The 49249-nt window shown below is 68.1% G+C and carries 48 protein-coding genes and 1 pseudogene (1 of these 49 only partly in view); 24 read left to right on the forward strand and 25 right to left on the reverse strand.

The window, feature by feature from the left end:
- Window positions 1-219, reverse strand: the 5' end (the start) of a protein-coding gene (locus VIM54_RS13085; protein WP_331901939.1) for a DUF2207 domain-containing protein. The gene continues 1548 nt to the left of window position 1, outside the view; only the first 219 of its 1767 coding nucleotides appear in the window; it begins with the start codon at window positions 217-219; its stop codon lies off the left edge, out of view.
- A 141-nt stretch (window positions 220-360) separates the two neighbouring features.
- Between VIM54_RS13085 and VIM54_RS15965 the strand changes: the two are divergent.
- Window positions 361-609 (forward strand): annotated as a pseudogene (locus VIM54_RS15965) (flavodoxin domain-containing protein); the annotation flags it as partial.
- 53 nt (window positions 610-662) lie between these two features.
- Window positions 663-788: a hypothetical protein gene (locus tag VIM54_RS13090; protein WP_331901941.1), complete on the forward strand. Its 126-nt coding sequence runs from the start codon at window positions 663-665 to the stop codon at window positions 786-788.
- Here the strand turns inward: VIM54_RS13090 and VIM54_RS13095 are convergent.
- Window positions 778-2136: a 6-phospho-beta-glucosidase gene (locus VIM54_RS13095; protein ID WP_331901943.1), complete on the reverse strand. Its 1359-nt coding sequence runs from the start codon at window positions 2134-2136 to the stop codon at window positions 778-780. The genes VIM54_RS13090 and VIM54_RS13095 overlap by 11 nt on opposite strands.
- A complete protein-coding gene (locus VIM54_RS13100; RefSeq protein ID WP_331901945.1) occupies window positions 2133-2909 on the reverse strand; it encodes a DeoR/GlpR family DNA-binding transcription regulator in 777 nt (258 codons plus the stop codon). The genes VIM54_RS13095 and VIM54_RS13100 overlap by 4 nt, the downstream gene beginning before the upstream one ends.
- Before the next feature lie 155 nt (window positions 2910-3064).
- Here VIM54_RS13100 and VIM54_RS13105 point away from each other — a divergent pair, with 155 nt between their 5' ends.
- The 4 genes from VIM54_RS13105 to VIM54_RS13120 are packed head-to-tail and all read left to right on the forward strand — an operon-like array spanning window position 3065 to window position 7271.
- Window positions 3065-4162, forward strand: a complete 1098-nt coding sequence (locus VIM54_RS13105) for a carbohydrate kinase family protein (protein ID WP_331901947.1) — start codon at window positions 3065-3067, stop codon at window positions 4160-4162.
- The gene (locus VIM54_RS13110; RefSeq protein WP_331901949.1) at window positions 4159-5511 is read left to right on the forward strand and encodes an extracellular solute-binding protein; all 1353 of its coding nucleotides are present in this window, start codon (window positions 4159-4161) and stop codon (window positions 5509-5511) included. The genes VIM54_RS13105 and VIM54_RS13110 overlap by 4 nt, the downstream gene beginning before the upstream one ends.
- A 3-nt stretch (window positions 5512-5514) precedes the next feature.
- Complete coding sequence (locus VIM54_RS13115) at window positions 5515-6450, forward strand: sugar ABC transporter permease (protein WP_331901951.1); 936 nt, start codon at window positions 5515-5517, stop codon at window positions 6448-6450.
- Entirely contained in the window at window positions 6447-7271 is an 825-nt protein-coding gene (locus tag VIM54_RS13120; RefSeq protein ID WP_331901953.1) for a carbohydrate ABC transporter permease, read from the forward strand. The genes VIM54_RS13115 and VIM54_RS13120 overlap by 4 nt, the downstream gene beginning before the upstream one ends.
- Window positions 7272-7283: 12 nt before the next feature.
- Here the strand turns inward: VIM54_RS13120 and VIM54_RS13125 are convergent, their stop codons facing one another.
- From VIM54_RS13125 to VIM54_RS13140, 4 genes are all read right to left on the reverse strand, one after another.
- On the reverse strand, window positions 7284-8210 hold the full coding sequence (locus VIM54_RS13125; protein ID WP_331901955.1) for an AAA family ATPase: 927 nt from the start codon (window positions 8208-8210) through the stop codon (window positions 7284-7286).
- Window positions 8211-8315: 105 nt separating this feature from the next.
- Complete coding sequence (locus VIM54_RS13130; protein ID WP_331901957.1) at window positions 8316-11753, reverse strand: TM0106 family RecB-like putative nuclease; 3438 nt, start codon at window positions 11751-11753, stop codon at window positions 8316-8318.
- A 142-nt stretch (window positions 11754-11895) separates the two neighbouring features.
- The gene (mgrA, locus tag VIM54_RS13135) at window positions 11896-12921 is read right to left on the reverse strand and encodes an L-glyceraldehyde 3-phosphate reductase (RefSeq protein WP_331901959.1); all 1026 of its coding nucleotides are present in this window, start codon (window positions 12919-12921) and stop codon (window positions 11896-11898) included.
- 38 nt (window positions 12922-12959) lie between these two features.
- Window positions 12960-13151 (reverse strand): DUF1918 domain-containing protein, encoded by a 192-nt coding sequence (locus VIM54_RS13140; RefSeq protein ID WP_331901960.1) that lies wholly within the window; start codon window positions 13149-13151, stop codon window positions 12960-12962.
- 99 nt (window positions 13152-13250) lie between these two features.
- Here VIM54_RS13140 and VIM54_RS13145 point away from each other — a divergent pair, with 99 nt between their 5' ends.
- On the forward strand, window positions 13251-13976 hold the full coding sequence (locus VIM54_RS13145; protein ID WP_331901961.1) for a phosphoribosyltransferase: 726 nt from the start codon (window positions 13251-13253) through the stop codon (window positions 13974-13976).
- A 33-nt stretch (window positions 13977-14009) separates the two neighbouring features.
- Complete coding sequence (locus tag VIM54_RS13150; protein ID WP_331901963.1) at window positions 14010-16139, forward strand: transglycosylase domain-containing protein; 2130 nt, start codon at window positions 14010-14012, stop codon at window positions 16137-16139.
- A gap of 277 nt (window positions 16140-16416) precedes the next feature.
- Here the strand turns inward: VIM54_RS13150 and VIM54_RS13155 are convergent, their stop codons facing one another.
- On the reverse strand, window positions 16417-17682 hold the full coding sequence (locus tag VIM54_RS13155; protein WP_414673225.1) for a DUF222 domain-containing protein: 1266 nt from the start codon (window positions 17680-17682) through the stop codon (window positions 16417-16419).
- 752 nt (window positions 17683-18434) lie between these two features.
- Between VIM54_RS13155 and VIM54_RS13160 the strand changes: the two genes are divergently transcribed.
- Complete coding sequence (locus VIM54_RS13160; protein ID WP_331901966.1) at window positions 18435-21758, forward strand: glucodextranase DOMON-like domain-containing protein; 3324 nt, start codon at window positions 18435-18437, stop codon at window positions 21756-21758.
- Between the two features lie 26 nt (window positions 21759-21784).
- A complete protein-coding gene (locus tag VIM54_RS13165; protein ID WP_331901968.1) occupies window positions 21785-22447 on the forward strand; it encodes a histidine phosphatase family protein in 663 nt (220 codons plus the stop codon).
- An 88-nt stretch (window positions 22448-22535) separates the two neighbouring features.
- Here VIM54_RS13165 and VIM54_RS13170 read toward each other — a convergent pair whose 3' ends face one another.
- Entirely contained in the window at window positions 22536-22853 is a 318-nt protein-coding gene (locus tag VIM54_RS13170) for an Hsp20/alpha crystallin family protein (RefSeq protein ID WP_331901969.1), read from the reverse strand.
- Between the two features lie 34 nt (window positions 22854-22887).
- Here VIM54_RS13170 and VIM54_RS13175 point away from each other — a divergent pair, with 34 nt between their 5' ends.
- The 3 genes from VIM54_RS13175 to VIM54_RS13185 are packed head-to-tail and all read left to right on the forward strand — an operon-like array spanning window position 22888 to window position 25781.
- Window positions 22888-23376 (forward strand): cation:proton antiporter regulatory subunit, encoded by a 489-nt coding sequence (locus VIM54_RS13175; RefSeq protein WP_331901971.1) that lies wholly within the window; start codon window positions 22888-22890, stop codon window positions 23374-23376.
- A gap of 16 nt (window positions 23377-23392) precedes the next feature.
- Window positions 23393-24598: a cation:proton antiporter gene (locus VIM54_RS13180; RefSeq protein WP_331901972.1), complete on the forward strand. Its 1206-nt coding sequence runs from the start codon at window positions 23393-23395 to the stop codon at window positions 24596-24598.
- A 43-nt stretch (window positions 24599-24641) separates the two neighbouring features.
- Entirely contained in the window at window positions 24642-25781 is a 1140-nt protein-coding gene (locus VIM54_RS13185) for an alkaline phosphatase family protein (protein ID WP_331901974.1), read from the forward strand.
- Window positions 25782-25975: 194 nt separating this feature from the next.
- On the opposite strand, the gene VIM54_RS13190 is transcribed toward VIM54_RS13185, so the two are convergent.
- Both VIM54_RS13190 and VIM54_RS13195 read right to left on the reverse strand, forming a co-directional pair.
- On the reverse strand, window positions 25976-26413 hold the full coding sequence (locus VIM54_RS13190) for a hypothetical protein (RefSeq protein WP_331901976.1): 438 nt from the start codon (window positions 26411-26413) through the stop codon (window positions 25976-25978).
- Window positions 26410-26595: a hypothetical protein gene (locus VIM54_RS13195; protein ID WP_331901977.1), complete on the reverse strand. Its 186-nt coding sequence runs from the start codon at window positions 26593-26595 to the stop codon at window positions 26410-26412. Before VIM54_RS13195 ends, VIM54_RS13190 begins: the two co-directional genes overlap by 4 nt.
- 379 nt (window positions 26596-26974) lie before the next feature.
- Between VIM54_RS13195 and VIM54_RS13200 the strand changes: the two genes are divergently transcribed.
- Window positions 26975-27325 (forward strand): hypothetical protein, encoded by a 351-nt coding sequence (locus tag VIM54_RS13200; RefSeq protein WP_331901978.1) that lies wholly within the window; start codon window positions 26975-26977, stop codon window positions 27323-27325.
- Between the two features lie 16 nt (window positions 27326-27341).
- Here the strand turns inward: VIM54_RS13200 and VIM54_RS13205 are convergent, their stop codons facing one another.
- From VIM54_RS13205 to VIM54_RS13220, 4 genes are read right to left on the reverse strand one after another with little or no spacing between them, the layout of a single operon-like run.
- Window positions 27342-28526 carry a Wadjet anti-phage system protein JetD domain-containing protein gene (locus tag VIM54_RS13205; protein ID WP_331901979.1) on the reverse strand — a complete coding sequence of 395 codons (1185 nt, stop codon included), beginning with the start codon at window positions 28524-28526 and terminating at the stop codon, window positions 27342-27344.
- A 40-nt stretch (window positions 28527-28566) separates the two neighbouring features.
- Complete coding sequence (locus VIM54_RS13210; RefSeq protein ID WP_331901981.1) at window positions 28567-31980, reverse strand: ATP-binding protein; 3414 nt, start codon at window positions 31978-31980, stop codon at window positions 28567-28569.
- Window positions 31973-32683 (reverse strand): DUF4194 domain-containing protein, encoded by a 711-nt coding sequence (locus VIM54_RS13215; protein WP_331901983.1) that lies wholly within the window; start codon window positions 32681-32683, stop codon window positions 31973-31975. The genes VIM54_RS13210 and VIM54_RS13215 overlap by 8 nt, the downstream gene beginning before the upstream one ends.
- The gene (locus VIM54_RS13220) at window positions 32673-34169 is read right to left on the reverse strand and encodes a DUF3375 domain-containing protein (RefSeq protein ID WP_331901985.1); all 1497 of its coding nucleotides are present in this window, start codon (window positions 34167-34169) and stop codon (window positions 32673-32675) included. The genes VIM54_RS13215 and VIM54_RS13220 overlap by 11 nt, the downstream gene beginning before the upstream one ends.
- A gap of 127 nt (window positions 34170-34296) precedes the next feature.
- On the opposite strand from VIM54_RS13220, the gene VIM54_RS13225 reads away from it, so the two are divergent.
- The 4 genes from VIM54_RS13225 to VIM54_RS13240 are packed head-to-tail and all read left to right on the forward strand — an operon-like array spanning window position 34297 to window position 35491.
- Window positions 34297-34860 carry a hypothetical protein gene (locus VIM54_RS13225; RefSeq protein ID WP_331901986.1) on the forward strand — a complete coding sequence of 188 codons (564 nt, stop codon included), beginning with the start codon at window positions 34297-34299 and terminating at the stop codon, window positions 34858-34860.
- A complete protein-coding gene (locus VIM54_RS13230) occupies window positions 34850-35083 on the forward strand; it encodes a hypothetical protein (protein WP_331901987.1) in 234 nt (77 codons plus the stop codon). Before VIM54_RS13225 ends, VIM54_RS13230 begins: the two co-directional genes overlap by 11 nt.
- A complete protein-coding gene (locus VIM54_RS13235; RefSeq protein ID WP_331901989.1) occupies window positions 35080-35343 on the forward strand; it encodes a hypothetical protein in 264 nt (87 codons plus the stop codon). Before VIM54_RS13230 ends, VIM54_RS13235 begins: the two co-directional genes overlap by 4 nt.
- Window positions 35333-35491, forward strand: a complete 159-nt coding sequence (locus tag VIM54_RS13240) for a hypothetical protein (protein ID WP_331901991.1) — start codon at window positions 35333-35335, stop codon at window positions 35489-35491. Before VIM54_RS13235 ends, VIM54_RS13240 begins: the two co-directional genes overlap by 11 nt.
- Window positions 35492-35540: 49 nt before the next feature.
- On the opposite strand, the gene VIM54_RS13245 is transcribed toward VIM54_RS13240, so the two are convergent.
- From VIM54_RS13245 to VIM54_RS13255, 3 genes are all read right to left on the reverse strand, one after another.
- Window positions 35541-35753, reverse strand: a complete 213-nt coding sequence (locus VIM54_RS13245; RefSeq protein WP_331901993.1) for a DUF1653 domain-containing protein — start codon at window positions 35751-35753, stop codon at window positions 35541-35543.
- Window positions 35754-35827: 74 nt separating this feature from the next.
- On the reverse strand, window positions 35828-36613 hold the full coding sequence (locus tag VIM54_RS13250; protein ID WP_331901995.1) for a nuclease-related domain-containing protein: 786 nt from the start codon (window positions 36611-36613) through the stop codon (window positions 35828-35830).
- Window positions 36606-37811 (reverse strand): exonuclease domain-containing protein, encoded by a 1206-nt coding sequence (locus VIM54_RS13255; protein WP_331901997.1) that lies wholly within the window; start codon window positions 37809-37811, stop codon window positions 36606-36608. Before VIM54_RS13255 ends, VIM54_RS13250 begins: the two co-directional genes overlap by 8 nt.
- 263 nt (window positions 37812-38074) lie before the next feature.
- Between VIM54_RS13255 and VIM54_RS13260 the strand changes: the two genes are divergently transcribed.
- Complete coding sequence (locus VIM54_RS13260; RefSeq protein WP_331901999.1) at window positions 38075-38323, forward strand: glutaredoxin family protein; 249 nt, start codon at window positions 38075-38077, stop codon at window positions 38321-38323.
- A gap of 10 nt (window positions 38324-38333) precedes the next feature.
- Here VIM54_RS13260 and VIM54_RS13265 read toward each other — a convergent pair whose 3' ends face one another.
- Entirely contained in the window at window positions 38334-39305 is a 972-nt protein-coding gene (locus tag VIM54_RS13265; protein WP_331902000.1) for a 1-phosphofructokinase family hexose kinase, read from the reverse strand.
- Window positions 39306-39453: 148 nt separating this feature from the next.
- Here VIM54_RS13265 and VIM54_RS13270 point away from each other — a divergent pair, with 148 nt between their 5' ends.
- Window positions 39454-40752 carry an HNH endonuclease family protein gene (locus VIM54_RS13270; protein WP_331902002.1) on the forward strand — a complete coding sequence of 433 codons (1299 nt, stop codon included), beginning with the start codon at window positions 39454-39456 and terminating at the stop codon, window positions 40750-40752.
- 95 nt (window positions 40753-40847) lie between these two features.
- Window positions 40848-41492, forward strand: coding sequence for a M50 family metallopeptidase (locus tag VIM54_RS13275; RefSeq protein WP_414673226.1), 645 nt, complete (start codon window positions 40848-40850; stop codon window positions 41490-41492).
- 69 nt (window positions 41493-41561) lie between these two features.
- Here the strand turns inward: VIM54_RS13275 and VIM54_RS13280 are convergent, their stop codons facing one another.
- The 3 genes from VIM54_RS13280 to VIM54_RS13290 form a co-directional block, all read right to left on the reverse strand.
- Window positions 41562-41774 (reverse strand): hypothetical protein, encoded by a 213-nt coding sequence (locus VIM54_RS13280; protein ID WP_331902004.1) that lies wholly within the window; start codon window positions 41772-41774, stop codon window positions 41562-41564.
- Window positions 41775-41867: 93 nt separating this feature from the next.
- On the reverse strand, window positions 41868-42215 hold the full coding sequence (locus tag VIM54_RS13285; protein ID WP_331902006.1) for an MmcQ/YjbR family DNA-binding protein: 348 nt from the start codon (window positions 42213-42215) through the stop codon (window positions 41868-41870).
- Between the two features lie 7 nt (window positions 42216-42222).
- A complete protein-coding gene (locus tag VIM54_RS13290; protein WP_331902008.1) occupies window positions 42223-42423 on the reverse strand; it encodes a DUF2188 domain-containing protein in 201 nt (66 codons plus the stop codon).
- A 472-nt stretch (window positions 42424-42895) separates the two neighbouring features.
- On the opposite strand from VIM54_RS13290, the gene VIM54_RS13295 reads away from it, so the two are divergent.
- On the forward strand, window positions 42896-44266 hold the full coding sequence (locus tag VIM54_RS13295) for an HNH endonuclease signature motif containing protein (RefSeq protein WP_331902009.1): 1371 nt from the start codon (window positions 42896-42898) through the stop codon (window positions 44264-44266).
- An 85-nt stretch (window positions 44267-44351) separates the two neighbouring features.
- Here the strand turns inward: VIM54_RS13295 and VIM54_RS13300 are convergent, their stop codons facing one another.
- Window positions 44352-45056 carry a cold shock and DUF1294 domain-containing protein gene (locus VIM54_RS13300; protein ID WP_331902011.1) on the reverse strand — a complete coding sequence of 235 codons (705 nt, stop codon included), beginning with the start codon at window positions 45054-45056 and terminating at the stop codon, window positions 44352-44354.
- 108 nt (window positions 45057-45164) lie between these two features.
- Here VIM54_RS13300 and VIM54_RS13305 point away from each other — a divergent pair, with 108 nt between their 5' ends.
- Window positions 45165-46181, forward strand: a complete 1017-nt coding sequence (locus VIM54_RS13305; RefSeq protein WP_331902012.1) for a hypothetical protein — start codon at window positions 45165-45167, stop codon at window positions 46179-46181.
- A gap of 160 nt (window positions 46182-46341) precedes the next feature.
- On the opposite strand, the gene VIM54_RS13310 is transcribed toward VIM54_RS13305, so the two are convergent.
- Both VIM54_RS13310 and VIM54_RS13315 read right to left on the reverse strand, forming a co-directional pair.
- Entirely contained in the window at window positions 46342-47340 is a 999-nt protein-coding gene (locus VIM54_RS13310; protein WP_331902013.1) for an LLM class flavin-dependent oxidoreductase, read from the reverse strand.
- A 40-nt stretch (window positions 47341-47380) separates the two neighbouring features.
- Window positions 47381-48490, reverse strand: a complete 1110-nt coding sequence (locus VIM54_RS13315) for an NAD(P)/FAD-dependent oxidoreductase (RefSeq protein ID WP_331902015.1) — start codon at window positions 48488-48490, stop codon at window positions 47381-47383.
- Between the two features lie 62 nt (window positions 48491-48552).
- On the opposite strand from VIM54_RS13315, the gene VIM54_RS13320 reads away from it, so the two are divergent.
- Complete coding sequence (locus VIM54_RS13320; protein ID WP_331902017.1) at window positions 48553-49179, forward strand: TetR/AcrR family transcriptional regulator; 627 nt, start codon at window positions 48553-48555, stop codon at window positions 49177-49179.
- Window positions 49180-49249: the final 70 nt, after the last annotated feature.

Below are 49249 nucleotides of genomic sequence, written 5' to 3' on the forward strand. Positions count from 1 at the left end.
GAGTTCTCGGCGGATGCCGTGGTTCTGGTCGGTCTGCGGGAAGACGGCCACGAGAGTCTCGACCACCGTGAGCACCGAGCGACCGGCGGCGTCCCGGCCGAGCGTGTACTGGCCATCGAAGCTCGAGAACGAGAAGTCATCCACGCCGGCGGAGGCAGGGCCAGCGACTCCGAGCAGGATCGCCGCCGCGAGCATCGCCGTGAGAATGAGTCGCTTCATGGCTGCCAGCGTAACGGCGTTCGGGGCCGGGCATGGGCCTTACGGCTCGCGATCCGGCGTGACTTGCCCGCGCCGGGCGGCCGTGCGCTGTCAGGGTGGAGGCGGGTCGTGCGGCTCGTGCACCGAGCCTGAGGAGGAGCAATGAGAGTCCTCGTGGCCTACGCGAGAAAGTACGGTTCGACGGCGGAGATCGCCGAGCGCATCGCAGCCAGGTTGCGCGAACTCGGCCAGAACTCACTCGCCGTGCCCGCCGAGGCCGAGGGCGACCCGGCCGCCTACGACGCGAACATCGTCGGCAGCGCGGTGTATCTGGGATCAGGGCGAAAGGAGGTCACGGACTTCGTGCGGCGCAACCGCGCGACCCTGTCGGCTCGCCCCGTCTGGCTGTTCAGCAGCGGACCGCTCGGCATGGAGCCACGGATGTCCAGGGCAGGGACCTCGAGGTGGAGGCCCGGCCCAGGGAGATCGACGAGTTCGAGAGCGAGATCTCCCCGCGGGGGTCCCAGGTCTTCTTCGGCGTGCTCGACCCAGACAAGCTCGCGAAGTCCACCCCCTCGCCTACCGGGTGAGCACGCGGGCGACCTCGGGGATGCGGTCGATGTAGCCGGTGAGCAGGCTGCGCGCCACCGTCACGGAGTCCACCAGGGGGTGCAGGGCGAAGGCCTTGAGGGCCTCGTCCCGCGACCCGGTGATGGCGGCGGCGATCGTGTGCCGTTCGACGGCCTTCACCTGCTGCATGAGGCCGATCTGCGCGAGCTCCGGCTGCGCGGTGGTCTGCGGGTGCACGCCGTTGGCGTCCACCGTCGTCGGCACCTCGATCACGGCATCCGCCGGAAGCCCCTGGATGGTCGTGCCGTTGCGCACGTTGAGGATCATGGTGGCCCGCTCGTTACGGGTGATCGCGGCCATCACGCCGAGCGCGACGCCCGCGTAGCCCTGGTGGCTGGGGTCCGTCTCGTGTTCGCGCGAGCTCGTCGGTGCGCCCTGCACGCCGCCCTTCGCCTCGGCCATGTAGCTGGCGCTTCTCGTCTCGACGGTCTCCCGCCAGAGGTCCGCCGCTCCGTTGCCTGCGGCGATGGTGCGGTCGAAGAATTCGCCCTGGGTCTTCGCCAGGAAGTCTCCGCGCGTGATCTTGGAGTCGACGATGTTCCGCACGGCGTCGCGGTTGAAGTAGTAGTAGTACAGGTACTCGTTGGGGATCGCGCCCAGGCTTCGGATCCAGTCCGTGCCGAAGACGTGCCCCTCTTCCATCAGGCCGAGTTTCTCGTCGTCCGCGAGCAGCCGTGGCAGTACGTCCTCGCCGTTGTACATCACCCGGCGCATCCAGCCGAGGTGGTTGAGGCCCACGTAGTCCATCTGCACGCGGGTGTGGTCGAGACCGAGAAGCCCGGCGACGCGGCGGCCGAGCCCGGACGGGGTGTCGCAGATGCCGAGCACCCGGTCGCCGAGCACGGACTGCATGGCCTCGGTGATGATGCCGGCCGGGTTGGTGAAGTTCATCAGGTAGGCGTTCGGCGCGAGTTCGCGCACGACCGTGGCGATGGTCATCATCACCGGGATGGTGCGGATGGCGTAGGCGAGGCCGCCCGGACCGGTTGTCTCCTGCCCGAGCACGTTGAGGTCGAGCGCGACGTGCTCGTCGCAGCGGCGAGCCTCGAGTCCTCCGACCCGGATCGCGGCGAAGACGAAGTCGCTGCCCTCGATCGCGTTCTCGAGGGAGAGGGTCGGAACGAGCCGCGGCGCGTCTTCGAAGCCCGCGGCGAACTGTTCGAGGATCGCCGTCATCGACCGGAGCCGGTGCTCGTCGACGTCGTAGAGCGCCACCTCCGTCACGCGCGGGAAGCCGCGGTCGCGAAGCAGGGCCTGGTAGACGTACGGGGTGCGGAAACCTCCGCCGCCGAGGATGCACAGTTTCATGCGATGATCACCTTTCCACCGGCTTCGCGGCACTTGTTCAGGGTCTGCTCGTTCGCGCCGGCGGTGGTGATGACCACGTCGACGTCGGCAAGGGAGCACAGCCGAAGGGCGCCGGTGCCCGGGAACTTGGCTTCGGAGGCGAGCAGGACGACCTTGTCGGCCGACTTGATCATCGAGTGTTTGATCGGGGCCTCGACCGCCATGTTGTCGACGACGTGGCCGGAGGCCCGCACGCCGGTGCAGCTGAGGAACACGATGTCTGCGCTCACCTGGGCGAGGGCGAGTTCCGTGAGCGAGCCGACGAAAGAGCGGTAATTGCGTCGGAGGACGCCGCCGAGCATCACGAGTCTCACGGTGGTGTCGTCGCGGAGCTCGTCGAGCACGGCGAGGTTGCTGGTGATGATGGTGACCGGGCGACCGCGCAGTTCACGTGCGACGAGAGGCGTGGTGGTTCCGATGTCGAGGATGATGACGCTCTCGTCTTCGACGAGTGCCGCCGCCTGCCGGGCGATCGCCTTCTTGAGCGCGAGGTCGGAGTCGATCGCGAAGGTGCCCTCGAGCGGGTCTTCCCCCGGCTCGCGCACCGTCTCGCCCGGGCGCAGCACCGCTCCCCCGTAGGTGCGGGTGAGTTCGCCGTTGCGGTCGAGCATGTCGAGATCCCGACGGATGGTGGATTCGCTCACATCGAGCGCGAGGGCGAGTTCACTCACCGAGGCGGCACCGCCGGAGCGAAGCGCCTTCACAATCCGGTCCTGCCGCTGTTTGCCGATCATGGGAGCAGCCTACGGGATGGATGGCGGAGTTTGCGCGTTTATGATCGAGTTTTCGAGCCAAGATTGTCAAACTTTACAAACTTGACGCACTTCCGGCGTACGATCGTGACATCAGATCCGCAGACTGGATAAAACCTGCGCAAACTCGATCACCGTTGATTGCGCCGATCTCATACCTCTGGAGTCTCGTGCTCAGTGAAAACTCGGCAACAGCCGCGACGCCACACCTCGACCTGCTCTTCGCCGGTTCGGTGTTCTGCGATCTCGTGTTCGCCGGCGTCCCCCTGCCGGAACCAGGGGCGGAGGTGTTCGCCGACGCGTTCATGCTCACTCCCGGCGGCACGGCCAACCGGGCCGTCGCCGCCGCCAGGCTCGGAGCATCCACCGCCCTGCTCTCCCAGCTCGGCGACGACGCGCTCGGCCGCCGGGTCGACGACATCCTCTCCGCCGAGCCGGAGCTGGATCTCACCTGGCTGAAGAGGATTCCCGGATTCCAGAGCCCGGTCTCGGTGTCCCTCACGGGGCAACACGAGCGCAGCTTCATCACCTACGAGGAGGAGGCGCTGCCGCTCGAGTGGGCCGAGGGTGGGCCGACCGTGGGAGCGACCCACGTGGGAGTGCAGGCCGAGCTTCCCGCCTGGGTCCGGCGGATCCGGGCGCAGGGAACCGTCGTGTTCGGCGGCGTGGGCTGGGATTCGAGCGGCGAGTGGTCGGAGTCGGTGCTGCGGAGGCTGCGGGAGATCGACGTCTTCGTGCCCAACGACCTCGAGGCGATGCGCTACACCCAGACCGACAGCGCCGAGGATGCGGCACGGGCGCTCGGCGAGTACGTCTCCCTCGCCGTCGTCACGCGCGGTGCCCGCGGCGTGGTCGCCTTCGAAAGCGCGACCGGGAGGCTCTCCGAGGTCGACACGATCGCGGTTGACACGATCGACCCGACCGGGGCCGGCGACGTCTTCGTCGCCTCGCTCATGGCAACCGAACGGTTCGACTGGCCCCTCGACGTGCGGCTGAGGCTCGCCTGCCTGGGCGCCTCGCTCTCGGTGCGCACGCTCGGCGGCGCGGCGAGTGCGCCCCGCCCGGCCGAGATCCTGCGCTTCCTTGACGCCGAGGCTCCGGCCGGCGACTGGTCGACGATTCGCGAGTGGGCAGCCTCGAACGCCGTCGTTGACCTGCCTGCAGCGTCCCGGCCGCACCGCTCCACTGAAACTCAGCACGCCACCCACATCCACACCCCCGAGGAGAACACATGATCCGGCATCCGAAGAAGCTGGCGGGCGCGCTCGCAGCGGCCGTCACCATCGCTCTCACTCTGAGCGCGTGCGCCCCGGGGAGTTCCTCGAGCACGACCGGCTCGACCGGTCCGGTCTCGAAAGACGTCGCGGGTGCGGGCAAGGTGTCGATCACGGTGTGGGACCAGAACACCGATGGCGGTATCGATGTGGCCCAGAAGAAGCTCAACGCCCAGTTCGAGAAGAAGTACCCGAACGTGACGATCGACCGCGTGAGCCGGTCCTTCGCCGACCTCAAGACCACCCTCAAGCTCGCGCTCACCTCGAAGGACGCCCCGGACGTCGTGCAGGCGAATCAGGGCTACCCGGACATGGGCGCGTTCGTCGGCGGCGGGCTGCTGCGCCCGGTGGACGACTACTCGACGCTCTACGGCTGGGACAAGTACTACCCGAAGCAGCTGCTCGACCTCAACACCTTCTCCTCCAACGGCAAGAACTGGCAGACCGGCCACCTCTACGGGGTCTCCCAGACCGGCGAGATCGTGGGCGTCTACTACAACAAGAAGATCCTCTCCTCTCTCGGCCTCACGCCGCCGAAGACGATCGGGGAGTTCGAGACCGACCTCGCCGCGGTGAAGAAGGCCGGCATCCTGCCGATCGCCTACGGCGACGTGGAGAAGAGCCCAGGCATCCACCTCTTCGGGGTCGTGCAGGCCGCGATCGCGGGCGCGAAGGCCGTGAACAACCTCGTGCGCTCCAAGAGCGGCGCGTGGACCGACGCGAGCTCCATCGAGGCGGCAACGACGCTCACGAACTGGGTCGACAAGGGCTACCTCACCCCGGACGCCAACGGGATCTCGCGCGACGACGCCCTCGCCGCCTTCATGGCGGGCAAGGCCGCTTTCACCATCACGGGAACCTGGCAGTTGCAGACCGTGACCGAGGGCCTCGGCGCCGACGCCGGCTTCCTCGCGCTCGGCCCGAACGACTCGACCACTCCCGTGACCACGGGTGGCGAGGGGCTGGCCTGGGCGATGACCTCGGCCACGAAGCATCCGGATGTCGCCGCCGCGTACATCGATTTTGTCACCAACGCGAAGGCGAGCCAGGTTCTGGTCGACACCGGAAACCTCCCCACCGTGCCGCCCGCCGACTGGGCGCCGGCCAAGGGCACGCTCGCGGCGGACGTCGCGAGCGAGTGGAAGCGCGTCAATGCGAGTTCCGGACTGGTGCCATACCTCGACTACTCCACGCCCACCTTCTACGACACGCTGACCGCCGCCGTGCAGGAGCTCACCGCCGGGAAGGCGACACCGCAGCAATTCGCCACGACGCTTCAGACCGACTACGCAGCGTTCACCGGTCGCTAGCCCATGCTCCTGGCGACCACGAACCACACCGCGCCGGGCGCGAGCATCACTCGCGCCCGGTCGGGCCGCCGCCCGCGGGTGCAGTGGAAGGCATACCTGTACGTGCTGCCCGCCTTCGTCGTGTTCGCGGTGTTCCTCGGCATCCCCGTCGTGCAGACGGCGCAGTACTCGCTCTTCGAGTGGAACGGCATCGGGCCATCCACCTGGGTGGGCCTGCAGAACTACGTCGACCTCTTCACCGACGCGAAGCTGCGAGACTCCTTCCTGCACGCCGGGGTGATGATCTTCTTCTACTCGGTCGTGCCGGTGACCCTCGCCCTTGTGCTCACCGCCGTCATCTCCCGCGGTGCCCACCTGCGGGGCATGTCCCTGTTCCGCACGCTGCTCTTCCTGCCCCAGGTGGTCTCCTCGGTCGTGGTCGCCACGACCTGGATCTCGATCTACTCCCCCGAGGGCCTCGCCAACCAGGTGCTGCGCGCCATCGGGCTCGGCTCGATCACCCGGGCATGGCTCGGCGACTTCGACACCGCCCTGCCGGCGATCGGCCTCATCGGCAGCTGGCTTGGCATCGGACTGTGCCTAGTGCTGTTCCTGAGCGGCGTCGCCAACATCCCTCGGGAGCTGTTCGAGGCTGCGCGCATGGACGGTGCCGGCGCCGCTCGCGAGTTCTTCAGCATCACCCTCCCCGCCCTGCGCGGCCAGATCGCCGTGGCCCTCACGCTCACCGTGGTCGCGGCGCTCAAGACCTTCGACCTCGTCTACGTGACCACCCGTGGCGGCCCGGGAAACAGCACCTCGCTCCCCGCGTTCGAGGCCTACAACCGCGCATTCACCACCGGGCAGGTCGGCTCGGCGGCGGCTGTCGCGATCGGACTGAGCGTGCTCATCCTCGTGATCACCGCCGTCATCCAGAAGATCCAGCCGGAGGAAGTCGAATGAGAATCGCCCACCGGGAGGCCGTGCTCAACTACCTCGTGCTCGGAGTGTTCAGCCTCTTCGCCGTCGTGCCGATGTTCGGCGTGCTGCTGTCGGCCGTCACCCCGACGACCGATCCGCAGGCCGGCTTCCACCTGCCGTCGAGCATCGACGTCGGCAACTTCATCGAGGCGTGGAATCGCGGCCAGTTCTCCACCTACCTCCGCTCGAGCCTCACCGTGACGATCTCCGTCGTGATCCTCACGAGTATCCTGAGCATCTTCGCCGGATTCGCCTTCGCCCGCCTGCACTTCCCGGGCAAGAACGTGCTGTTCTTCCTGCTGCTGGCGGGGCTGATGCTCCCCGCCGAGGCGTTCATCATCCCGCTCTACTACGACCTGCGCGGAGCCGGCCTCACCGACAGCTATTGGGCTCTGATCCTGCCGCAGACCGCCCAGTCGCTCGCCTTCGGGGTGTTCTGGATGCGTAACCAGTTCCGCACCTTCCCCGGCGAGATCATGGAGGCCGGAAAGATGGATGGAGCGAGCGACCTGCGCGTGCTCTGGCGCATCGTGGTTCCGCCGTCGGTGCCGGCCATCACGACGATGTGCCTGCTCGTGGCGATGTGGACGTGGAACGAGTTCCTGATCCCGCTCATCATGGTCTCGAGCGAGAGCCTGCGCACGGCGCCCCTCGGACTGGCCTTCTTCCAGGGGCAGCACATCACCGAGTACTCGCTGCTCGCCGCGGCGGGAACCATCGTGGCGTTGCCGATCGTGCTGCTCTACTTCTTCCTGCAGCGCCGGTTCATCTCGGGCATGCTCAACGGCATCTCGAGCCGCTGACCCCGGCCGGCGTCAGTCCGGCGGGAACGGCACGTCAATCGCCTGGCGCGCGAGCAGGGCCTCGCCTGCCGCGGTGACCGAGACCAGCACGGGTCCTGGCGCCCGTCCGAGCAGGTCGAGGATTCGCGCGGGGTTTGCTTCCTCGTAACGGTCGTGCGCGTCCCGCACCTCCGACCGTCGGCCGAAGAGCGCGTCCGCCTCGTCGAAGAACAGGATGGCGCCACCCCGATCGGCGCGCTCGAACAGCCCGGCGAGGTTGTGCTCCGTCTCGCCGATGTACTGGCTCACGATCTGGACCAGATCCACCTCGAGCAGTGGACGCCCGAGCGCGGCCGCGATCGCGGATGCCGCGGCTGGCTTGGCTGCGGCATCCGCGCCGGACAACACAGCGATCACTCCCGGCGCCGCGATCGCGGTGAGGTCGGCGATCGACGCCGTGGCCGACCGCACGCCGACCTCGCTGAGGTCGACACTCGCGATGATCACGAACGAGAGGCGCATGGCCACGTCGGAGGCGATCCAGAGTGCGGTGTGCTCGACGATTCCGAGCGATGTGGTGGTGAGGCGAACCTGCCGCACCATCCCAGACGCCAGGGTCACCGACAGCACCGGGTTGTTCTCCACCGCGGCTCGCGACGCCCCGTAGAGCACCTGGCTCGAGGCATCCGGGTCGGTCTTGTGCGCCGGATACGCGGTGACCAGGTAGCGCAGTTCGGTGCCGATCACGATGCCGGGACTCGCTGGCTCGCCGCCCACGCGATAGCGAGTGGGAGCGTCCTGGTAGAGGAAGAGGTTGACGGATGCCCCGGATTGGCCGGCGCGGGCGGCGATAGGCATGCGGGCCGTGACCTGCGCCGGTGCCGTCGTCGCGGCGATGAGGTCGGCGATGCCGGCAGTGACGGCGGCGATCGTCTGCCCGTAGTCGGTGAGGTGAGCCATGCCCAATATTAGCGCCGAGCCGGGCCATCCCGCTCGCCCGCCAGCGGCACATCTCCCTGATTTGTCCTCCCGCCGGTCGGCCACCGGGTCGGACTACGCGACGGCCTACACGGCGGACTTCGCGTCGGGCGAGGCGACGGGCGGCTCCACGAGGGTGATGAACGCGCTCAACCGGGCGACAGCCTCCGGCGTCGGCGGCAGGTACTCGGTGAGTGCCGGCGAGTAGACGAGGTACGCGGCCCACTGCGCCCGGGAGATCGCCACGTTGAGCCGGTTGGCCAGCAGCAGGAATTCGAGGCCGCGGGGCACGTCATCCGCGGAGGACGCGGCGAGGGAGACGATCGAGACGGCGGCCTCCTTGCCCTGGAACCGGTCGACGGTGCCGACCGGCACGTCGCCGAGGCCCGCCGAGGCCAAGGCCGAGCGCAGGAGCGCGACCTGGGCGTTGTACGGCGCGACGACGATCACGTTGTCCTGGGCGAGCGGCGCCGTCGTGCCACCGCTCGACCACGGCCTGCCGATCACGTGCCGCACGAGAGCGACCACGGCCTCCGCCTCTTCCGTGGACGACGTCGAGTTGTCGACGTGGGGCACCGCCACCGGGTGCAGGCCGGGCTCGACCCCGTCGAGGTGGCGGTCCGAGGGGTGTGAGAAGAGCCTGCCCTCGTAGGAGAGCGCCGACACCGGAGCGCACACCGCGGGGTGCATGCGCCAGCTCGTGTCGAGAAAGTAGCCGAAGTCGGGCGGCAGCACCTGGTGGCCATCGGCGAGCCACCCAAGCGCCGACGCGTCGACGGGCTCGGGATGCGTGCCCTGGCTCACCTGCGGAAGCTGCTGCGGGTCGCCGAGCAGCAGCAGGCGCTGGGCGGAGACCGCGGCGGCGATAGTGCTGGCGAGCGAATACTGCCCGGCCTCGTCAACCACGAGCAGGTCCAGCGAGCCGCGGGGCACGGAGCCCGCGTTGCTGAACGTCCAGGCCGTTCCGCCGAGCACGAAACCGCCGGAATGCCGGCCGAAGCCGGCGGACGTTCCATCGGTTGGGCCGGTCCACGGCACCTCGACGTGCTCGTCACCGCCCTTCGGCTTCTTGCCGATCACCTCGGGGTCGAGGCCGGCTTTCACCACGCCCTCGAGCATGTTCTGCACCGACGCGTGCGACTGCGCGACCACGCCGACGCGCCAGCCGTGGTTGGCCACCAGGTCGGCGATCACCAGCGACCCGGTGAACGTCTTGCCGGTTCCCGGCGGCCCCTGCACCGCCAGGTACGACCGATCGAGCCCGAGCAGGGTGTCCCGGATGGCCGAGGCGGTGTCGCCGTCCGTCACGGGAACGAGCGCGGCGGCCCGGGGCGGCACTCGTCTCAGGATGTCGAGGGCGGCATCCGGCAGCATCTGCGGCAGGGCGTCGAGAACCTCGCGGCCCCACTCGGCGATGGCGCCGACCTGGCTGCCGGGGTCGGGTGGTGTCGCCGGGGTGAGGGCGACGGGCAGCTCCGAGTAGTGGGGTGCGCCCTTCTCGAGCCGCTCCTCGACGAGGAACCCGCTCCCGCCCAGGTCGTCGACGACGATCACGCGGTTGTGGGCCGACCGAGACCCGGGTGCCGAGCTCCGGGCGATCGGCGGGTATGGCGCGTCGTAGAGCAGGAACGGCTTTGCCCCGATCCCGAGCGAGCTGCCCGGGGCGAGTGTGCCGGTGAGGCGCAGGAGGCGGCGATCGGAAAGCTGCCTGCCCTCGCGAAACCAGTCCCGCTCGAGACCGGCCGACGAGACCACGAAGACGTCGCGCGTGTCCGCCCAGTCCTCGACGGGGGTTGCGAGCCGGTTGAAGTGGTCCCACCAGAAGCTCTTGAGCTCGCGTCGGTGGTAGTCGATGGCGGCGGAGGCGAGTGCGAGGGCGGTCTGGTCGGTCGTGCGGTCGGCCGGGGACGTGGCGGAGAGCAGTTCGACGAGCTCGAGATACACCGGGTCGGGTTCGCGGGCGGGCACGTCCAACTCGAGGTCCCGAGGGGTCGCGAGCGGCACCGCGTTTTCGGCGGCGCGCGCGAGAAGCCAGTCCCGTAGCCGAAGCGTCGAGACACAGTCGTATGCGTTGTAGCGGGCGATGTCGTCGAGAACGGCGGCGGCCTCGGCCGGCTGGCCGGAATCCCGAAGCTCCTGGTAGTGCACGTACTCCGCAATCGAGTCCGCCGCGTTGTCAACGCCCTGACGGATATCATCCATGTAGAGCGGCTCGAGCTTCTTGAGCGAGTAGCTGCGGCTGCCGATTCGCAGCGACTGCTTGACAACCGGGTAGAGGTCGACGAGCACATTGTTGCGCAGCAGGTCGTCCACGACCTCCTCCCCCACGCCGTGGCGTGCGGCGAGCGACAGCAGGTGGGTGCGTTCATAAGCGGCGTAGTGGTAGACGTGCATGCCGGGATGAGCCGCCCGACGTGCGGTCACGTAGGCGAGGAAGTCGTCGAGCGCGAGACGCTCCTCGGCGAGGTCGTGCGCCCAGAAAGCGCGGAAGCTGGTGTCGGGTTCCACGAGCCCGAACAGGTAGTCGAGGCCCCACAGCGAGCCGTCCTGGTAGAGGGGGTCGCCCTCGAAGTCGAAGAAGATGTCGCCCTCGTCCGGCGCGGGCAGCGCGGCGAGGGCGAGCGGGTTGATTACCGTCCAGGCGGGCGCAGCGCCGGAGCGCGTGTCGAGCTGCAGCGTCGCCTGCTGCCTCAGGGCGGCGAGAGTCGCATCCGAAATGCCGTCGATGGGCCAGGATGCCGCGGCCAGCTCGTCGATCGTGGTCACGCCCGCGGCGCGCATCCTCGCGCGCTGGCTCACACGCAGCCCGGCGACCAGCAGCACGTCCCGGTTCGACTGCACCTCGGCTTCGCAGGCGTCGCACCGCCCGCACGCCGCGTAGCGCGGGTCGCCCCAGTGCACGGCTTCGCCGGCGGCGAGACGCTCCTCGATGATCGCGCCGAGAAGCGCGCGGCGGCGGCGATACACGGGCAGGATGTCGCCCAACCGGTGTTCGCTCACGCTCCCGTCGCCGAGAAGGAGCTCCACGGTGTCGCTCACGAGCACCCCAACTCGGTCGAGTTGTTCGGCGTATGCGGCGAGCTGCAACAGGGCGGTGACCTTCGCGTGCCTGGCGAGCTTGGTGTCCTGCACCCGGTAACGACCATCGGCGGTGCGAACGATGAAGTCGGCGAACCCGACGAAGCTCCCGTCGAAGAAGGTCGCCTGGAAGACGACGTCGGCGCCACTCGCGAAGGCCGTACCGGTGGCGGCGACCGCCGCCTCCAGCGCCCCGGCATCCCGCAGGTCTGGTCGCTGCACGTCGACCACTCCGGCGCCGAATCTTTCGCGATACGCCTCCAGGACTCGCAGCTCGTGCGCGTCGCCGAGCCGGGAAGTGCGGGCGAGCATCGCATCCGGCTCCGCCTCGGACGCCTCGATGCGGCCGAGGCGCACGTCGATCGCCCGAGCGAACGCGAACTCGCAGCTGGACGCCGAGGTGAGATCGCTCGCGCTCGTGACGACAATGCCATCGAGCAGGAACATGGGCAGACTCCCCTGGTATCGGGCGCGTGCCCGGTGCGCGGGCCGCTCGGGTATCGCGGCGGCCCGTGGATGAAGACTAGCCCGAGGGTCCGACGTCGGGCCCAGCGACCGGCTCGCGCCTCGACCGACGCTGTCCGAGCGACTAGACCGCGCTCGACTCCGCCCACAGGTTGATGCCCATGTCCACCGCGTGCTCGTCGATGGCGGCGAGCTCCTCGGCAGTGAAGCGCAGGTTGCTCACGGCCGCGAGGTTGGCCTCGAGCTGCTGTACGGACGACGCGCCGACGAGCGCGGAAGTCACGCCCGCGTTGCGCAGAGTCCAGGCGATGGCGAGCTGCGCCAGTGTCTGGCCGCGGCCACCGGCGATCTCGGTGAGCGCCCGGATGGCGGCCAGGGTGCCGTCGTTGACCATGCTCTTCTGCATCGAACCCTCGCGCGCGGCTCGGGCGTTCTCGGGAATCCCCGCGAGGTAGCGATCGGTGAGCAGGCCCTGCGCGAGCGGCGAGAAGGCGATGCAGCCGACGCCGAGTTCGCCGAGGGTGTCGAGCAGGGCATCCTCGATCCAACGGTTGAACATCGAATACGAGGGCTGGTGGATGAGCAGCGGCGTGCCGAGGTCGGCGAGGATCGCCGCCGCCTCCCTGGTACGCGCCGGCGAGTACGACGAGATGCCGGCGTAGAGCGCCTTGCCGGAGACCACGGCGGAGTGCAGCGCGCCCATCGTCTCCTCGAGCGGGGTGTTCGGGTCGGCGCGGTGCGAGTAGAAGATGTCCACGTAGTCGATCCCCATGCGCGCCAGCGACTGGTCGAGGCTCGCGGTGAGGTACTTGCGCGAACCGAAGTTGCCGTATGGGCCCGACCACATGTCGTAGCCCGCCTTGGTGGAGATCACCAGTTCGTCGCGGTACGGCGCGAAGTCGCGCCGCAGGTGCTCGCCGAAGTTGGCCTCGGCGCTGCCGTATGGCGGCCCGTAGTTGTTCGCGAGGTCGATGTGGGTCACCCCGAGGTCGAAGGCGCGGCGCAGGATCTGTTGCTGGCGCTCGATCGGAACGTCGTGTCCGAAGTTCTGCCAGAGGCCGAGGGACACCGCAGGCAGTTGCAGCCCGCTTCGCCCGGTGCGGCGGTAGGGCATGGAGTCATAGCGGGAGTCGGATGCGAGATAGGTCACCCATCCATACTGCCCGAGCGACGGTCCTGCCGCTCTGCCTAGGTGTGCTGGTCGTGCCCTATTTCGAAGTCCGACCCGGGCTGGATCACGCTCTCGTGGCCATCGTCGAATCTGATCACGTACGGCGGCCCGCCGCCCTCGCCGCGGACCTCGATAATTTCGCCGTGGCGATCCGGCGACTCGACCGTGCGTCCGCGGATGACTATGCGGTCACCTGTTTTTGCCTGCATTGCCAACACCTCCAGACTGTCAGGGTACGCCGATGACCGGCCGAATCCACAGGGCCTTTCGGCCTTGGCTGGGGTGGGGCGCAGGCACAAACTTGGCACATGGCCGCCATTTTCGAGGATCGCTCCGACGCCGGGGGCCGCCTCGCGCGCGCCCTGGAGCACTATCGCGATTGCGGCACGATCGTGCTCGCAATTCCCCGCGGCGGCGTGCCAGTGGCGCGCCGCGTCGCGGACACCCTGGGTGCGCCTCTCGACATCGTCAGCACGCGCCATCCGCGACGTTCGTCAGCGTCCACTACGACTCCGACGCCCCGCGAGGGGCCTCAACGGGACCTCACCGGCGAGCGGGACCTCACCGGCGAGCGGGACCTCATCGGCGCGCGGGACCTCACCGGCGCGCGGGACCTCACCGGTGCGCGGGACCTCACCGGCGAGCGGGTCATCATCGTGGACGATGGCGTGGCCACGGGCGCGACCGCGCGGGCCGCGTGCCGCACTGTGCGCCGACTGGGCGCGGTTGAGGTCGTGCTCGCGGTACCGGTTGCTCCGCCCGACTGGACCCGCACTCTCGCGGGCGAAGCCGATGCCTTCGTGGCGGTCGCCACCCCGCACCCCTTCTGGTCGGTGGGCCAGTGGTACACCCGATTCGACCGTGTCACGGATGCCGAAGTGGCGGCATGCCTGGAGGCCGATGGTCCAGAATCTGAGCGATCCAGTGCCGCTGTGGCCAACTTGCGCGTACAGTGCCAATCAGCAGGCGGACACGGTGAACAGCACACCCCGGAGGCTCAGATGGCAGCGAACTCGCACCTCGAGTTGCGGTGAGATCAGATGAGCGCGCCTGCCCTGCCTTCACGGTTGCCCCCCTCGATCGGGATCGTCTCGGTCACCGACTTCGACACGAGGATCGGCGTGTTCGGATCCGTGCTCGGCTTCCTGTTCTTCAGCCTGTTGGCGGGTCTGCTCGTCGCCTCGCTCGCCGTGCCGTCGATCATCGTCGTGAGTCGCGGGACGAACTTCGCCGTCGGGTATTTTGACTCGTTGCCCGACTACCTCACCCTCGACCAGCAATCCCAGCGCAACACCATCTATGCCAATCGCGACGGCCAGCCGGTGCCGATCGCCAGCATCTACGACCAGAACCGCGAGGTGGTGGGCTGGGACGCGATCTCCCAATACATCAAAGATGCGACAGTGGCCGGCGAGGACCGTCGCTTCTACCAGCATGGTGGGGTGGATCTGAAGTCGGTGGTCAGGGCGGCCGTGGGCAACATCGTGCACAAGGGGATCACGAGCGGCAGTTCCACGATTGCGATGCAACTGGTGAAGAACACCCTCATCCAACGCGCGCTGCAGATCCAGGATCCTCGCGTGAAGAAGATCGCCTACCAGGCGGCGATCGACGACACGCTCAATCGCAAAGTCCGGGAGATGAAGCTCGCGATCGGACTCGAGAAGCGCTACCCGAAAAAGGAGATAATGCTCGGCTATCTCAACATTGCCGGCTTCGGCGGCACCACCTATGGCGTGGAAGCGGCGGCGCAGAAGTATTTCAGCGTGAGCGCGAAGGACGTGACACTCCCGCAGGCAGCGAGCCTCATTGCGATGGTGCAGCAGCCGAACCTTCGCAACCTCAGCAGCCCGACCCTGTATGCCGCAAACAAGGTGCGGCGCGACTTCATCCTGAGCGACATGCGCGACCTCGGCTACATCACAACCACCCAATTCCGTGAAGCCGTGGCGACGCCGATCCAACCTAAGCTCCAGGGGCCGAGCAACGGCTGCCTCTACGCCAGCGACGCCAAGTTCGCGTGCGACTACGCGCAACGGCTAGTGCCTACTCTCGATGCGCTGGGCCCGACCGAGGCGGTTCGCAAGGTGGCCTGGGCGAGAGGCGCGTACAAGATCTACCTGAGCATCGACCTGAACCAGCAGGATGTCGCCCAGCAGGCCTTGAACGCCAGCGCCCCGGCAACCGAGACACGATTCGCCCTCGGGGCATCGGCTGTCTCGGTGCAACCCGGGACCGGACGCATCCTGGTGATGGCGGAGAACAAGGAATTCGACAATTCGGGCGCCGGCAGCGGCTCCACGGCGACCGCGGTGAACTACAACACCGACAAGAACTTCGGGGGCTCGTCCGGGTTCGCGACCGGGTCTACCTACAAGATCTTCACCCTCACCGAGTGGTTCCAGCAGGGACACACCCTCAGCGAGGTGGTGGATGGCACCGTGCGGCCGTTCCCCATGCAGAGCTTCAAGGCCTCCTGTGCAAGGTTCTCGGGCAAGCCGTATGAGCCGAAGAATGATTCGCCGGGCGAAGGCGGACCCTGGACGATCGCCGCAGCCACCAACGCATCGGTCAACGTCGCCTTCATCACCATGGCCCAGAAGCTCGATCTGTGCAGAATCCGCGCCGCGGCAACGGCGATGGGAGTGCACCGCGCCGACGGGCGGCCCCTCGATGTGTACCCGTCGGCAACGATCGGTACCAATGAGATCGCACCGCTTTCCATGGCGGGGGCGATCGCCACAATTGGTGCGAACGGCACCTTCTGCGCGCCGACGATCGTGGACAAGGTCGTCGGGCCAGATGGCAAGGAGGCTCCAGGCCAGCCCCGGCAGTGTTCGAAGGCGATGGAGCCGAACATCGCGAGCACGGTCGCCTACGCGCTGTCCGGGGTGATGAAGGCCGGGACCGGGCGCGCCGGAAACCCGGTGGACGGTGTGCCGATCGTGGGCAAGACCGGTACGACTAACTACGCGGACCAGAACTGGCTGGTCGGGACAACCACAAAGGTGGCGCTCGCGGTGTGGGTGGGCAACACCGATGGCGGGCAACGCAACCTGCGACACATAACGCTCGCGGGCACCAACGGCTACAACACGAAGTTCAATATCTTCCGCACCACTATGCGTTCACTCGATACGAACCCGGAGTATCGGGGCGGGGCATTCCCCGCGCCGGACTCCTCGCTCGTGCGTTAGCTCTCACGCGCGCCGGCCTTCGCTCCTTCCTCGTCTGTGATCTCTCGACCGCAATCTGCGATCTGTCGTCTGTAATCTCTCGTCCGTCGTCCGTCGTCCGTCATCTGTCGCCTGCCGTCAGTCATCTGAATCCGGCGCCCGGCGGTCGGAGTTGCCGGTTTTCGGCGGCCGGCCGCCGCGCCGGGGAAATTCAGCACGGTGCGGTCGCGCCGGTGGATGGCGGTCGGCGCCGCTGGTCGACCGTGCCGGAGACCGTGTGCGGTTGCAATGTGTACCCCTACTCGCAGATCGTTGCGGCGTCTGATTCGCCGGAGTGTGATTCGGCGGAGTGTGACTCTACGGTGCGTGGTTGGTCTGCGGACTGGGCAGCGCGGGAGCGCAGGTCCCACAGGTCGGGATTCTTGCTGGGTAGGTGGACCCTGCCCTGGAGAGGGTCGATGCTGCGAGGCGGGATAAGCCAGTAGCTGCCGCGCTCACGAACGATTTCCCAACCATTGTTGTGCAGGAGGAGATGATGTCGGCGGCAGAGAAGCACGCCGTCGGCGACGTTCGTCTTGCCGTGATCTCGAGCCCAGAACTTGATGTGGTGGGCTTCGCAAAACGAGGGAGGCCTGCCGCAGTTCACGAACAGGCACCCGCCGTCGCGAACGGCCAGGGCGATGCGCTGCTTGCTGGTGAACAACCGCTGGTCACGACCGACGTTGACGCATTGACCGTCATCATCGAATGCGACGGGGACCGCGCCCGTGTCACACAGGTACCGTTCGATCGTCGCGATCGAAACCGTGTCCAGCACGCCTTCGATTCGGCCATGCCCCGGTGTCGAGGATGGAGGCGAGATCCGCGCATTGGACTCCGCATCCCGTGCAGGTCCGTTCGACTGCGCCGCGCGAACGGCATGGTCGGTGACGATGATCCGCACACTGGGGCGACGGTGACCGACCATCGTGGCCGGATTGATGTCGAGGGCGCTGCGGAAGAGATCGAAGAAGGTGTCGGCCGCAATCTGCTCGTTGGTGCGCGGGTCGCCCAGAAGGGCCGCCGCCTCCTGCTGGGCGACCGGATCGACGAATCGCGGGCCGCCCCGGCGCGGCCCGAGGGTGTCGTGATACCAGGCGAGCAGCGGTTCGCCCTCTTCGGGATGGGCGACCAGACTGGTCTGAATCATCCCGTCACGGCGGGTCCACACGCGCATGGACCGCTCACCGTATTGGCGCGCTTCGCGCCCCGCTATGCCCGCCTCGTCGATCTGGTCGCGGATCTGCCGGGCGCGTCGGTACATCTGGTCGGCGTTGCGAGTCGCTGCATCCGAAATGAGCCGTTCGCACGCCTCCCTCAAGACTCCGCTGGGAACCCGATCCGCCACCTCGGCGAGGATCGTACGAATGGGTTCGGCGGCATCGAGCGCCAGAGTGCCGTCCGCGACCGCATGGGCGATCGGCGAGTGCCACGGAAGGACCGACGTCACCGACTGGTCGGGGCTGTCCGCGGCTGCCGCCGCCGCAGCCTCCTCGGTAGCCTCCGCTGCCTGGGTCTCCGCCATCAGCAGGCCGACCGTGACCAGCTTCCTGGCCTCGGACCGAGACGACCTCGACAGCGACTGAATGAGCTCCTCCGGGCTGAAGAAGCCCTGCTTCTGAGCCAGTCCGGCATAGCCGAGTTCGCGGGAGGAACGTCGCGCCACCTCCCCCGCGATCCAGGCCCCGTGAATGTCAACCTGGTGTTTCAGCGCGCTGTGCCCGCGCTGCGCCTCGAGAAGAGTGGCGTCGTCGAGTCGCGCGAAATCCTCCGGGCGCGACCCTAGCTCGGCGGCGGTTGCGGCCGCTCGAACCAGGTGTGAGGCGGAGAATTCCATGAGTAAATTCTCCCATATTCGAATATCCATTCGAAGGAATCTCTGCAATCTGTGGAGAAGTCTTATCCACAAGTAGGGCAAGGAGAGGAGGCGCGAGAGCGGGAGGCGGGAGAGCAGGAGGCGGGAGTGCGGGACGCGGGAGGGCAGGACGCGGGAGAGCGGGACGCGCGAGTGCAGGACGCGGGAGTGCAAGACGGGACTGGATAGGTGCGAACAAGAGCAGAGGCGACTCACCGGCCGGACGCGTGACCACCGGAGGCGATGGGCTCGGGAGCCCACACGGGAGGCGAGCGCGGGTCCGTGCACCGATTCGCGTAACCCCCACGCGGGTAGACCGATCGGGTGTTGACCAGTCCAGTGACTCGTCGTAGGGTTCGAAGGGCGAGTCGCGGGCCGGCTCGGCACGGTTCTGAAAACAGGATTCTCAAAGGGGAGACATCGTGATTCGACGCGGATTCGTTCTGCCAGCGGCCGTTGCCGCCTTTGCCCTCGCGGCAGTGTCCCTCGGCACGTCCACAGCCTCGGCGGTGTCCGGAGCGGCGACGGGCGCCGAAGCCGTCGGCTCCCCCGGCATCGTGAGCCACCAGGGTCAGTCACGCAAGGACTGCGTGGGAACCGCCCGCAACACCGAATCGAAGATCTGGTTCACGGTGGCGAACGGCATCCTCTCCGATGTCTACGCCCCGACAGTGGATGCGACGAACGTGGAGACGATGCAATACATCGTCACCGACGGGTCGACCTTCACCGATCTGCAGGCCCGAGACATGACGTACTCCGTGTCGTCCGATCCGACGGGCATGGTCTGCACCGTGACGTCGACCGCGAAGAGCGGCAAGTACAGCCTCGTGAACACCTACCTCACCGACCCCGCCCGCGACAGCGTGGTGGTGAGCACGAGGCTCGTTGCGCTCACCAAGGGGGCGAAGGACTACACGCTCTTCGTGCGGCTGGATGCGAATGCCGGCGGCAACGGCGGCGGCGGGTCGGCGAACGGCGGGTCTGATACCGCCGTCGTCGACACATCGACCGGGTCTGCCGTGCCCGTCTCGTTCGATACGAAGACCACGAGCCAGGCGAACCGCACCGCCTACGCCGTGCCGTCCTATCTGGCACTGAAGGCCGACCGGCCATTCGACACGGTCGGCAGCGGATTCGTCGGCACGGCGAGTGACGGTCTCGTGCAGCTCGACTCCATGCACGCCCTCGGGCAGGTGGCGACGATGGCGACCGACGGCAACGTCGAGCAGACGGCGGGCGTGCGACTCGACCGCGACGGCCGGGCCACCATCGCCCTCGGGTTCGGCACGAGCCAGACCGACGCGGTGAAGACCGCGAGCGACACGGCGAAGACGTCGGTCGCCCGCCTGACTGCGGGTTACCTCTCCGGCTGGGCGCGCTACGACGCGGCCCTCACGCCGCCGATCCTCACGGCGAGGGGCCTGACGGGCACGCAGCGGCTCGCCGCCATCAAGAACTACTACCAGTCGGCGAACGTGGTGAAGGCGTCCGAGGACAAGAAGTATCCGGGCGCCATCGTCGCCGGACTGGATGCCCCGTGGGGCCAGTCCATCCCGGCCAACGACCCAAACAACCTGTTCGTCGGCGGCTACAAGGAGGTGTTCGCGCGCGACCTCTACGAGGCGTGGACGGCGCTCTACACCGACGGCGACATCCAGACCGCGCGCGACACCGTGCGCTACCTGCTGCTGAAGAGCCAGCAGGCGAACGGGTCGCAGCCCCGCAACTCGCTGCTCGACGGCACGAAGGCCGCCGACGCGTTCAACGACCAGCTGGACGAGACGGCCTACCCCATCCTGATGGCGCTGCAGTCCGGGCTCGCCGGCGACAACTCGCTGTGGCCGAAGGTGAGGTCCGCAGCAAACTTCCTGATCAGTCATGGGCCGAGCTTCGGCGTGGAACGCTGGGAAGAGCAGACCGGGTACTCCCCCTCGACGATCGCCGCCGAGATCGCCGGACTCGTCGCCGCGGCGACGATTGCCGACCAGCACAACGACCCGGCCAGTTCCCGCGTCTGGCTCGCCACGGCAGACCAGTACCAGCGCACGATCAAGGCCTGGGGTGTCACGACGAACGGCCAGCTCTCGGCCGACCCGTACTTCATCCGGCTCTCCAAGACCGGCGACCCCAACGCGGCGATCAGCTACAACGTCGGCAACGGCGGCCCCACTCTCGACCAGCGGGCGGTGGCGGATGCCGGCTACCTGGAATATGTGCGTCTCGGAATACTTCCCGCGACCGATCCCGTGATCCTCAACTCGCTCGCCGTCACCGACGCCACCATCCAGCGGCCGACCAACAGCGGGGCGGGCTGGCTGCGCTACAACGGCGACGGCTACGGCGACTGCTTCGTCGGCGCCGGCACGAGCTGCGCGGTGACGGGGGCGCCCTGGACCAACGACTTCTCGGGCCTCGGGCACCCGTGGCCGGTGCTCGGCGCCGAACGCGCCCAGCAATACCTCGCGCAGGGGCAGACGAGCGCCGCATCCGGCGTTCTCCTGTCGATCAACCGGATGAACTCGGGCCCGGGGCTCGTTCCGGAACAGGTGTGGGACCGAGCGGATGTTCCGGCCTCGCCATACGGGTCGGACCCGGCAACGGCATCCATCGGCTTCGTGAACGGCACGGCCGACGGCTCGGCCTCGCCTCTCACCTGGGGCTCGGCGTCCCAGGTGCGGCTCACCGCGGACCTCGCGGCCGGCCGCAGCCTCGAGCAGCCTGCCCAAGTGCGCGAGCGCTACGTGACGCACAAGCAGGGCACGACAGCGCTCACCGTCACCTCCCCGGCGGACGGTTCGGCAACCGGCGCCACCACCACCGTCGCGGGCACCGCGGCGCCAGGGGCGACTATCGACATCGCCGACGTCGCGACCGACGCCAACAGCGCCACGAGCCTCACCAAGACCACTGCCTCCGCGGACGGCTCTTTCAGTGTGGACGTGACATCGGCCGCGGGGACCAACGTGTTCGTCATCTCGAGCACGGCGAAGGGTGACGGCACGGCGCAACTCGTTCGCTCCGTGGTGAATGATGTCGTCAACGGCACGCTCCTGTTCAGCGCGGATGACCCGACCGGCGACGACAACGGGCCAGGCAACTACGCCTATCCCACCGCCGGCGACTTCCATGCCGGAGCGTTCGACCTCACGAAGTTCCAGGTCTACGACACCGGCTCGACGGTGACGTTCCGCGTGCAGACCCGGGACCTCACCCCGACGTTCGGCTCGTCAAACGGGGCACAGCTCGTGGACGTCTACGTGCACGCTCCCGGTGCGTCGCCCACCTCGACCGCGTCGTCATACAGCGGCATGAACTACGCCGTGTCGCCGTGGGCCAGGCTCATCGAGGCGCAGGGCTTCGGCAACAACCGGTTCGTCGACACGACGGGCACGAGCGCAGGCACGGTGACCGTGGCCGCCAACTCGGTCTCGCGCTACATCACCTTCAGCGTCGACAAGACGGCGCTCGGTGGTACTCCGACGAGCGGTTGGGGCTTCGGCGTGGCGATCACCGGGCAGGACGGCACGCACGGTTTCGACCAGACGCGCGCATTCACCAGCACGCCGGGCCAGTACAGCTTCGGCGTCTGCGTGGCGGCAAGCGCGACGCCGTTCTGCACCGCCGATCCGAATGCCGTTCCCAAGGTGTTGGACACGATCACCCCGAGCGGAGTGAACCAATCGACCGAACTCGATTACCCGGCGTCGAGCCCGGTGACGCTGCAGGCGCTCGTGATTCCTTAGCGGCAGGCACCTAAACTGGGTCGCACATGCGACTCCTCCTGATCCGTCACGGCCAGACCCCGGCCAACGTGCTCGGGCAACTCGACACCGCGAGCCCCGGCCCCGGCCTCACCGAACTCGGCGCGCGCCAGGCGGCGGTGATTCCCGAGGCGATGCGCTTCGAGTCGATCGATGCCATCTTCGCGTCGACGCTCGTGCGCACGCAGCTCACCGCCGAGCCTCTTTCGCTCGACCGTCGACTGGACGTGCGGGTGGGACACGGGCTGCACGAGATCGAGGCCGGGGCGCTCGAGGGCCGAAGCGATCGGGAATCCGTTCGCGCGTATCTGGAGACGATCGTCGCCTGGGGCACCGGAAACCTGGATGTCACGATGCCGGGCGCCGCGGACGGGCACTCCTTCTTCGAGCGTTTCGACGCCGACATCGAGATCGCGGCAGCGCAAGCCGACACGGCCGCGGTGTTCAGTCACGGAGCGGCGATCCGGGTGTGGACGGCGGCTCGGGCGCACAACGTGCCGCCCACCTTCGCCGGCACGAACGAGCTCGGCAACACCGGGGTGGTCGAGCTGATCGGTTCGCCGCAGGACGGCTGGACGCTCGTTTCCTGGGCCGGGCTGCCCGTGGGCGGTGCGCGACTCGCCGACGAATCGGCCCAGGACCCGACGGGCAGGCCCGTCTCGAACGCCTAGGCAGCATCCACGGCTCGCGCCGCACGGAAGGGAATGGCCCCGAGCGTCTGCTCCGGGCCATTCCCTTTGTCTGTCTCCGTGCCTTCGGCTAGGCGGCCGAGACCTCGGCGGCATCCGCTGCGGGTACCGACATGTTGCTGATCTCACTCTTGCGCGCGCGGGCCTTCTCGCTCACCGGGAGGGTCAGGTCGAGCACCCCGTTGTCGCAGCGAGCGGCGATCTTCTCGGTGTCGATGTTGAGGCCGAGCGTGAGCTGGCGCAGGAAGGACCTGGCCTGGCGCTCGTGCGACAGCCAGGTGACGTTGTCGCCGGCGGGCGAGGTGCGCTCGGCACGGATGCTGAGCAGCTCGCCGTCGACATCGATGTCCACCGTGGTCGGGTCGATCCCGGGCAGGTCGGCCGTCACGACCCGCGGTGGAGGGCCCTGTTAGGGTTGCGGCGTGAGCGTACGAGTCGAGAAGGTCGATCTGCCGGGCATTGGCACGCGTCATGACGTGATCACCAAGAAGGGCCGACGCATCGGCGTCGTTTCCCACCGGTCCGGGGAGCGGGAGCTCGCGCTGTTCGGGGTCGACGACCCCGACGAAGCCATCGACTCGATCGCCCTCACTGACGACGAGGCCGCGGCCCTCGCCGACGTGCTCGGCGCCTCACTCATGCTGGGTCAGCTCGCCGGCATCCGGGAGCAGGCCGCCGGCCTCTTCACCGAGCAGCTGCTCATCTCGGCCGGATCCCCGTATGCGGGCGAGGTCCTCGGCGCCACGAAGGCCCGCACTCGAACGCATACCTCGATTGTCGCCATCGTGCGCGGCGCGGACGTGATCCCCTCCCCCACCCCGGATTCGCCGCTGCAGGCCGGGGACACCATCATCGCCGTGGGCACCAGGCCGGGCCTCGACGCGCTCGCCCGCGTGCTCACCGACGGCTGAAAGGCACCCATCGCCCATGCATGACGCCGCCCTGCTCCTCATCGAAGTCGGGGCCGTACTGCTGGGACTGAGCCTGCTTTCCCGGTTCGCCGACAAGATCGGGATCTCCGCGATTCCGCTCTATCTCATCGCCGGGCTCGCGTTCGGGGTCGGCGGCTTCGCCCCGCTCGACGCCGGCAACGAGTTCTTTCGGTTCGGCAGCGAGCTCGGCGTGATCCTGTTGCTGGCGATGCTCGGCCTCGAATACTCGCCGACGGAGCTCATCACGAGCCTCACGCGTTCGAGGCTTGCCGGCATCCTGGATGCCGTGCTCAACGCGCTGCCCGGTGCAGCCTGCGCGCTCATCCTGGGGTGGGGCCCGATCGCCGCTGTCGCCCTGGCAGGCGTCACGTGGGTGTCGTCGTCCGGGGTGATCGCCAAGGTGCTGCGCGACCTCCGCCGACTCAGCAACCGGGAGACTCCGACCATCCTCTCCATTCTCGTGATCGAAGACCTCGCGATGGCGTTCTACCTGCCAGTGCTCTCGGCCCTCGTGATCGGCGCCGGTTTCCTCGCCGGCGCGACAGCCCTCGTGGTGGCCGTGCTCGTGGTGGTGGTGATCCTCTACGTGGCGCTCCGCCATGGCAAGGTCATCTCGCGGCTGTTCGCCGCCCAACACCCGGAGTCACTGCTGCTCGGGGTGCTCGGCCTCACGATGCTCGTGGCCGGCGTCGCCCAGCAGGTGAACGTGTCGGCGGCGGTCGGCGCGTTCCTCGTGGGCATCGCCCTCTCCGGGCGCGTCGCCCACAACTCGCAACAGCTCCTCTCGCCGCTGCGCGACCTGTTCGCCGCCGTCTTCTTCGTCTTCTTCGGCCTGTCGACCGAGCCCGCCAGCATCCTTCCGGTGCTGCTGCCCGCGGCGATCCTCGCCGTCGTCACGATCGCCACCAAGACGCTCACCGGCTATCGCGCGGCTGCCGCGGCGGGCATCGGCATCCCCGGCCGCTGGCGAACCGGCTTCGCCCTCACCCCGCGCGGCGAGTTCTCGATCGTGATCGCCGGCCTGGCCGCCGGGTCTGGCATCGAACCGAGGCTCGCCCCGCTCGCCACGGCCTACGTTCTGCTCACCGTGGTCGCCGGGCCGCTTTTGGCCAGGATGACGGATACGCTGTGGTTCCGCCGCGTGCTGGTGGCCCGTGGCACACGGGCGGCAACCATCGCACAGGGCGAGGACGGACAGTAGCCTTTACCTGTTCGTGCCAACTCCATACCGAAAGGAATCTGCCATGCACATGAGATCCCGCCTCACGGCCGTCGCCACGGCGGCCGTCGCGGTACTCGCACTGACCGCCACCGCGGCAAGTGCGGCTCCCCATCAAGACGCATCTGACGGTGCGTCGGCCCATCGTGACGGGCCGTCCTTCGACCACATCTTCGTGATCATGCTCGAGAACCACTCCCAGTCAAGCGTCATCGGCGACGCGAATGCGCCGTACCTAACCAGTCTCGCCAGCCAGTATTCGACGGCCGACAACTACTACGGCGTCACCCATCCCTCGATGCCCAACTACATCGCCACCATCGCCGGTGACAACTTCGGCATCCAGGATGACAACGATCAGAACGTGCTCAACCTCAACCGGGTGAACCTCGTGGACCAGCTCGAGTCCCACCACATCGGTTGGGGCGCCTACCTCGAGACCCTTCCGGCCAACAAGCTGGACCGTTTCGGTCCGGCCCTCCCCGACGGCACCGTAGCATCGCTCTACGCGAAGAAACATAACCCGTTCGTGCTCTTCGACGACGTGAAGAACAATCCAGCGCGGATGGCGCAGGTGAAGGACTACTCCCAGCTCTCCGCCGACCTCAACGGGCCGAAGGCGCCGCAGTTCGTCTGGATTAGCCCCAACCAGTGCAACGACATGCACGGTGGCGTCTATGCGACAGTCAGCGGGCACCCCGAGACACCGTGCCCGTACGGAAGCGTCAAGGATGATGCAAACGACGCCGCGCTGAAGCAGAAGGCCGACACCTTCGTGAAGACGGCGGTCGCCACCATCACCGGGTCGAAGTCGTGGACCAAGCGCTCGGCGATCGTGATCGTCACCGACGAGAACGACTTCACCGGCAACACCACGACGGGTGGCTGGGAGAGCGCGGCCGGATGCTGCGACTCACCGTACGTGAGCGCCGCCGACCCGCGGATCAGCGCGAGCTGGCCCGGCGGCACCTACGGTGGCGGGCTCATCCCCGCGATTGTGGTCACCGCGTCCGGACCGCGGCATTTCGTGGACCACACGGCGTACAACCACTACTCCCTGCTCACCACCATCGAGCAGAACTTCGGTCTGGGTTACCTCGGCCATGCCGGGGACACGGCGGGCGGAGTCGTGCCGATGTGGCCGATGTTCACTGGCAGGCGGTAGGGCACTCGGCTCGGGTCGTCGGCGCGCCCGTTCCTCGACCACGCGGTCGATCGGGCGGGCCCGCCGTCACCGTCCGCGGGCGCCGTCACCTCGATCAGGGCGCGCATCCCAGTTCGGCCTCGGGGCGTTCGGCCAGCCGCGGGGACCGAATCCCGCGTCGCTCCGGACGGCGTCAGGGGCACTCTGGCCGGTCATCACACCTCGCTGAGCGCGCCGGCGAGCTGTCGAGCGTCGTTCGTGTCGCCGGTCTCCGCAGACTCGATCGTCCCCACCGGGTCGGTGTCCGCGTGCAGGTACTTGCCGCCGGCCGACAGCGAGGCGGCCGCACCGATCAGGGACATGATCGCCGCGGTGATGAACACGATCGCGAGCCCCGAGTGGAACGGCTGGGAGATCAGCTCGGGGAAGAACGTCTTGCCCGTGAGTGCCCCGGCGTTCGTGGCGGACAGGTTCTTGAGCGCCCCGGTCGGCCCGAGGATGCTCTCGATCGGGTTGTAGCCGAGGAACGCCGCGAACAGGCTGCCGACCGGCGGAGTCGCGGCCACCTGGCTGGCCGCCGCCGTACCGACGCCGTGCGAAGTGAGCCCGCTGCGGAGGGCGTTCGGGAGGGTGTCCGCGAGTCCGGCGGTCATGAGGGAGAAGAAAATGTGAACGGGTCGAAGACGAGGGCGTTCCCGGCGACCGTGAAGATCACGAATCCGAGGTTGTAGATGCGCACGCGCCCGTAGATGTCGCCGAGACGCCCGAAACTCACCACGAGCACGGCGGTCACGAGGATGTAGCCCGTCAGCCATCCAGAGCAGGTAGCTGACATTGCCCGGTTGCAGCGGGTCGAGCTTGATGCCCTCGACGATCGCCGGAAGCGAGATGAGCACGATCGACCCGTTGATGGTGGCCATGAGCATCCCGAGCGTCGTGTTGCTCAGTGCGACCCACTTGTAGCGGGGGTGATCCGTGTTCAACATTCCGGTGCGCGTCGCGGTTGCGGTCGCGGGCGCCTGCAGGTGCAGGGGCGTCGTCGTGGAGCGCCGATAGTTAGTTGTTGTGTACTAATGACTCGCTTTTCGCGCGCTCGCGCCTTCTGCGCGGGCTGGATGGGGCCCGTCTTTCGAAGCGCCCCATTCGATGGCGCCCATTTCGATGGCGGTGGGCGCACGTTGCTGTCACAGTGGGAGCAACGGATCGGAGCGGCGATGAGATTCATGATCATGGTGTTCGGCGAACGGGCGGAACTGCACGCGAAACCGACCGAGTGGATCGAACGGATGGTGGCCTTCATGGTGCGCCTCGACGACGAGCTGGCCCAGAGCGGAGAACTGGTCTACTCCGAGGTGCTCGAAGCGGCAGATGCCGCGACCCTCGTCGGCCGGGACGGGGCCACGAGCCGCGGCTCGTTCACCGTCTCAGACGCGCCGCTCTCCCGATACTGGGTGGTGAAGGTGCCGGACGAGTCCCGCGCGGTCGAGATCGCGGCGAGCGTCGCCGCGATTGTCGAGTCCCCGGTCGAGGTTCGCCAGTGCATGGAGCAGTCCCTGCGGCCCTGAGGTGCTGCCCGGTGCCCTACGCCGGGATCGCCGGTCGGCCGAGTGCCGCATTCACAGCGCTCTCAACATCGACCCAAGGGATCCGTTCCTGCTCCAGTCGAACCCGCTTGCCGTACACTCCCGCTCGCAGCCCGTCGAGGACTGCGTGCTCTGGCGCTGTGAGGAGCGAAAGGGATTGAGTGTTCTGCGAGGGCTCGGTTGCCCACAGCGGCTCATTGCCGCGCAGGGTCTGCTCGTCCATCAGCAGCGACTCGGCCTCGGGAAAATAGCTGCGAAACCGGTTGAGAATGGCGAACCCGTGTGTGTCGAGGTCGCCCCAGTAGAGGATTCTGGCGGTCGCGAGCCACGGCAAACGGTGCAACACGTCTACGGCGTAGCCCTGCTTCGCGATGAGCACCGCTCCTGGAAGATCGCCAAAGGAGTACGCGCATTGCAGGTTCTCGCAGACGACCACCAGGCTCGGAGTCCAGTCGAGCTCGGCGAGAACGCCTGGTTGGGCCGAAAAGTCGGTGAGTCCGCCCACACGTGAGCGCAGTCTCTCGTCGAGCACCCGCAGGGTGAGTGGCGGTTCGAGGGCGCGGAGGCCGAACCCGTCACCTTCGCCTTCGCCTTCGCCTTCGCGGACGATGGTCGCCCCGCGAAGCGCGCCGCACAGCGCTCGTCGGCCCTCGAACCACTTGCTGTCGACCCCGGGGATGGGAAGTTGTCGTGGAAGCAACCCCGATGTGGGATGCGAATCCACCCACCGCAGAAAGGCGCGGATGCGGGACCATTCGACCCGATCGAGTCCAGCGAGCTGTGTGAAAGTACGCCGGTCGAGGCGCTGCAGGACGCCCCAGTCTGCACGCAGGTCGCCAAGCCGACCGAGCGCGGCGATCCACTCCCCGGCTCGCCGCACGAACGCGGCCACGGCGTCCGCTCGGTCGAACACGAGATGCGTCGGAATGCGTTGCGACCCGCTTCGCCAGGACCGCTGCGCCGTCACGACGCGGGCGGGGCCGTCGAGGGTGAGGTCCAGCCAGCTTCGCGCCCAGGCGGACGCCCCGTCGAAGTCGGCCAGCGCGAGTCGCTCGTCCGGGGCCCCGAGCGAGAAGGACAGCGGCCAGGACTGTGCTGGCTCCTCGGCTTCCTGCGCCCAGCCGGCGAAGTTCTTCTCGAAACGCACCGCGGCCTCGGTGCGCACCGTCGCCACGGTCTTCATCGCCCCGCTCCTCAGTGCCACGGGAGTTCTGGCGATGCCATCACAGTTCGGTGCCGGACACATCGGCCCCAGTCAGATCGGCCCCGGACAGATCGGTGATTTCGAGGTGGCTGAGCGACGATTCGTTCCGGTTGCGGATCGTCACGAGCGCCGCTCCCCCGATGAATTCGCTCAGCGTCTGCACCATCTTCAGCGGGGTGGCAAGGATCATCTGAAAGCCGAACTGCTCGAAAATGCGCATCGACCCCTCGGTGAATTCGGCGTCGGCCTTGTCGAATGCCTCGTCAATGATCACCGTGCCGTAGAGCGGGGTCACCGCCTTGTGTCCGCCGAGCTGATAGCGCAGCGCCGCGGCCAGGGCGAAGGTCACGAGCTTCACCCGCTGGCCACCGGACCGCCCGTCTCCGGAGGTGTGGATATCCACCACTGACCCGTCCGCCGTGCGTTCGAGTCCCTGAAACTCCACGTGCTTGCGCACGTCGAGCACGAGTTCGCGCCAGGTTCGATCGGCGAAGGTGCTGCTGCCGAGCCGGGTGACCAGGGCGTGCAGCGCGTCGTACTTGGCGGCGGCCTCCGAAGCGGATGTCGTGAGCGAGTTCTCGAGCACGACCTGCACATCCGCTCGAAACTGTTTCACCTCGGGCAGCATGCGGTCCTTCACCTTGAGCTCGAGGTGGGTGCCCGGGTTGAAGTCGACCGAGGCCAGCGAATCGTTCACCGGCTGGATTCGCTTGCGCACCTCCTTCTGCTCCTGCGCCATCAGTTGCACCAACTGCGCCAGGTTCTGGTTCGACTGGGTCTGCAGCAGGTCCCGGAATCGTTCCTGGAACTTCGGGAGGCCGTCGAATTCGATCCGTTCGAGAATGGCGAGGTAGTCGGGCGTGCTCGCGATCTGCGTGTCCACGTCTGCGGCATCCGCTGGCCACTCGGCGCAGAATGCCGTGAAGATCTGCACGAGCTTGCTTTCCGACTCGGCGATCGACCGGCGAACCGACTCCAGCTCGCGGCTGATCTGGAGAGTCATTTTCGCGATGGTCTCCCCCAGCCTGTCGAGCGTGACCGCTCGAGCGAGGGAGGCGAATCGTGTTTCTAGCCTCTGCTGCGTGCCGGTCTCGACCGGGGCGAGGCCGTGTTGTTCCGCCTCGGCCTCCGCCAACCCGGCGCGACGACGGTCGTACTCTGCCCGCTCGGCGGCCACCGTGCCGGCGGCGGCGTTGGCGTCGGCGCGGGCGGTGGCCGCCTCCCGGCCGAGTTCCTCGAGCTGGCGATCGAGCTGAGCGAGTTCCCCCGACGCCGCCGAATAGGTGGTCACTTGCGTCTGCAGGTCGTGAATGCGCTCGAGCAGGCCGCCGGCGTTCACGTCGTCCCAGTGCAGGTTCGCGATGTGCTGGCAGGCCTCGAGGCGAGCGCCATTCTGCCGCTGCTGGTCGCGCACCTCGTCGAGGGAGCCCTTCGCCGCGTCGAGTTCGGCGGCCAGCCGGGCTTCATCCTGTCGGAACAGCTCGTTCTTGTCGTGGTTGTCGAAGCCGAGTACCCAGGAGCGCCGGTCGTCGATCGGCCGGCGGTCGTCCTTCTCGTGCCGAACCCTGCCGTGTTTGATCTGACCAGCGGCGGTGATCGCCCGTTCCTCTGAGCGGAATCGCGCGATGCCGTCCGCGCAGGCGTAGTCGAAACGACGGCTGAGTTCCGCATTGAGCCAGGGCGCGAAATCGCTCTCAGCCACGGCGATCTTGCGCACCACCGAGTCCCGCCCCACGGGAAGCACCGAGTCGAGCGACCCGACCGCGACCCGGTTGTAGAGCAGTTTGCGCCCGAGGTGGGTGGCATTGATGTACTCGGATGCGGCGGCGTACAGGGACTCTGGCACGATCACCGAGCGGGAGAATCCGCCGAGCAACCGTTCGATCGCGCCCCGCCAGGCCGCGTGCTCCGGCGGCACTTCGAGCAGTTCGGCGACGAACGGCAGCCGCTTCGGACTCACGTTGAGCTCGGCCGCGAGGCGATCCCGCATGGCCAGATCCTCGCTCGCGAGGTTGGACGGTTGGCGGGCGAGTGCGGCGAGCTGTGCACGCACGTCGGTGAGGCTCTGCACGAGCTCGCCCTCACGAAGCCGGGCCTCCACCCGGTGCTCCGCAAGAGACTCGGTTGCGCCTTCGATGGCGACGGCCTCGTTCCTGGCCTGCGCGACGAGAGCGGCGAACTGGGCGGCATCCTCCGGCTCGGGTGAGCCGAGGATGGCGAGCTTCTCCCGTAGCAGGGTGCGGGCGCGCTGCGGGCCGGCAAGCTGGTCCGTGAGCGTGGCGATCTGGCCGCGCCAGGCCTCGAGTTGATACCCGCCGGCGCGACCATGCTGCTCGTGCAGCGCGCGCAGCTGCGCCTCGACATCCGTTGCGCGCACCGCCGCTGCTGTCTCTGCCACCTCGCCGTCCACGATGGAGCGCTCGAGCCGTTCGAGCTCTCGGCGATGGATTTCGATCGACCGCGCCACCCGGAACGCGTCGCTCGACTCCTGCTCATCGTCGAGTCGGGCGGCAGCGGTCAGCGCCTCGGAACGCTCGCGCGCCAGCACGCGGACCGGAGCGAGTCGCTCCACCTGGCGTTCGGCACGCTGCACCGAGCGGTAGGCGTCTTCGAGCTCCACGAACTGTTCGACCGTGCGAGTGGCCGCCTCGAAGGTTCGCGGTTCGTCGAGCATAAAGTCGCGCAACAGTGTGTCGAGGTTGGCGAGTCCCTTCGTCGACTGGGTCTTGTGCAGCAGTCGAAGGGCCCGATCCCCCGAGATTCCGAGCCGTCGGCTGAACTTGTCGGCGAAGCTGGAGAAGTCGGTGGCGGCAAACAGCGGAGACAACTTCGATTTCACCGTGCGGAGGTTGAGGCCGTCTTGCACCACCTCTTCGAGAGCCCGCAGGTCGAAGTCGCTGTCGAGAATCAGACTCACCTTGGTGATGCTGTCGTCGCTGTTCACGCCGCGTGCCGCCCAGAACACGCGCACGAGCATTGTCTCGACGCCGAGTCCGTTGCTGTACCGCAGCCCGATCGCCGACCAGGTGGCGCCCGGTCGTAGATGCTTGGTGGCGACCTCGCCGGAACTCTCGTCGGTGTTGCGAGACCAGGCGCCGCGCACGTAGCTGGTGAGATTCCGGTCCCGACCCTTGGCCGCGGTGTCGCGGGCGGCGGCGTTCAGGTCGAGCCACTTCGCCGGTACCAGCACGACCGAGATGGCGTCGAGTAGCGAAGACTTGCCAGAACCGGACGCGCCGGTGATGAGAAAGCCCCGCTCCGACACCGGAATCGAGTGGTGTCCGGCGAATGTACCCCAGTTGACCAGCTGGATGCCCGTGAGCCGGTGCTGCCCCGGATGCGGGCGCACGGCATCCGCGGTTCCCCAGAGCTCGTCGAGGCCGCCGGCGGCGAGGTCGCCGATGCCGTCGAGGGTGTGCACGGTGTCAGTCATCTGTCGTGTCCTCAGTCTCCGTGCCGGTGCGGTCCTCCGCGTCGCCACTGTCCTGCGCGTCGGGCTCCCCGAGCCTGTCGTAGGCCTCCGTGAGGGCCGCGATCTGTTCGGGCGGGAACAGGATGCGCAGCACCGGCGACACCTCGAATCGCGCCTCGGTGCTTGTCGCGCGGAGGATGCCGTTGTCGCGCATCTTCGTCACCGCCGCGTTGATCCGCTTGGCGTGGATCGAATGGTCGGATGCACCCTGCCGCTGGTACGGCTGCAACTGGGCGGTGATGTCGTCGAGCCCCACTATCGCGCGCTGGCCGGTTCCGCTCACTGTCGACAACTGCTGCCGCAGAAACAGCAGCAGGGCGCTGTCGACGAGGGTCAGCGGCACTCGGCGGAGCAGCTTCGGGAACGCCACGTCGGCCTCTTCGCCCTGCTGCGCGAACGCGATCCGCTCCGCATCGTCCACCACGAGCGTGAGGAAGATCTCCGAAAGGAACTGCCTCACCACGCCGTCGTTTCGCTGCAGGGCGGCCCAGACCGCCTCGTCGGCGCCGCCATCGAGGAATGGACCCCGGATGAGGCGCACGATTGCGCGCCGAGTGTCGATGTCGAGAACGCCGGTGTCGCCGACGAAGAGCGAAGCGGCATCCGAGATCTCGTCGGCGGCATCCGCAGTCTCGACGCCGTCGGTGGTCACGCTATCGGGCATTGGTTCCCCCTTCCGGTGTTGGTGCGCTGAATAGCAAACGAGGCACTCGAGCGAATCGGGCGGGCTCTCGGTTCCACTGCACCACCTCGGTTTGTCCGTCTATCTCGATCGCTGCGCCGCTTTCGCGGCTCTGCAGGGCAATGTAGACGAGGCCGACGACACTGCCAAATCCCTGGGTCGCCGGAAAGCTGGTGAGCACGTCTGAAATGCTGGCCACGCCGGTCTTCTCGAGCGTGCGGCTCACATTCTGCTGCAACTCGCGCATGTCGATCTCGCTCTCCCGAATGATCGCGCGAATCTGCTCCAGGTCGATCTCGTGCGCCACGTTCTCGAGCAGCGCCGCCGGCCGTTCGCCGTCGTCGCTGAAGAGCGCCCACTGCCCAACCGAGGACAGCCTGGCCTGGCTCAGCGCCAGCTCGAACCCGGTGGGCCGGTGAAGCGGAACGGTCTCGCTCAGCGCGCCGAATCGGCGCTGCGCGTTGGTGAGCAGCCTGGTAACCGTGCGCTCCTCCTCGAATTCACGTCGCTGCACGAAGTTGCGCAGGGAACGGGAGAGCGAGACGTAGACGTCGTGTACCTCGCCGCCCCGCTGGCCGAGGCTCGGCACCAGGTCGCGCAGAAACTCCCGCTGCTGCGGCGTCAGATCGCCGACGAAGCCTCGCGCGAGAACCGTCTCGATCGCGGCATCCAGTGCCGAGCTGCGCTCGAGGTCGGTCAGCAGGGCGTAGAAGGCCTGGAAACTGCGGCCTGCCTCCTGTTCGGCCAGCACGTCGACACCGCGGAACAGGGCCTCGAGTACCTCGCCGCGGCCGCCCTCGTTCTCGATGATGTCCTTGCGAAAACGGATGTTGAGACGCTCGATCTCTCGCCGCACCCTGGCGAAGTCGGCCGGAAGCTGGTCGGCAAGGGAAAGGATGTCGCGAACCCGTTCCAGTGCGACCCTGTCGTCGATCGTGCCGGACCGTCCAGCACGGATGGCGTCGATTCTGGCGGTGATCCGGTCGCGGTCGCGCTCCAGGGCCTCCACCCGCGAGGCCGTGTCTTCGTCGGTGTCGATCACCAGCTGGTCGAGTTGCGACATCACCGTGGTCAGCCGGCTTTCGGTTGCTGACTTCGGCGGCGTCTCCAGGTCGCTCACGATGCCGATCGCCGCCAGGGCCTCGCTCGACAACTCGTATGTCTCGTCGCCGCCTGTCTCGCCTGGGCGCCGCTCGAGAAAGCCCTGGTTGAGCCAGGACGCACAGTACTGCTGGGCCGTCTGGGGCAGGTCGTAGCCGGCATCCCGCAGGGCCACGAGATCGTCGTCGACCCGTTCGAAGAGGATCGGTGCGCCCACCCGAGACTCGCCGGACTCCACGAAGTTGCCGCGCAGGATCGCGAGGATCAGGTGCGCATTCTGGGCTCGGATCAACTGCCAGGCCGATTCGTCGCTCAGTCGCCGGAGTCGAGTCGCGGATTGAACGATCTGCGCCGCGGTGTGGCTCATGCTTCGAGCGTAGTGCCGGGAACGATACCCGGCCTTCGACGCCCCCTCCGGTGCGTTCTCCCGCACCTTGTCCACAGGGTTCCATCATTGGCCTCGACGACACCGGTGCTGGGTCTAGCTTCGGGCAATGATCATCGAAGCCGGCTACGACATCCATCAGATTCTGCACGGAGAGATCTTCTCTGGCGGGGTGCTCGCCCAGGGGCTGTGGGTGATGGGAATGGATGAGAACCTTCGGCTGCTCTTCACCAGGAAGGTCTCCGGCCAGGCGATTGGGTCGATCGAGGAGCACCCCGACGATCTCCTCGCCGCACTCACGGACTCCCCCGCCACGGTGCGCTACTACGCGTTGGCCTACTCGGTTGACCGGCTGCCCGAGCACCACGAGCTGTGTCCGTACCACGATGACGAGCCGTTGCTCGAGGTGCCGGCGCTCAAGCCGTACGAGCTCCTCGGTCGTGTCGTGTACGACGACGGGTCGATGTGCTCGACCGTGCCGCGGTGCAGCTTTCGCGACTACCCCAGCCTCGCCCATCTGCCGCGTACCGGTGTGGTCCTCGGCCCGCACGATGCCGATTGCACGTGCTTCGCCTGCACCCAGCACCGGGAAATGCTTCGGCGAAACTGGCAAGGGCATCACAGCATCAATTCGGCGGTACCCCCGGTAAATGAGAACGACAGTGACGATTGATCCGGATGTCGCCGCCGAGATCGAGCGGATCCGTGTGAGAGACGGGAGGCGCTTCAAACAGGTGTTGAACGACGCCCTTCGCGCCGGCCTTCTCCAGCTGTCGAACGAGCCGAGCGGCGTCGACCACTCCCCCACGACTCCGGTGGATCTGGGAACCGCGCTGGTTGACGTGACGAACGTGAGCACGGCTCTCGCGGCCGCGGAGGGCGAGGACTTTCGATGATGCTCGTGGACGCAAGTCTGCTCGTCTGCGCATTCTCGAAGTCCTCGCCCCAGCACGACCGCTCCCTCGCCCGGCTCGATCGGCAGTTCGCAGCGAGGGACCGCATCGGCCTGCCGTGGGAGAGCCTGAACGCCTTCGTGCGCCTGGTCGGCAACCCTCAAATCCACGCGCGACCGATCTCCGTTGCATCGGCCGGGGAACAGGTCGAGCGGTGGCTGGACCACCCGGGCTACGCCCGATCATGCATCCGTGATGCGTGAGCTTCTCGGCGACGGCTCGTGGGTGGCGAACGACGTGCCCGACGCGCATCTCGCGGCGCTCGCGATCTCGCACGGACTCCGTCTCGCGAGCCACGACTCGGGCTTCGGGCGCCTCGCCGCTCTTCGCTGGTTCGATCCGCTGAGCTAGGTCGTGCCCGCGTGCCGCGTGCGCCATGGTGGTTTGTCGACGGCGCCCGCTACTCGACTCGCGCGAACCGACGGACGCTCTGCCCGTCGATCTCGACGGTCTCCCGGAACATGGCGAGTGGTCGCACCCACAGTCCGTTGTCGCCGTACAAGGCCCGGTACACGACCAGCGTCTCCTCGGTCTCGGAGTGCGTGGCCGTGCCGACGACGTCGTAGAGGTTTCCCTTGTAGTGACGGTAGAGGCCGGGCTGGAGTTCGGACATCTGCACACGGTACCGGACTCGCGCAGGACCGCGAGCGCGAGCTTGCGCTCTGCGGGTCGGGACGAGAGGCCGCCCTACGCGACCCCGAGAAGTCGGGACGCCACGACCATGCAGGCGCCGACGAGCAGCACGACCCCGCCGCCGGCCCAGAGCGTCTGGCGCTGCGCGGCAGACCGCACGGCCGCATCGAGCGCCGCGAAGCGGCCAGGGGCATCCGCCGCCGAAGCGGGGGTCTCCCGCCACACGGCCGGGTTGTCGAGGAGGTGGGCGAGATCCGCGACCTCGGATGGACCGAGCATGACCGGCTGCGTGACGAGCCAGCGCACCAGGTGCCGCGCGTCGATCACCGTGACGAGCTCCGGCCTCTTCCTGATTCTGACCGACCCCGGGTCGACGAGAACGATCATCGAACGCACAAGAGTGGCGTCCGGCAGGTGCCTGGCGATCAGTCGACCGACACTCGCCGCCTCGGATTCGGCATTTCGGACGTAGGGCTGCTTCTGCCCGGACACGAGGAATCCGCGCCCTCCCACCCAGATCCTCTTGCCGCTGTGGTGTTTGGTGTTGATGGTGAAGACACCCGCCGGGCTCACGAGCAGGTGATCGATGTCGCTCTCCTTCCTGCCCACGGGCACGGAGTGCAGCACGGTCCATTCGGCAGGCAGCCCCGCGAGAGCCCGGGCCACCGCGATCTCGCCTCGCGCGCCCACATACCAGGGCGTCTCCGCGGCGTTTAGCGGAGACACCCCGAAGAGCCTCGCCAGCCCGGACTGCGCCGGCCGCGCGTCGTGCAGCGCGAGCAGCTTCTCGATGAGCGATTGGGCGGCCGGGCGCGACCGCATCGTGCTGAGGTCAGGCATCGAGCATCTTCCTGAGGTGTTGCTCGCCGACGACGGTGATGTCGTATTCACGCGCCTTGCGGGCCTTACCGGAGAGCGAGTCGGGGTCGGCGGCCACGAGCAGCTTGACCCTTTTGGTCACGGCGGCCCACGGCACGAAGCCACGCCGGGTGAGCTCGAGCTGCCAATCGTCGCGGGATCGGGTCATCTCGCCCGTGAGCACGACGAGGTCGCCCGGCTCGAGCCGGAAGCCGAGGCGATCGGGCACGGCGAGGGGCGCGGCCGGCTCCTGCAGGGCGCGCGTCACCGCCGCGCTTGGCAGCGACAGCAACCGGGCCACGGCCAGGAGGTCGGCCATCTCGTCCACGGTGAGCACGCCATCCACCCAGGCGATCGCGGTGAGATCGTCGAAGTACTGCCGGTGCAGTGCCTGGCAGGTGTCGCGGCTGATCCCCAGCGACTCGGCCAACGCGACGAGCGCGGTCGCCTCGTGCGCGGTGAGGTTGCGGTCGAGCAGGCACCGGTCGAGCAGCGCGAGGTAGTCGAGGTGCTCGCCCGGCCCCGCGTGCTCGGGCAACTTGACGGTGATTCGCTCGAGGAAGGTCTTCGGATCGGCGTGCTCGGTGCCTCGCGGATGCCACGCCACCGCGATTGCGGGCATGGGCGGCCACTCGCTGGCCGCGCGCTCGAGGCGGGCGGTCCATCCGTCCCACATCGGATTGTGCAGAATGTAGGCGTCGAGAAGTTGCGCCGTGGCGCGGGCGTCGACGGATGCTCGGTGCGCGCCGTCCAGTTCGATGTCGAAGGCGGCGCAGCAGTCCTCGAGCGAGCGCCCGGCGCCGGGCAGAAAGTCGCGCGCGAGCTGCATGGTGCAGAGGCTTTCGAGGGTGAACCAGCCCGAGTATCCGGCCCGCTCGAGCTCGGCGAACAGAAACCGCGTGTCGAAGCTCGCGTTGTGGGCCACCACCACGCGTCCCGAGAGCAGCTCGACGAGCCGGGGCGCGATCTGGGCGAAGGTGGGCGCCTCGAGCACGTCGCTCGCACGGATGCGGTGGATGCGCTGCGGACCCAGGTCGCGCCCCGGGTTCACGAGCGTGTCCCACTCCCCCGTGATGCGCCCGTCTGGATCGAGGTGCACCACGGCCACCTCGATCACCCGGTCGTGTCCGCCCGGAAACAGCCCCGTCGTCTCGAAGTCGATCACGGCGAATCCCGGCATTGCTGATCCCCCAGTTCCTTCGGACGCATCGACAGGCTTCGACGTTATCGAGTTTCCCTCTGCTCCTGAATCCCCAGTGCGAGGGGTGCGGCGGCAGGTCGACAGCGTCAGCGCACGGTTCCGCGTGCCGCAATCCAGACGGTCGGCTGCCCAGTGATTTCCGCAATGACATCGAAGTCGGAGCCCGGGTGGTGTCCGCGCACGAGGTGAGTCGCCACGACCCCCGCGGGAATTCCCCCGCCCCCACCCCGGTTGCCCCACACATGAGCAAACCCATCACGATGTACGGCGCCGACTGGTGCATTGACTGCCGCCGGTCGAAGAGCGTCCTCGACGAGCTGGGCGTGGCCTACGACTACGTGGACCTCGAGGCCGACATCACGGGAGCCGAGCGGGCTTACGCCATCAGCGGGCGCACCAACATTCCGGTGATCGTGTTTGCCGACGACAGCCACATGGTCGAGCCCAGTGATGCGGACCTTCGACGCAGGGTCGCGGCGCTCCAGAGGTAGCGCGAGCGGCTCAGTGCGTCGTCGACGACAGCTGCGCCTCGAGGGCGGCCACGTCTTCGGGTCGGCAGAGGTTGGTGGCCGGGGTCATGGTGGTGGCGGTTCCCGCGGCGACGGCCGTGCGGAATGCGGCCTCAGGGTCGCGACCCTGGGCGAGACGCAGCACGAAGGCGCCGAGGAAGCCGTCGCCGGCTCCGACCGTGCTCTGCACGCGCACCGGGGGAACGGCCAGCCGGGAGATCCCCGCTGCAGACGCGAGCAGGGCGCCCTCCGCGCCGCGGGTGAGGGCCACGAGCTCGGTGGAGCCCTTGGCCACCAGTTCGGATGCCGCATCCGCCTCGCTCTGATCGGTCTCGAGACTCTCGCCGACGAGTTCGCCGAGCTCCCGCCGGCTCGGCTTGATCAGGTAGACGCCCTCGGAGAGCGCCTCGCGCAGGGAGTCGCCAGACGCATCCAGCACGAGTCGCGCGTCGCGGTCGCGGGCCAGGCGCGCAACTCGAGCGTAGAAGTCGTCGGGTACTCCCGGCGGCAGGCTGCCGCTCGCCACCACGTAGCCGCCCGTCACGATCGTCTGCTCGAGCGCGGAGAGGCAGGAGCGCCATTCGGCCTCCGTGAGCTCCGGGCCCTGCAACACGAAGCGGAACTGCTTGTCGGTGTCGGTCTCGTCCACGGTGAAGCTCTGCCTGGTGGTGCCGGCGATGGGGATGGCGCGGCTGGAGATGCCCTCGGTGTCGAGCATGCGGCGCAGCGACTCGCCGGTGAGTCCGCCCACCGCGAAGATGGCGAGCGACTCCCCGCCGAGGCGGTGCACCACACGCGACACGTTGATGCCGCCGCCGCCCGGGTCGAGCCGGGTCGGGCCGCACCGTAGCTTGTGCTCGCTCACGACAGTTGCCGTCGAGGTGCTGAGGTCGAGCGCCGGGTTGACGGTGATCGTGACGATTGCCCGATTCGCGCCGTACGTCGAGCCCGGGAGGGATGCCATGCCCCCACTGTAGGCGGCGATCCGGTGCTGGGGACAGACTCCCCCGCCGAAGATTTGGGGCCAGTCGGCGCGACCCGCGAACAGGGACTGACCGTTCTGACGATACCCGCCTAGGTTCAAGTGAGAACAACTGAAGAAAAGCGAGCCGATGCCCGACAGTTCCGAACCCGTGCGTGTCTCGCGCCATTTCACTCGCCCCAGTTTCTGGGTCGCCTCGGGGCTGATCGTGCTGTTCGCGATCTTTGCCATTCCGACCGCCGGCTTCGGCGGGTTCCTCATCATGCTGGCCTTCGGATGCCTGCTCACCGGCCTCTACTCGCTCGTCACCGGGCGCGGGAGCTGGGCATCCATCCCGAGTCGAAAGGTCGCGGCACTCGTCGCGGCGGCCGCGGTCGTCGCCGCCATCGTCGGCGGGGCCCTCGTGCCGGCGGACGGCGGCGCCGGGCATCGCGCGGACTCCGCCATCCGGCTTGCCACCTCCACTCCCGCCCCGGTGCAGGCGCCCCAGTTCGCGTTCACCGCCGAATCCGCCGCGGACCCTAGCCACGTGACCGAGCCGGCGGGCTCCGCGTCGGCGGGGACCGCCTTGGTGGCGATCGCCGACTCGTCCACCACCGACACGACCGCGCTCGCCCTCCTCGCCACTCTCCCGGTGAAGGGAAAGGCGCCGATGACGGGATATGCCCGGACCGTGATGTTCGGCGCGGCCTGGATCGACCAAGACCGAAACGGATGCGATACCCGCAACGATATTCTGAGCCGCGACCTCGCGGCGGTTGCCAAGTCGGGCAGCTGTCGTGTGTTGAGCGGCCGGCTGAGGTCCCCGTACACCGGGCAGTCGATCGACTTCGTGCGCGGAAACCGCACATCCACCGCCGTGCAGATCGACCATGTCGTGTCGCTTGGTGACGCGTGGCGCACCGGCGCCCGGCAGCTGACCCAGGGGCAGCGGGTGGCGCTGGCGAACGATCCGATCAACCTGTTCGCGGTGGACGGCCGCTCCAATGAGCAGAAGAGCGACGGCGACACCGCCACCTGGCTGCCCGCTGCAAAAGCATTCCGCTGCGAGTATGTAAGCCACCAGGTGTCGGTGAAGGCGACCTACGGGCTGTGGGTGACGCCGGCCGAGCACGCTGCGATGCTGCGCGTGCTGACCACCTGCCCGGCGCAGGCGGCCGTGTCGTCCCCGTTCGCGTCGGCGCCCAAGCCGGTGGTCGACGCTCCCCCGGTGGTCGCGCCCGCCCCGCAGCCGGCCCCGGTGAAGGCGGCTCCCGCGCCCGCGCCGGTTGCGCCTGCGCCGGTTGCTCCGGCTCCGCCACCGGCGGGAGTCGTGCATCCCGGCGCCTTCTGTTCGACGGCCGGGGCGACGGGCGTGACCGCGAAGGGCACCGCGATGCGCTGCACGACAACCGCCACCGACGCGCGGCTGCGCTGGCGCGCCGCCTAGGGACTGAGAGACTGGGGGGCATCGATACTTCCAACGCCCTCACCGACTGGGCGGCACTCTTCGCCCGGACCGCGGTCGCGATCTCCCCTCCCCTGCTGCTCGGCATCCTCGTCGCGGCGGCGGCGCTGAGCATTCCCCGCGCCACCTGGCAGTACTTCGGGTTGTTCACCACCCTCGTGCACGAACTCGGCCACGCGTTCGCCGCCGTGCTGTCCGGTCGGGTGGTGCACGGCATCCGGATCCGGCGCAACCATTCCGGTGACGCGCTCAGCAGTGGGCGCGGCACGTTCGGCACCGTCGTGAGCGGCGTCCTCGGCTATCCGGCACCCGCCCTCGTGGGGGCCGCGCAGCTGTGGAGCGTGTTCAACGGCTACACCGCCATCGCGCTCTTCGCGGGTGGATTGGTGCTGCTGCTGACGCTGCTCGTGATCCGCAACCTGTTCGGCGCCCTCGTCGTGCTCGCATCGGTGGCGGTGAGCGCTGCGCTCTGGGTCTACGCGACGCCGGAGGTGCAGAGCTACGCGCTGCTCGTGCTCGGGGTCGCGCTGCTCGTCGGCGCGGTGCGTGGGCTCGTCACGGTGATCGGCGTGCACGTGCGCCGTCGCGACCAGCTGCTCACCTCGGACGCGTACCTGCTCTACCGCCGCACCGGAGTCCCCTCGGTGGTCTGGCTGGCGATCTTCGCGGCCCTGATCGGCGGATGCTGCGTGCTCACGGTCATGTCGTACCTGGGGCGGTAGCGGGCGCCGGCATCCCCGGCGACCCCATCCACCTTCTCGACCGCGATCTCGATCACCACGCGACGGGGATTAACTCAGGGCTGCCGGTAGCGCCGAGAGTACAGCCACGGCGTGGGCCAAGGAATCCGGATCCCGGTTGATGCCGGCCGTGCCGACGAAGGTGATCCAGCGCCGGCCGTCCACCTGCGCGACAGTCGCCTGGCCCGACCGCTCCACGTGGCGCACCTTCTGGGTGCCGTCGGACGTGATGATGCCGTCCTCCACCGTGAAGCCGACCGGCACCGAGTGGATGCGCGCGGGTCGGGCCGAGGGCCGACAGCACGGCGAGGTGGCGTTCGGCGACGAACCCGGCCGCATCGGGGGTGAGTTGCGCGTTCACGAGGGCGTCCGGCGCGGCACCCTCGGCCGCACGAGCGCGTGGCTGGCGGTGAGCAGCTGCTCGACCAGCTCATCCGGAACGCCGCCCTCGAGCCGGACCGTGATCCAATGCTTCTTGTTCAGGTGGTAGCCGGGGGTGATCTGCGGAAACTCCGCCCGAAGAGCGATGCTCTCCTCCGGATCGCACTTGAGGGAGACCGCGAGGGACTCCGCGTCGAGCGGCGCTATGGCGAAGATCTTGTCGTTTCCGCTCGTCTTGAAGACGCTCGTCTCCTCGCCGAAGGGGAACGTCTCCGTCGCTTGGGGCAGGGCGAGGCAGAAGTCGCGCAGGGCATCCGGGGTCATGCGACGGCTAGTCTGCCGGGTCGGTGATGACGCCGGTCGGCTCGGAGGGCACCAGGATGTGGGCAGTGCCGAGCTGGCGCGCGAGTGAGCGGCCGGCCCCGATGGCCTCGTCCATGCCAGAGAAGCTCTCGGAGAGCTCCGGCTCGCCGGTCACCCGGTTCACCCACCGGCCGCCCTTGTCGATCGTCTCCACGTCGCCGTCAGGCATGGTCGCTCCGTTTCGTCGGGGGTACTCGCCCTAGCCTGTCATCGTTCAGCGGCGGAGGATAGCCGCGGTGTCGAGCTTGTGAGTTCTGTTCTTGGTGCACTTCTTTTAGTGCACTTCTTTTAGTGCACTTCTCTTAGTGCACTTCCGGGGGCCGCGACGTTGTTGCTCCGTCGGCGTCTCCTTCAGGTTCGTCCTCCGCCGCCCGGCTGCCGCCGCGCCTCTCTCCGCCGCACCTCCTCCGCGGCCGGTCCTCCGCTTCGGCGGCCCTCTCGCTGCCGATCTTCTCCTTCGGTCGCTTCGCCATCGCGGATCCTCTCCTCTGGTCGCTTCGCCACCGTGGATCCTCTCCGTGTGCTCTTGTCCTTGTGCTCTTGTCCGTGTGCTCTTCTCCGCAGGAGTTCGGTGGAGCGATAGTTATCCCCTTTCCACCCAAACCATTAGAACAGGTATTCGAATGTGAGAGAATAAGGACATGGAAACGCTCACCGAAAAGCTTCGCACCGCCGCTGGCGACGTGACGCTGTTCGGCGACGCGGCCGCCGATTTCGCGGCGATGTCGAACGCGGAACTGCTGGCGGCACAGGGGAAGATCACGGCGCTGCGGGCCTGCGCCGACCGGTATGCGGCCCTGGCCGCGGGAGAGATCGCGCGCAGGTCGCATCATGAATTAGGGGAAGCCGGTCTCGCTCGGGCAGGCGGGTATTCCTCGACGGAACAAATGATCCAGTCGGTAACCGGAGTCTCCCGACAGGACGCCGTGAAGCTGATCAAGGTGGGCACCTTGATTTCACAATCCGAGGCGGATGCTGGCGACGGGTCGCTTCCGGTGCTACTCGCTGGAGCCCTCGAATCAGGGATAATCTCGCTGGACGCGGTCGAAGCGATTCGACGTGGGCTTGGCGACATCGATCCGGCGGTCACCGCCGAACAACTCGCGCACGCCTGCGCGCGTCTGATCGAGACCTCGACCGGTCGAACCCCCGAACAGGTCTACCGAAGTGCGCGTGACGAGCGAGACGCCCTCGACGAGGACGGCATCGAGCGGCGCGAGAAGGAGCGACGCGAGCTGAGATCGGTGCGGGTGTGGTGGGACGCGGCGGGAATGTACTGCGGCACCTGGCGCCTTCCGGCCGAAGAGGGCACGATCCTGGCCAGCGCGTTCGACGATCTCCTGTCGCCCAGACGCGGTGGTCCCCGATTCGTGACCGAGGAGGACAGGGCCAGGGCGGGCGAGGTCTTCGCCGATGAACGCACTACCGAACAGGTCGCCGCCGACGCGCTGGTCGACATGGTCAGGCTCGCGGTGGATGCCGACCCGGGCACGCTCTTCGGCCGGCGCCGGCCCGCGGTGCGGGTGATCGTCACCGAAACGCAGCTTCGGCAGCGTGCCGGCCACGGCCACATCGAAGGCCACCCCGACCCGGTTTCATTCGCCACGATCGAACGCCACCTCTGCGACACTGGGGCGATCTCCATCGGATTCGACGACGACGGGCAATGCGTGAACGTCGGACGTAACAAGAGACTCTTCACCGAACGACAACGCACCGGCATGGCCGTCCGAGACGGCGGATGCATGGCCGAAGGATGTGACCGACCGCCCTCATACTGCGAGGCTCACCACATCAACCAATGGGCACGCGATAACGGCCAGACGAATATCGCCGACGGAATCCTGTTCTGCCGCCGACATCACCTGTGGATGCACAACAGCGGCTACCAAGTCATCCGGGTGGGTGGTTTGTACTACCTCAGACCACCAGCTTCGATTGACCAGGAACGAATACTCATCCCCTTACGAAGCCGTAACCCTCACGTCAGGGAGATCCATGCGGCGAGCTGACAGGCCGCGTGGGGTGCGGCTACTTGAACCCGGGATGGTGAGGGCTGGGCGTGATTCTCAGCAGGGCGGAGCACCTCAGTGCCGACTAGCCCAGGTGCGCGATGAGTGCGGCGACGCTTGGAGACGCGATGGTCACGAACGCCGCAATGTTGAGCAGCACCGTGCCCCAGAAGGCCAGCTGGAAGGTCGCCTTGCGCGTCTTATGCCGCAGCCTCTGCTGGGCGAAGATCGACCCTGGCCAGCCCCCGAGGAGGCCGAGCACGAGCAGTGTGCTCTCGGACGTGCGCCACCGCCCGGCCGTCGCCGCGGCCTTGTCGGAGGCGTAAGCGAAGAAGCTGAGCACGCTCATCACGAGGTAGAGCGCTATCGGCCAGTACGGCACGGTCCACGCAACACTTACGAATACGTAAAGAGCAATGAAGGCGAGGATGGCGAGATAGCTCACCGGACTCTGGTTCGGTGGGGCGGGCTTGTGGCGCGGCTTCGCGGTGCGCGGCATGGCTGTCCGGCCTGTGGGGGCGCGGTTCGTGGGCAACGTGGTCTTGGGTGCGGGCACCGCGACGGCTTTCACGTGCGTTGCCTGCTCGCGTCCTTCCGGGGCGGCATCCCTCTCAAAGGTCAGCAACTCGCCGGTGAGCGGTCGGGTGTCCCGGGGCGCGAACGCCGAGATGTGCACGAACACGGTGCGACCGCCGCCTGAGGGGGTGATGAATCCGAAGCCCCGCTGGTCATTCCAGGTGGTCAGAGTGCCTTCGAGGCGCCCGGCGACGGGTTCTCGTGCGATGGCCATTAGTCGAGCCTAACGGCATCCCGCTGCCGCGTTGTGGCCGTGCCGCGCCGCGCCGTGCCGCGATCTCGGCTCGGTCGATGCATACTTGGAATCTAAGAAAGGCTCAGCATGACCGGTGTTCAACCCGTGCCATCGGCTCTTCCCGGGCTCTCCGCCCGAGGATGGCTGCTGCTCAACGTGCTCAGTTCGGTGGTCGGGGGCCTGGCCGCGGTTGCCCTGTTCTTCGCCTACGAGTTCGTTCAGAAGGCCGGCCGCCATCCGCGGTACGCCGAGTTGATCATCGCTCTCTGGGTGGCCATCGCCCTGGTCTGGCTTGCAACCTGGGCGGGCCTCTTCGTTCGCGCCCGCGCGGAGAAGAAGGCGGGCTACACCACGACGGCAGACGGGAGTCCTATGCTCCCCGTCCTCGACAGCAGAACGGGAACGGTCCTGGCGGGGGGAGGCGGCATGCCGATCCCGGACTCCCCGCTGAGGTCCCTCGACCCGGTCAATGTCAACCCCCGTCCCACGGCGACACGGGCGGTCGCCATGGCCGCTGCCACCTTCGGGGTATTCACCGTCGCCCTCGTGTTTGCGCTCCTGTACTCGTCCTCGGTCGCGAACTCGCCGGAAGGCTGGTCGCCGGTGCTCCTGCTGGTCCCGCTCGGATACGGGATGTTGATCTTCGTCGCGCTCGCCAGCGTCGCTCTCTCGAGATCGCGCGCCCTGCAACGGCTGTCCGAGCGCTATCCGGACGATCTGGAGTTTCTCGCCACACGAGGTCCCGGACTCGTCACGGGTCTCGCCCGGCTGGGGCTCATCGCGACTGCGGGAGAGGGGGGACCATCCCTGGGCGGACGCGTCGGCGCGGTTGCGAACGCGGAAGGCATCCGGATGTTCCGGGCCCGCAGCACGGAGCCCTCGGCCTTTGTGCCCTGGAACCGGGTGACCGGTCTGACCATCGGCAATCAGCCAGCCGGCCGATCGCCGCTACGGACGATCATCGTGTCCGCCGAGAATTCGGGGCACAGCGCTCAGCTCATGCTGACGTCGGCCCGCGATTCGATGAGTCCCTTTCGCTCCAACGCCCAAACCGATTGGCTCGCGCGAGAGCTGCTGGCGCTGTGGACGGAGTCTCGGCACTAGGGAGACTCGACGGCGGGCGCTCGCGAGGGGGCACTGCCGACGACGAGCCTGACGGCGCGGCCGACCGGCTCCTCGGAAGGCGCGATGGACCGGGTCGTCGGGCGGCGCTGCCGACCGGCATGCCTGACGGCGGGACCGCCCGGGGCGCTGCACGACGTGACTAGACCGCCGCCCCGCTCATCGCCTCGGCCGTGAGCTCCACCGAACGCAACCGGTCCGCCACGTCGCGGGCCTGGTGCGCCAGAATGAGCTCGTCGGCCTTGGTGGAGGCGGCGAAGTCCTCGAGCCAGGTCCGTACCTCGGCGGGCGTGCCCACAGCGGTGTACCGCATCATGTTCGCGATGTTGCGGCCCTCCGGCGTGGTGAGAAACGCGTCGATCTGGTCGTCGGAGTAGTCGGGAGCCGATGGCCCGCGGGCAATCATGCCGCGCACCCGGGAGCGACGGGTGATCTCGAACTGGAGGGCGGCATCCGCCCCGTCTTCGGCGGCGATCACGTTGGCCGCCACGATCAGGTGGGGTTCGGCGAGTTGCAGGGACGGCTGGAAGTCGCGGCGGTAGGTGTCGATTGCCTCGTGCAGGGCATCCGGCGCAAAGTGCGAGGCGAACGCGTACGGCAACCCGAGAGCGGCCGCGAGCCGGGCGCCGAAGAGGGACGATCCGAGGATGTAGAGGGGCACGTTTGTGCCCGCGCCGGGTACCGCCTGCACGCCGGGGATGATCGACTCGCCGCGGAGGTAGGCCTGCAGCTCGAGCACGTCCTGCGGAAACTGGTCGGACGCGCGAGGGTCGCGCCGCATCGCGCGAGCGGTGGTCTGGTCGCTGCCGGGCGCCCGGCCGAGACCGAGGTCGATGCGGCCCGGGTACAACTCTGCGAGGGTGCCGAACTGCTCCGCGATCGTCAGCGGCGAGTGGTTCGGCAGCATGACGCCGCCGGAGCCGAGCCGGATGGTAGACGTGTGTGCGGCGATGTACCCCACCAGCACGCTCGTGGCCGACGACGCGATGGTGGGCATGTTGTGGTGCTCGGCGTACCAGACTCGCGCGTAGCCATGCCGTTCGGCGGTCTGCGCGAGCGCGACGCTCGCCGCGAAGCTCTCCCGGACGGTGTGCCCCGGGGCGATGGGGGCGAGGTCGAGAATGGACAGCGGGATGGTCATGGAGCGTGCCTTTCTGCCGTGCACCGCCGAGGCGCACCCCTCAACCCAACCGAGTCGACGCCCCAATCGTTCCCGTTTCCGTCGACCTCGCGCGCGCGGCCACCCGATCCGCGATGAATGCCGCGTCCCGTCCCACCCCGCCGATGAGTCCCGAGGTGAGGGCGTACTGGAACGGCATCCCCACGAAGTAGAGGCCGGGAACGTCGTCGACCACGCCGCGACGGGTGACCGGCAGCCCGTCGTCGTTCACCCGGAGGGCCGGCAGCCAGCGAAGGTCCGGGCGGTAGCCGGTGGCCCAGATGACGGTGGCCGCGGATTCTGTCGGCGGCCAGACCGGGCTGGCTTCACCGGCGACGGGACGGCCGCCCTGCACGTCGGTGATGCGGGGCACGCGCGTGACGCCCGCCGCATCCAACTGGCGCATCGAGACGCTGATGAGCGGCGCGCCCCGCTTGCCGAACCCCGCGGCGACCCTGCGACCGGGCGGAGTGTCCACCGTGAGCACATTGCTCACGAGCCACCAATAGGCGCCCCCGGCGTAGCGGAACACCGCGTCCGGGATATGGACCGTTGGCCGACCGGCGATGGTCACCCGGCGGGTGGCCGCGAGCTCGAGCGCGATCTGCGCCCCCGACGTTCCGGCGCCGACCACCAGCACGTCTCCCGCCGGCAGTTGCGACGGGTTGCGGTACTCCGACGAGTGAAGCTGCCGGATGCCCGGGTGGAGCTCGTGGGAGAGGTCGGGAACGCGCGGCAGCCGGTTCGGTCCACCGGCGACCACCACCTGCCGGGCAGTCATCGGCCCGGCCGTGGTGGCGAGCGCGAAGCCGTCGTCCGTACGGCTGAGAGCGGTCACGGTCACTCCGGAGCGGGTGGGCAGAGCAAACGTGTTCGCGTAGGTCTCCAGGTAGTCGGCGAACTCGTCCCTGGTGGCGTTGGCATTGCGGCCCACCGGGTTGGGCATTCCGGGAAGTCCGCTGAACCTCCCCGGGGTGAAGAGCCGCAACGAGTCCCAGTGCCGGCGCCAGCCGTCGCCGATGCGCTGCTCGCTGTCGAGGATCACGAACGCTCTCCCGAGCCGAGCGAGGTGGTAACCGGTGGCGAGGCCGGCCTGGCCGCCCCCGACCACGATGGTGTCGATGTGTTCCATGGCTCCTCCTTGAATTCTCACTAGAATAGCGTTCTAATCAGTAGAACGCTATGCTAACTTTTGTGACCAACGGCGCCGCTCCGACCCTGCGCGAGGCGCAGGCCGCCGTCACCCGGCGGCAGGTGGTCGACGCGGCGGGCACGCTCTTCCTGGCCAACGGCTACGTGGGCACGTCGATCGGCGCGATTGCGCACCTCGCCGGAGTCTCGGTGCAGACCATCTACAACGCCGTGGGCAACAAGGCCGCCCTGCTCTCGGCGATGCTGGATTCCGCGGCGTCTGGACCTGCATCCCCGACCCCGGTTGCCGAGTTCATGCGGGAACGCACTCGCGCCGCCGTGGACGCCGCGGCGGTGATCGAGGTGCTGGCCGACTGGTTCGTGGAGGTGCACGGGCGCACCGCGAGGGTGTGGTCGGTGATTCATCAGGCCGCGGCCGTGGACGGAGAAGCGGCCGCCGTTGAGCGGGCGCGCAACGCGCAGCGGCTACGCAACTACCGGCTCGCCGCCGCGGAGTTGCGATCGCGCGGATGCCTCGCCGGGCTCACAGACGACGAGGGGGCCGCGGCGATCTGGGCCATCGGCAACCCGGAGGCCTACCAGTTGCTGGTCGGCGGGGCCGGCTGGACCGTCGCTGCCTATCGCGACTGGGTGCGCAAGGCACTCGGCGGCGCCCTCGGGATCGCCTGACCAGGAAGCGGCGGCGGGGCGGGCGCGGTCGGGACGGGCGGTGGCGCGACGAGAGCTCGCAGGGCGGACG

It is taken from the genome of Lacisediminihabitans sp. (genome assembly GCF_036569425.1).
In the GTDB taxonomy this organism is placed as follows: domain Bacteria; phylum Actinomycetota; class Actinomycetes; order Actinomycetales; family Microbacteriaceae; genus Lacisediminihabitans.

Bases quoted from the DNA above. Each gene is read 5' to 3' on its own strand.
- VIM54_RS13195 (WP_331901977.1), bottom strand. From the start codon at position 26,595: ATGTCAGCTACCTGCTCTGGATGGCTGACGGGCTACATCCTCGTGACC.
- VIM54_RS13205 (WP_331901979.1), bottom strand. From the start codon at position 28,526: ATGAAGACCGTGGCGACGGTGCGCACCGAGGCCGCGGTGCGTTTCGAG.
- VIM54_RS13225 (WP_331901986.1), top strand. From the start codon at position 34,297: ATGATCATCGAAGCCGGCTACGACATCCATCAGATTCTGCACGGAGAG.
- VIM54_RS13140 (WP_331901960.1), bottom strand. From the start codon at position 13,151: ATGCAGGCAAAAACAGGTGACCGCATAGTCATCCGCGGACGCACGGTC.
- VIM54_RS13220 (WP_331901985.1), bottom strand. From the start codon at position 34,169: ATGAGCCACACCGCGGCGCAGATCGTTCAATCCGCGACTCGACTCCGG.
- VIM54_RS13295 (WP_331902009.1), top strand. From the start codon at position 42,896: ATGGAAACGCTCACCGAAAAGCTTCGCACCGCCGCTGGCGACGTGACG.
- VIM54_RS13255 (WP_331901997.1), bottom strand. From the start codon at position 37,811: ATGCCGGGATTCGCCGTGATCGACTTCGAGACGACGGGGCTGTTTCCG.
- VIM54_RS13180 (WP_331901972.1), top strand. From the start codon at position 23,393: ATGCATGACGCCGCCCTGCTCCTCATCGAAGTCGGGGCCGTACTGCTG.
- VIM54_RS13305 (WP_331902012.1), top strand. From the start codon at position 45,165: ATGACCGGTGTTCAACCCGTGCCATCGGCTCTTCCCGGGCTCTCCGCC.
- VIM54_RS13125 (WP_331901955.1), bottom strand. From the start codon at position 8,210: ATGGCTCACCTCACCGACTACGGGCAGACGATCGCCGCCGTCACTGCC.
- VIM54_RS13265 (WP_331902000.1), bottom strand. From the start codon at position 39,305: ATGGCATCCCTCCCGGGCTCGACGTACGGCGCGAATCGGGCAATCGTC.
- VIM54_RS13145 (WP_331901961.1), top strand. From the start codon at position 13,251: ATGGCCGCCATTTTCGAGGATCGCTCCGACGCCGGGGGCCGCCTCGCG.
- VIM54_RS13245 (WP_331901993.1), bottom strand. From the start codon at position 35,753: ATGTCCGAACTCCAGCCCGGCCTCTACCGTCACTACAAGGGAAACCTC.
- VIM54_RS13130 (WP_331901957.1), bottom strand. From the start codon at position 11,753: ATGTTCCTGCTCGATGGCATTGTCGTCACGAGCGCGAGCGATCTCACC.
- VIM54_RS13235 (WP_331901989.1), top strand. From the start codon at position 35,080: ATGATGCTCGTGGACGCAAGTCTGCTCGTCTGCGCATTCTCGAAGTCC.
- VIM54_RS13270 (WP_331902002.1), top strand. From the start codon at position 39,454: ATGCCCGACAGTTCCGAACCCGTGCGTGTCTCGCGCCATTTCACTCGC.
- VIM54_RS13190 (WP_331901976.1), bottom strand. From the start codon at position 26,413: ATGACCGCCGGACTCGCGGACACCCTCCCGAACGCCCTCCGCAGCGGG.
- VIM54_RS13260 (WP_331901999.1), top strand. From the start codon at position 38,075: ATGAGCAAACCCATCACGATGTACGGCGCCGACTGGTGCATTGACTGC.
- VIM54_RS13210 (WP_331901981.1), bottom strand. From the start codon at position 31,980: ATGACTGACACCGTGCACACCCTCGACGGCATCGGCGACCTCGCCGCC.
- VIM54_RS13300 (WP_331902011.1), bottom strand. From the start codon at position 45,056: ATGGCCATCGCACGAGAACCCGTCGCCGGGCGCCTCGAAGGCACTCTG.
- VIM54_RS13310 (WP_331902013.1), bottom strand. From the start codon at position 47,340: ATGACCATCCCGCTGTCCATTCTCGACCTCGCCCCCATCGCCCCGGGG.
- VIM54_RS13185 (WP_331901974.1), top strand. From the start codon at position 24,642: ATGCACATGAGATCCCGCCTCACGGCCGTCGCCACGGCGGCCGTCGCG.
- VIM54_RS13290 (WP_331902008.1), bottom strand. From the start codon at position 42,423: ATGCCTGACGGCGACGTGGAGACGATCGACAAGGGCGGCCGGTGGGTG.
- VIM54_RS13095 (WP_331901943.1), bottom strand. From the start codon at position 2,136: ATGAAACTGTGCATCCTCGGCGGCGGAGGTTTCCGCACCCCGTACGTC.
- VIM54_RS13155 (WP_414673225.1), bottom strand. From the start codon at position 17,682: ATGGCGGAGACCCAGGCAGCGGAGGCTACCGAGGAGGCTGCGGCGGCG.
- VIM54_RS13285 (WP_331902006.1), bottom strand. From the start codon at position 42,215: ATGACCCCGGATGCCCTGCGCGACTTCTGCCTCGCCCTGCCCCAAGCG.
- VIM54_RS13110 (WP_331901949.1), top strand. From the start codon at position 4,159: ATGATCCGGCATCCGAAGAAGCTGGCGGGCGCGCTCGCAGCGGCCGTC.
- VIM54_RS13215 (WP_331901983.1), bottom strand. From the start codon at position 32,683: ATGCCCGATAGCGTGACCACCGACGGCGTCGAGACTGCGGATGCCGCC.
- VIM54_RS13100 (WP_331901945.1), bottom strand. From the start codon at position 2,909: ATGATCGGCAAACAGCGGCAGGACCGGATTGTGAAGGCGCTTCGCTCC.
- VIM54_RS13115 (WP_331901951.1), top strand. From the start codon at position 5,515: ATGCTCCTGGCGACCACGAACCACACCGCGCCGGGCGCGAGCATCACT.
- VIM54_RS13200 (WP_331901978.1), top strand. From the start codon at position 26,975: ATGAGATTCATGATCATGGTGTTCGGCGAACGGGCGGAACTGCACGCG.
- VIM54_RS13250 (WP_331901995.1), bottom strand. From the start codon at position 36,613: ATGCCTGACCTCAGCACGATGCGGTCGCGCCCGGCCGCCCAATCGCTC.
- VIM54_RS13165 (WP_331901968.1), top strand. From the start codon at position 21,785: ATGCGACTCCTCCTGATCCGTCACGGCCAGACCCCGGCCAACGTGCTC.
- VIM54_RS13120 (WP_331901953.1), top strand. From the start codon at position 6,447: ATGAGAATCGCCCACCGGGAGGCCGTGCTCAACTACCTCGTGCTCGGA.
- VIM54_RS13315 (WP_331902015.1), bottom strand. From the start codon at position 48,490: ATGGAACACATCGACACCATCGTGGTCGGGGGCGGCCAGGCCGGCCTC.